Origin of the sequence: Streptomyces sp. NPDC046759, assembly GCF_040645475.1 — a bacterium.
GTDB lineage: Bacteria > Actinomycetota > Actinomycetes > Streptomycetales > Streptomycetaceae > Streptomyces.
Genome location: NZ_JBEYYJ010000036.1, coordinates 1 through 56,688 on the forward strand (window position 1 = coordinate 1; position 56,688 = coordinate 56,688).

General features: G+C 72.2%; 52 protein-coding genes and 2 pseudogenes (1 of these 54 only partly in view). 34 read left to right on the forward strand and 20 right to left on the reverse strand.

Features of this window, described 5'->3' with window-relative positions; all coding sequences use genetic code 11:
- Positions 1-245: pseudogene (locus ABZ919_RS35290) on the reverse strand (cytochrome ubiquinol oxidase subunit I); the annotation flags it as partial.
- Entirely contained in the window at positions 242-1,201 is a 960-nt protein-coding gene (gene coxB, locus ABZ919_RS35295) for a cytochrome c oxidase subunit II (RefSeq protein WP_361256281.1), read from the reverse strand. The pseudogene ABZ919_RS35290 and the gene coxB, both read right to left, overlap by 4 nt.
- A 291-nt stretch (positions 1,202-1,492) precedes the next feature.
- Here coxB and ABZ919_RS35300 point away from each other — a divergent pair, with 291 nt between their 5' ends.
- The gene (locus ABZ919_RS35300; RefSeq protein ID WP_361256283.1) at positions 1,493-2,869 is read left to right on the forward strand and encodes an aminotransferase class V-fold PLP-dependent enzyme; all 1,377 of its coding nucleotides are present in this window, start codon (positions 1,493-1,495) and stop codon (positions 2,867-2,869) included.
- A 130-nt stretch (positions 2,870-2,999) separates the two neighbouring features.
- Here the strand turns inward: ABZ919_RS35300 and ABZ919_RS35305 are convergent, their stop codons facing one another.
- On the reverse strand, positions 3,000-3,974 hold the full coding sequence (locus tag ABZ919_RS35305; RefSeq protein ID WP_361256287.1) for a carbohydrate kinase family protein: 975 nt from the start codon (positions 3,972-3,974) through the stop codon (positions 3,000-3,002).
- Positions 3,975-4,104: 130 nt separating this feature from the next.
- Here ABZ919_RS35305 and ABZ919_RS35310 point away from each other — a divergent pair, with 130 nt between their 5' ends.
- Together ABZ919_RS35310 and ABZ919_RS35315 are read left to right on the forward strand one after the other, a co-directional pair.
- Entirely contained in the window at positions 4,105-4,314 is a 210-nt protein-coding gene (locus tag ABZ919_RS35310) for a hypothetical protein (protein ID WP_361256291.1), read from the forward strand.
- A gap of 102 nt (positions 4,315-4,416) precedes the next feature.
- Positions 4,417-6,033 carry a hypothetical protein gene (locus tag ABZ919_RS35315; protein WP_361256292.1) on the forward strand — a complete coding sequence of 539 codons (1,617 nt, stop codon included), beginning with the start codon at positions 4,417-4,419 and terminating at the stop codon, positions 6,031-6,033.
- 90 nt (positions 6,034-6,123) lie between these two features.
- Here the strand turns inward: ABZ919_RS35315 and ABZ919_RS35320 are convergent, their stop codons facing one another.
- Positions 6,124-6,480: an iron-sulfur cluster assembly accessory protein gene (locus tag ABZ919_RS35320; protein WP_351615255.1), complete on the reverse strand. Its 357-nt coding sequence runs from the start codon at positions 6,478-6,480 to the stop codon at positions 6,124-6,126.
- A gap of 264 nt (positions 6,481-6,744) precedes the next feature.
- On the opposite strand from ABZ919_RS35320, the gene nadA reads away from it, so the two are divergent.
- Both nadA and ABZ919_RS35330 read left to right on the forward strand, forming a co-directional pair.
- Positions 6,745-7,929: a quinolinate synthase NadA gene (gene nadA, locus ABZ919_RS35325; protein WP_361256296.1), complete on the forward strand. Its 1,185-nt coding sequence runs from the start codon at positions 6,745-6,747 to the stop codon at positions 7,927-7,929.
- 143 nt (positions 7,930-8,072) lie between these two features.
- The gene (locus ABZ919_RS35330; RefSeq protein ID WP_361256299.1) at positions 8,073-8,651 is read left to right on the forward strand and encodes a Uma2 family endonuclease; all 579 of its coding nucleotides are present in this window, start codon (positions 8,073-8,075) and stop codon (positions 8,649-8,651) included.
- 56 nt (positions 8,652-8,707) lie between these two features.
- Here the strand turns inward: ABZ919_RS35330 and ABZ919_RS35335 are convergent, their stop codons facing one another.
- The 3 genes from ABZ919_RS35335 to ABZ919_RS35345 form a co-directional block, all read right to left on the reverse strand.
- The gene (locus ABZ919_RS35335) at positions 8,708-11,809 is read right to left on the reverse strand and encodes an efflux RND transporter permease subunit (RefSeq protein WP_361256302.1); all 3,102 of its coding nucleotides are present in this window, start codon (positions 11,807-11,809) and stop codon (positions 8,708-8,710) included.
- 155 nt (positions 11,810-11,964) lie between these two features.
- Complete coding sequence (locus ABZ919_RS35340; protein ID WP_361256305.1) at positions 11,965-12,645, reverse strand: response regulator transcription factor; 681 nt, start codon at positions 12,643-12,645, stop codon at positions 11,965-11,967.
- Positions 12,642-13,871 carry a histidine kinase gene (locus ABZ919_RS35345; RefSeq protein ID WP_361256307.1) on the reverse strand — a complete coding sequence of 410 codons (1,230 nt, stop codon included), beginning with the start codon at positions 13,869-13,871 and terminating at the stop codon, positions 12,642-12,644. Before ABZ919_RS35345 ends, ABZ919_RS35340 begins: the two co-directional genes overlap by 4 nt.
- A gap of 263 nt (positions 13,872-14,134) precedes the next feature.
- Between ABZ919_RS35345 and ABZ919_RS35350 the strand changes: the two genes are divergently transcribed.
- Complete coding sequence (locus ABZ919_RS35350) at positions 14,135-15,502, forward strand: hypothetical protein (RefSeq protein ID WP_361256310.1); 1,368 nt, start codon at positions 14,135-14,137, stop codon at positions 15,500-15,502.
- A 15-nt stretch (positions 15,503-15,517) separates the two neighbouring features.
- Here ABZ919_RS35350 and ABZ919_RS35355 read toward each other — a convergent pair whose 3' ends face one another.
- On the reverse strand, positions 15,518-15,796 hold the full coding sequence (locus ABZ919_RS35355; protein WP_361256313.1) for a hypothetical protein: 279 nt from the start codon (positions 15,794-15,796) through the stop codon (positions 15,518-15,520).
- A gap of 39 nt (positions 15,797-15,835) precedes the next feature.
- A complete protein-coding gene (locus ABZ919_RS35360) occupies positions 15,836-16,627 on the reverse strand; it encodes a PspA/IM30 family protein (RefSeq protein WP_361256316.1) in 792 nt (263 codons plus the stop codon).
- 290 nt (positions 16,628-16,917) lie between these two features.
- On the opposite strand from ABZ919_RS35360, the gene ABZ919_RS35365 reads away from it, so the two are divergent.
- The 3 genes from ABZ919_RS35365 (at position 16,918) to ABZ919_RS35375 (ending at position 19,432) form a co-directional block, all read left to right on the forward strand.
- Positions 16,918-17,541, forward strand: a complete 624-nt coding sequence (locus ABZ919_RS35365) for a DUF3043 domain-containing protein (protein ID WP_361256318.1) — start codon at positions 16,918-16,920, stop codon at positions 17,539-17,541.
- Between the two features lie 83 nt (positions 17,542-17,624).
- A complete protein-coding gene (locus tag ABZ919_RS35370; RefSeq protein ID WP_361256541.1) occupies positions 17,625-18,326 on the forward strand; it encodes a methyltransferase domain-containing protein in 702 nt (233 codons plus the stop codon).
- A gap of 56 nt (positions 18,327-18,382) precedes the next feature.
- The gene (locus ABZ919_RS35375; RefSeq protein WP_361256321.1) at positions 18,383-19,432 is read left to right on the forward strand and encodes a trypsin-like peptidase domain-containing protein; all 1,050 of its coding nucleotides are present in this window, start codon (positions 18,383-18,385) and stop codon (positions 19,430-19,432) included.
- Positions 19,433-19,471: 39 nt separating this feature from the next.
- On the opposite strand, the gene ABZ919_RS35380 is transcribed toward ABZ919_RS35375, so the two are convergent.
- Complete coding sequence (locus tag ABZ919_RS35380) at positions 19,472-19,684, reverse strand: hypothetical protein (RefSeq protein ID WP_055709718.1); 213 nt, start codon at positions 19,682-19,684, stop codon at positions 19,472-19,474.
- Between the two features lie 79 nt (positions 19,685-19,763).
- On the opposite strand from ABZ919_RS35380, the gene ABZ919_RS35385 reads away from it, so the two are divergent.
- Entirely contained in the window at positions 19,764-20,966 is a 1,203-nt protein-coding gene (locus ABZ919_RS35385; protein ID WP_361256325.1) for a bifunctional adenosylcobinamide kinase/adenosylcobinamide-phosphate guanylyltransferase, read from the forward strand.
- Positions 20,967-20,981: 15 nt separating this feature from the next.
- Here ABZ919_RS35385 and ABZ919_RS35390 read toward each other — a convergent pair whose 3' ends face one another.
- Entirely contained in the window at positions 20,982-21,959 is a 978-nt protein-coding gene (locus tag ABZ919_RS35390) for a class I SAM-dependent methyltransferase (RefSeq protein ID WP_361256327.1), read from the reverse strand.
- A 133-nt stretch (positions 21,960-22,092) separates the two neighbouring features.
- On the opposite strand from ABZ919_RS35390, the gene cobT reads away from it, so the two are divergent.
- From cobT to ABZ919_RS35405, 3 genes are all read left to right on the forward strand, one after another.
- Positions 22,093-23,157 carry a nicotinate-nucleotide--dimethylbenzimidazole phosphoribosyltransferase gene (gene cobT / locus ABZ919_RS35395; protein ID WP_361256330.1) on the forward strand — a complete coding sequence of 355 codons (1,065 nt, stop codon included), beginning with the start codon at positions 22,093-22,095 and terminating at the stop codon, positions 23,155-23,157.
- A 160-nt stretch (positions 23,158-23,317) separates the two neighbouring features.
- Positions 23,318-25,114: a phosphatidylglycerol lysyltransferase domain-containing protein gene (locus ABZ919_RS35400; protein WP_361256333.1), complete on the forward strand. Its 1,797-nt coding sequence runs from the start codon at positions 23,318-23,320 to the stop codon at positions 25,112-25,114.
- A 10-nt stretch (positions 25,115-25,124) separates the two neighbouring features.
- Entirely contained in the window at positions 25,125-25,886 is a 762-nt protein-coding gene (locus ABZ919_RS35405) for a hypothetical protein (protein ID WP_361256336.1), read from the forward strand.
- Here the strand turns inward: ABZ919_RS35405 and ABZ919_RS35410 are convergent.
- The gene (locus ABZ919_RS35410; protein WP_361256339.1) at positions 25,826-26,590 is read right to left on the reverse strand and encodes a hypothetical protein; all 765 of its coding nucleotides are present in this window, start codon (positions 26,588-26,590) and stop codon (positions 25,826-25,828) included. The two genes, ABZ919_RS35405 and ABZ919_RS35410, sit on opposite strands and share 61 nt — an antisense overlap.
- 60 nt (positions 26,591-26,650) lie before the next feature.
- On the opposite strand from ABZ919_RS35410, the gene ABZ919_RS35415 reads away from it, so the two are divergent.
- On the forward strand, positions 26,651-27,436 hold the full coding sequence (locus ABZ919_RS35415; RefSeq protein WP_361256342.1) for an adenosylcobinamide-GDP ribazoletransferase: 786 nt from the start codon (positions 26,651-26,653) through the stop codon (positions 27,434-27,436).
- A 137-nt stretch (positions 27,437-27,573) separates the two neighbouring features.
- Positions 27,574-28,182 carry an RDD family protein gene (locus tag ABZ919_RS35420; RefSeq protein ID WP_361256345.1) on the forward strand — a complete coding sequence of 203 codons (609 nt, stop codon included), beginning with the start codon at positions 27,574-27,576 and terminating at the stop codon, positions 28,180-28,182.
- 146 nt (positions 28,183-28,328) lie between these two features.
- Here ABZ919_RS35420 and ABZ919_RS35425 read toward each other — a convergent pair whose 3' ends face one another.
- Both ABZ919_RS35425 and ABZ919_RS35430 read right to left on the reverse strand, forming a co-directional pair.
- Positions 28,329-28,553: a hypothetical protein gene (locus tag ABZ919_RS35425; protein WP_361256348.1), complete on the reverse strand. Its 225-nt coding sequence runs from the start codon at positions 28,551-28,553 to the stop codon at positions 28,329-28,331.
- 148 nt (positions 28,554-28,701) lie between these two features.
- Positions 28,702-28,824, reverse strand: a complete 123-nt coding sequence (locus ABZ919_RS35430; RefSeq protein WP_361256351.1) for a hypothetical protein — start codon at positions 28,822-28,824, stop codon at positions 28,702-28,704.
- A gap of 398 nt (positions 28,825-29,222) precedes the next feature.
- Here ABZ919_RS35430 and ABZ919_RS35435 point away from each other — a divergent pair, with 398 nt between their 5' ends.
- The 7 genes from ABZ919_RS35435 to ABZ919_RS35465 all read left to right on the forward strand — a co-directional run bounded on the left by ABZ919_RS35435 (position 29,223) and on the right by ABZ919_RS35465 (position 40,204).
- Entirely contained in the window at positions 29,223-30,764 is a 1,542-nt protein-coding gene (locus ABZ919_RS35435; protein ID WP_361256354.1) for a leucyl aminopeptidase, read from the forward strand.
- 279 nt (positions 30,765-31,043) lie between these two features.
- Complete coding sequence (gene lpdA, locus ABZ919_RS35440; protein WP_361256357.1) at positions 31,044-32,432, forward strand: dihydrolipoyl dehydrogenase; 1,389 nt, start codon at positions 31,044-31,046, stop codon at positions 32,430-32,432.
- A gap of 61 nt (positions 32,433-32,493) precedes the next feature.
- Positions 32,494-34,320 carry a 2-oxoglutarate dehydrogenase, E2 component, dihydrolipoamide succinyltransferase gene (sucB, locus tag ABZ919_RS35445; protein ID WP_361256360.1) on the forward strand — a complete coding sequence of 609 codons (1,827 nt, stop codon included), beginning with the start codon at positions 32,494-32,496 and terminating at the stop codon, positions 34,318-34,320.
- Between the two features lie 183 nt (positions 34,321-34,503).
- Complete coding sequence (locus ABZ919_RS35450) at positions 34,504-35,127, forward strand: GntR family transcriptional regulator (RefSeq protein WP_361256363.1); 624 nt, start codon at positions 34,504-34,506, stop codon at positions 35,125-35,127.
- Between the two features lie 270 nt (positions 35,128-35,397).
- The gene (gene aceE / locus ABZ919_RS35455; RefSeq protein ID WP_361256366.1) at positions 35,398-38,100 is read left to right on the forward strand and encodes a pyruvate dehydrogenase (acetyl-transferring), homodimeric type; all 2,703 of its coding nucleotides are present in this window, start codon (positions 35,398-35,400) and stop codon (positions 38,098-38,100) included.
- Between the two features lie 511 nt (positions 38,101-38,611).
- Positions 38,612-39,619, forward strand: coding sequence for a YafY family protein (locus ABZ919_RS35460; protein WP_361256369.1), 1,008 nt, complete (start codon positions 38,612-38,614; stop codon positions 39,617-39,619).
- A 66-nt stretch (positions 39,620-39,685) separates the two neighbouring features.
- A complete protein-coding gene (locus ABZ919_RS35465) occupies positions 39,686-40,204 on the forward strand; it encodes a DUF4240 domain-containing protein (protein ID WP_361256544.1) in 519 nt (172 codons plus the stop codon).
- Between the two features lie 11 nt (positions 40,205-40,215).
- On the opposite strand, the gene ABZ919_RS35470 is transcribed toward ABZ919_RS35465, so the two are convergent.
- Positions 40,216-40,461: a hypothetical protein gene (locus tag ABZ919_RS35470; protein ID WP_361256372.1), complete on the reverse strand. Its 246-nt coding sequence runs from the start codon at positions 40,459-40,461 to the stop codon at positions 40,216-40,218.
- 72 nt (positions 40,462-40,533) lie between these two features.
- Positions 40,534-41,379, reverse strand: coding sequence for an N-acetylmuramoyl-L-alanine amidase (locus tag ABZ919_RS35475; protein ID WP_361256547.1), 846 nt, complete (start codon positions 41,377-41,379; stop codon positions 40,534-40,536).
- A 734-nt stretch (positions 41,380-42,113) separates the two neighbouring features.
- On the opposite strand from ABZ919_RS35475, the gene ABZ919_RS35480 reads away from it, so the two are divergent.
- The gene (locus ABZ919_RS35480; protein WP_361256374.1) at positions 42,114-43,298 is read left to right on the forward strand and encodes a MarP family serine protease; all 1,185 of its coding nucleotides are present in this window, start codon (positions 42,114-42,116) and stop codon (positions 43,296-43,298) included.
- On the opposite strand, the pseudogene ABZ919_RS35485 reads toward ABZ919_RS35480, so the two are convergent.
- Positions 43,295-43,495 (reverse strand): annotated as a pseudogene (locus tag ABZ919_RS35485) (GNAT family N-acetyltransferase); the annotation flags it as partial. The gene ABZ919_RS35480 and the pseudogene ABZ919_RS35485 overlap by 4 nt on opposite strands.
- A 141-nt stretch (positions 43,496-43,636) precedes the next feature.
- Here ABZ919_RS35485 and ABZ919_RS35490 point away from each other — a divergent pair.
- Together ABZ919_RS35490 and ABZ919_RS35495 are read left to right on the forward strand one after the other, a co-directional pair.
- Complete coding sequence (locus ABZ919_RS35490) at positions 43,637-44,530, forward strand: TIGR01777 family oxidoreductase (RefSeq protein ID WP_361256377.1); 894 nt, start codon at positions 43,637-43,639, stop codon at positions 44,528-44,530.
- Positions 44,531-44,742: 212 nt separating this feature from the next.
- Positions 44,743-46,107: an NAD(P)/FAD-dependent oxidoreductase gene (locus ABZ919_RS35495; protein WP_361256380.1), complete on the forward strand. Its 1,365-nt coding sequence runs from the start codon at positions 44,743-44,745 to the stop codon at positions 46,105-46,107.
- Between the two features lie 115 nt (positions 46,108-46,222).
- Here the strand turns inward: ABZ919_RS35495 and ABZ919_RS35500 are convergent, their stop codons facing one another.
- Complete coding sequence (locus ABZ919_RS35500) at positions 46,223-47,692, reverse strand: regulator (protein ID WP_361256383.1); 1,470 nt, start codon at positions 47,690-47,692, stop codon at positions 46,223-46,225.
- Positions 47,693-47,931: 239 nt separating this feature from the next.
- On the opposite strand from ABZ919_RS35500, the gene lipB reads away from it, so the two are divergent.
- From lipB to ABZ919_RS35520, 4 genes are all read left to right on the forward strand, one after another.
- A complete protein-coding gene (lipB, locus tag ABZ919_RS35505; RefSeq protein ID WP_361256385.1) occupies positions 47,932-48,729 on the forward strand; it encodes a lipoyl(octanoyl) transferase LipB in 798 nt (265 codons plus the stop codon).
- 115 nt (positions 48,730-48,844) lie between these two features.
- Positions 48,845-49,810, forward strand: coding sequence for a lipoyl synthase (lipA, locus tag ABZ919_RS35510; protein ID WP_361256388.1), 966 nt, complete (start codon positions 48,845-48,847; stop codon positions 49,808-49,810).
- A 228-nt stretch (positions 49,811-50,038) separates the two neighbouring features.
- Complete coding sequence (locus tag ABZ919_RS35515; protein WP_053653973.1) at positions 50,039-50,236, forward strand: hypothetical protein; 198 nt, start codon at positions 50,039-50,041, stop codon at positions 50,234-50,236.
- 70 nt (positions 50,237-50,306) lie between these two features.
- Positions 50,307-50,996 carry a DUF4191 domain-containing protein gene (locus ABZ919_RS35520; protein ID WP_361256391.1) on the forward strand — a complete coding sequence of 230 codons (690 nt, stop codon included), beginning with the start codon at positions 50,307-50,309 and terminating at the stop codon, positions 50,994-50,996.
- A gap of 27 nt (positions 50,997-51,023) precedes the next feature.
- Here ABZ919_RS35520 and ABZ919_RS35525 read toward each other — a convergent pair whose 3' ends face one another.
- On the reverse strand, positions 51,024-51,524 hold the full coding sequence (locus ABZ919_RS35525) for a flavin reductase family protein (RefSeq protein WP_361256394.1): 501 nt from the start codon (positions 51,522-51,524) through the stop codon (positions 51,024-51,026).
- 94 nt (positions 51,525-51,618) lie between these two features.
- Positions 51,619-52,086, reverse strand: coding sequence for an RDD family protein (locus ABZ919_RS35530; protein WP_361256397.1), 468 nt, complete (start codon positions 52,084-52,086; stop codon positions 51,619-51,621).
- Between the two features lie 210 nt (positions 52,087-52,296).
- On the opposite strand from ABZ919_RS35530, the gene glnA reads away from it, so the two are divergent.
- The 5 genes from glnA to htpX all read left to right on the forward strand — a co-directional run.
- The gene (glnA, locus tag ABZ919_RS35535; RefSeq protein ID WP_361256400.1) at positions 52,297-53,706 is read left to right on the forward strand and encodes a type I glutamate--ammonia ligase; all 1,410 of its coding nucleotides are present in this window, start codon (positions 52,297-52,299) and stop codon (positions 53,704-53,706) included.
- A 490-nt stretch (positions 53,707-54,196) separates the two neighbouring features.
- Positions 54,197-54,724: a hypothetical protein gene (locus tag ABZ919_RS35540; RefSeq protein ID WP_361256403.1), complete on the forward strand. Its 528-nt coding sequence runs from the start codon at positions 54,197-54,199 to the stop codon at positions 54,722-54,724.
- 117 nt (positions 54,725-54,841) lie between these two features.
- On the forward strand, positions 54,842-55,465 hold the full coding sequence (locus tag ABZ919_RS35545; RefSeq protein ID WP_361256406.1) for a hypothetical protein: 624 nt from the start codon (positions 54,842-54,844) through the stop codon (positions 55,463-55,465).
- Positions 55,466-55,923: 458 nt separating this feature from the next.
- A complete protein-coding gene (locus tag ABZ919_RS35550; protein ID WP_361256408.1) occupies positions 55,924-56,178 on the forward strand; it encodes a hypothetical protein in 255 nt (84 codons plus the stop codon).
- A gap of 141 nt (positions 56,179-56,319) precedes the next feature.
- Positions 56,320-56,688, forward strand: partial view of a zinc metalloprotease HtpX gene (htpX, locus tag ABZ919_RS35555; protein WP_361256411.1) — the 5' end (the start) only. Its footprint extends 552 nt past the window's final position; the window shows 369 of its 921 coding nt (coding positions 1-369); the start codon lies at positions 56,320-56,322; its stop codon lies off the right edge, out of view.

Genomic DNA, 56,688 nt, shown 5'->3' on the forward strand with positions numbered 1-56,688 from the left:
TGCTCGTTCGACATGATCTGCAGGCCCGGCCGGGCCAGCTCGGCGCGCATGAGCAGCGCCATCACGCCACCGATCAGGAAGAACGCGAACGACGTCACGAGGTACATCGTCCCGATCGTCTTGTGGTCGGTGGTCGTCAGCCACTTCACCACGGCGTTGCCGGGTTGCTTGCGCCTGACCGGCATCTCGTCCGCGTACGAGCCTTCAGCTGCCGCGGCACCCTGGGGTTCGTTGAGGATGCTCACAGGTTGTTCGTCTCCCGGTTCTTCTCGTGGCTCGTCTGCGCGATGCCGGCGGGAATGTAACCGGTCTGCCCCTTCTTGGCGAGGTCCTGGAGATGCTTCTGGTAAGCCGCCGGGGAGACGACCTTCACGTTGAACAGCATCCGCGAGTGGTCGACGCCGCAGAGCTCAGCACACTTGCCGAGGAAGGTGCCCTCGTGGTTGGGGGTCACCTGGAACGCGTTGGTGTGGCCCGGGATGACGTCCTGCTTCATCAGGAACGGCACCACCCAGAAGGAGTGGATGACGTCGCGGGAGGTCAGGACGAAGCGGACCGTCTTGCCCTCGGGGAGCCAGAGCGTCGGACCGGGGTTGCCCGTCTGCGGGTTGCGCGTGGCGGGGGTACCGACGTCGTAGACACCGCCGGCGTTCGCCGGGAAGTCCTTCTTGAACCGGTCCGGAATGGCGTTCAGGTTCGCGTCGGTCTTGGCGTCGCCGGAGACACCGGGGACGCTCTCGATGTAGTTGAAGCCCCAGCTCCACTGGAAGCCGACCACGTTGATCGTGACGTCGGGCTTCTTGTCGAGGCTGAGGAGCTTCGTCTCGTCCCGGGCCGTGAAGTAGAAGAGCACCGAGATGATGATGATCGGGACCACCGTGTACAGGGCCTCGATCGGCATGTTGTACCGGGTCTGCGGAGGTACCTCGACCTTGGTGCGGCTGCGCCGGTGGAACATGGCGCTCCACAGGATCAGGCCCCACACCAGCACGCCGACGGCGAGCGCGGCAGCCCAGGAGCCCTGCCACAGCGAGAGGATCCGCGGAGCCTCTTCCGTGGTCGGGGTGGGCATGCCAAGGCGGGGGAAGTCCTTGTATGTGCAACCGGTTGCGGTCGCCAGGACCAGGCCCGCGGTCAGTGCCTGCAGCAGCTTCCGCCGCATCGGGCGCCGCGGCGAGCGGTCGGAGCCGTTGGGACTCACGTAGCGCCTTCCCGAGAGTCTCGCCCGCGCGGTCGGCTGCGGCCTTCTCGCTGGTCGGTCGCCGCCCTGCGTCGGGCAGGGGTTTGGATGTTTATGCGGACCAAACCCTAGCCGACGCCCTCCGGGCGCTCGCGGGGAGGGGGGCATACGCGTCGCCTGTCACTCGGTTGGGGTGGGAATCGGCGTCCAATAGCTCGGGTTGTGGGGGTTTGGCGGGCGGGTGGGGGTGCGCGGCGAATCTCGTGCGGTCCCCGCGCCCCCTTCCTCCCACCAGCGATTTAACGTTGCTGTGTGTCCTACTTCGACGCTGCTTCCGCCGCTCCCCTCCACCCCGTCGCCCGGCAGGCGCTGTTGGCCTCCCTCGACGAGGGGTGGGCCGATCCGGCCCGGCTCTACCGGGAGGGCCGGAAGGCCCGTATCTTGCTCGACGCCGCCCGGGAGGCGGCTGCCGAGGCGATCGGCTGCCGGGCGGACGAAGTGGTGTTCACCTCGTCGGGCACCAGGGCCGTACACAGCGGGATCGCAGGGGCGTTGGCCGGGCGGCGGCGGGTCGGACGCCACCTGATCGTGTCAGCGGTCGAACACTCCTCCGTCCTCCATTCGGCGGAGGTGTTCGAGGCGGACGGCGGGACGGTGACCCGGGTGCCGGTGGACCGGGCGGGCACCGTGGACCCGTCGGGGTACACGGGCGCCCTCCGCCCGGACACCGCACTCGCGGTGCTCCAGTCGGCCAACCACGAGGTGGGGACCGTACAGCCGGTGGCGGAGGTGGCCGAGGTGTGCCGGGCGGCCGGGGTGCCGTTGCTGGTGGACGCGGCGCAGTCGCTGGGGTGGGGGCCCGTCGACGGCGGCTGGTCGCTGCTCGCGGCCAGCGCGCACAAGTGGGGCGGCCCGTCCGGGGTCGGGCTGCTCGTCGTGCGCAAGGGGGTGCGGTTCGCCGCTCAAGGCCCCGCCGACGAGCGGGAGTCGGGGCGGTCGCCCGGGTTCGAGAACATCCCGGCGGTCGTGGCGGCCGTGGCCTCACTGCGGGCGGTGCGCGCCGAGGCGGCCCAGGAGGCGGTACGGCTGCGGGCGCTGACGGAGCGGATCCGGGCGCGGGTGCCGCAGCTGGTGCCGGACGTGGAGGTCGTCGGCGACCCCGAGCGGCGGCTGCCCGGCATCGTCACCTTCTCCTGCCTCTACGTCGACGGCGAGGCGCTGCTGCACGAGCTGGACCGGGAGGGATTCTCCGTCTCCTCCGGCTCCTCCTGCACGAGCAGCACCCTGACGCCCAGCCACGTGCTGAAGGCCATGGGCGTGCTGAGCGAGGGGAACGTACGGGTGTCACTGCCGGGGGGCGCGGCCGAGGCGGACGTGGAGCGCTTCCTGGAGGTGCTGCCGGTGGCCGTCGCGGGGGTCCGGGAGAAGCTGGGCGCCCCGGCGCCCGAGACGGCCGTGGGGGCCGAGGAGCTGGTCGTCGACTCCCTCGGCAAACGCTGCCCCGTCCCGGTCATCGAACTGGCCAAGGTGTTCGGGCAGGTGCCGGTGGGCGGCACGGTGCGTGTGCTCTCGGACGACGAGGCGGCCCGGCTGGACATCCCGGCGTGGTGCGAGATGCGGGGGCAGGAGTACGTCGGGGAGGAGCCGGCGCCCAGGGGTACGGCGTATGTCGTACGGCGGGTGAGCTGAGCCCGCCCCCGGCGTACGGCGGGTGAGCCGAGCGCACCCCCGAAGGGGTGCGGGGGACTGCGCGACCAGCCCCACGCACCCGCGGTCGAGAACGGCGAATCCGACGCGGACGAGCGGTCGGCCCCCGGCCTCAGACGAGGTGGGCCCGAACCTCCTGGGCGGCGTCGTCCCCGTACGCCTTGGTGAAGCGCTCCATGAAGTGCCCGCGGTACAGCCGGTACTCCTGCGTCCCCACGGTCTCGATGACCAGCGTCGCCAGCATGCAGCCCACCTGGGCGGCGCGCTCCAGCGAGACACCCCAGGCCAGTCCGGACAGGAACCCCGCGCGGAAGGCGTCGCCGACTCCCGTGGGGTCCGCCTTGCGCTCCTCCTCGGGGCAGCCGACCTCGATCGGGTCCTCGCCGGCGCGCTCGATGCGCACGCCGCGCGAGCCGAGCGTGGTGACGCGGTGGCCGACCCTGTCCAGGATGTCGGCGTCGCTCCAGCCGGTCTTGGTCTCGATGAGGCCCTTCTCGTACTCGTTGGAGAACAGGTACGTCGCGCCGTCCAGCAGCACCCGGATCTCGTCGCCGGCCATCCGGGCGATCTGCTGGGAGAAGTCGGCGGCGAAGGGGATCGCGCGGGCGCGGCACTCCTCCGTGTGGCGGAGCATCGCCTCGGGGTCGTCGGCGCCGATCAGGACCAGGTCGAGGCCGCCGACGCGGTCGGCGACGGTCTTCAGCTCGATGAGGCGGGCCTCGCTCATCGCGCCGGTGTAGAAGGAGCCGATCTGGTTGTGGTCGGCGTCGGTGGTGCACACGAAGCGGGCGGTGTGCAGGGTCTCGGAGATCCGGACCGAGTCGGTGTCCACACCGTGCCGGTCGAGCCAGGAGCGGTACTCGTCGAAGTCGAAGCCCGCGGAGCCGACCAGGACCGGCCTGGTGCCGAGCTGGCCCATGCCGAAGGCGATGTTCGCGCCGACGCCGCCGCGGCGCACGTCCAGGTTGTCGACGAGGAAGGAGAGCGAAACCGTGTGCAGCTGGTCCGCGACGAACTGGTCGGCGAAACGGCCGGGGAAGGTCATGAGGTGGTCAGTGGCGATGGAGCCGGTGACTGCGATGCGCACGACGGGGACTCTCCTGCGGGAGGCTGGGTTGACAGTTCACGCTACCCGTTCGGCCGTCCGCGCTGCAGCAGGCGAAACTACCCGATAGTAGATCTTTCTTCGCGGCACGGAGCAGGCCTACCGTGCGGTCATGACGAACCTCAAGTTCCGCTCCACCGCCCCGGCCGACCTCGAGGGCGACCTCGCCGCGCTGCGGGGCGACTGCGCCCGGATGGCTCCGCACTGGGCGGCGCCCGAGCATCCGAAGGCCCGGCCGGTGCCGTTGTCCCTGCTCCACGGGGTGACCGTGCCGGCACGGTCCGCGCGGCTGCTGGACGCGATGTCGGACTACGGCGACTGACGCGCGGGGCGCAATCCGCAGGGAACCGCACGCTCCCCTCCCGCGTCCCATCGCCGTCCTCCACGCGGGGGATGCGGGATACGACCAGCGAGGAGCGATGCGGTGAACACCGAGCACCCCGAGAACCGCGAGCACTCCGAGGGCTTCGAGCGTGCCGAGGACGCAGGGAGCGCCGGGAGCGCGGCGAGCCAGGAGGACGTCGAGGACTCCGGGAAGCCCGGGCCGGCGGCGGCTGCGGCGGACGCCGCCGAGAGCCCCGAGGTCGCCGGTGACGCCGACGGCCCGGAGGACGGACGGGCCGGCCGGCGGCGGTCGCGCCTCGCGGTGGTCTGCGTCGCCGCCGCCGTGCTGCTGGTCGGCGGTGGCGGCGCCTACCTCGTGGCGGCCCACGGCGCGGGCGGCGCCACGGGCGGCCCCGGGACGGCCGGTTCCCGCGCCACTCCCCCGCCGCTCGCGCTGGACGGCTGGAGCGGCACGGGCGGCATCGCTCCGGGCGAACCGGACCCGTACGGGGCGACGTACGTCGCCCGGGGCGAGCTGCCGGCCGGGCCCGGCTCCGCGCCGGTGTACGTGCCGAAGGGCGAGGTGGGCAAGGACGCGGTGGCCCGGCTGGCCAAGGCGCTGGGCGTCGACGGGACGCCGGTGGCCGAGGGCCGGATCTGGCGGGTCGGCGGCAGGGACGGCTCCGGTCCGAGTCTGACGGTGAACCGCGGCGCGCCGGGCAGCTGGACCTTCAGCCGGTATGCGCCGGGCACCGACGACTGCCCCAAGGGCGTCCTGTGCGCGCACGATCCGATGGCCCCCGCCGGAGCTCCGGTGAGCGTGCGGAAGGCGACCGAGGCCGCCGCGCCGGTGCTGAAGGCGGCCGGGCTGGACGACGCGAAGGTCGACGCGGGCCAGGTCCTGGGCGCCCAGCGGGTGGTCGACGCCGACCCGGTCGTCGGCGGGCTGCCGACGTACGGCTGGACGACCGGCCTGACCGTGGACCGGCAGGGCGAGGTGGTCGGCGGGCACGGGCTGCTCGGAGCGCCGGTGAAGGGCGACACGTACCCCGTGCTGAGCGCCGCGAAGACGCTGAAGCGGATGAATGCGGCGCCGAGGAGCGACCATCGGATGGGCATCGGCGGCTGCGCCAGCCCGATGCCGCTGAAGGACCGGCTTGAGCAGCCCTGCGGCGCGTCCACGGGGGTGCCGAAGCGGGGGGCGGACGCGGGAACGGACCCGGCGGACACGGTCACCGTGGAGAAGGCGGTGTTCGGGCTGGCCGCGCACTCCGTCGCGGGGCGGCAGACGCTGGTGCCGTCCTGGCTGTTCGAGGTGAGCCGGGGTGCGACGGTGGCCTATCCGGCGGTGGATCCCCGGTACCTGGCGCCGGCGGCCACGCCCTCGGCTCCGCCGGCTTCCGGAGCACCCAGCGCCCGGACGGTGAAGGTCACCGGCTACTCGGCCGAGGGCCGTGAGCTGACCGTGAGCTTCTACGGCGGGGTGTGCGCGGACTACACGGTGGCGGCGAAGGAGAGTGGCGAGCGGGTGGCGGTGACGGTCACCGAGCATCCCTGGCCGGACAAGGTGTGCGTGCTGATCGCCAAGGAGTACCTGAAGACCGTCCGGCTCGGTGCGCCGCTCGACGGACGGACCGTGGTCGGCGCCGACGGCGATCGGATTCCGCAGACCACGCCGGGCGCGCTGCACCCGGACGCGTCCGCGCAGTCGCGTTAGCCTCCCGGGACACGACGAAGGCGGCGGCCCCCGGTCGGGGGCCGCCGCCCTTCTCAGTTCCGTCAGGCCGTCAGGCCCAGACCCCTCGGCTCAGCTGAAGGAGTCGCCGCAGGCGCAGGAGCCGGTCGCGTTCGGGTTGTCGATCGTGAAGCCCTGCTTCTCGATCGTGTCCACGAAGTCGATGGTCGCGCCGCCCAGGTACGGAGCGCTCATGCGGTCCGTGACGACCTTGACGCCACCGAAGTCCTTCTTCACGTCACCGTCGAGCGAGCGCTCGTCGAAGAAGAGCTGGTAGCGCAGGCCGGAGCAGCCGCCGGGCTGGACGGCGACACGCAGGGCGAGATCGTCGCGGCCTTCCTGGTCGAGCAGGGCCTTGACCTTGGCCGCGGCGGCGTCGGTCAGGATGATGCCGTCGGTGACGGTGGTGGTCTCGTCCGATACGGACATCTACATCTCTCCCGGGTTGTACGGAGACTGCTTGCCGACGAGTGCAACCGGCGCTTCCGCGGATTCATTCCGGGCCGGGCAGTCGCGTTGTCGCGTATGTGCTTCCTTCTTCATGCTCGCACATGCCCCACCGCGTCGGCAGCGGCCTGTGGAGGGACTTGGGCGGGATTCACGTCACATGGACACTATGGCCATCGTCAAACTGACGTGAAGCAGCTATGATAGATAGCGTCAGTTCGACGAAAAGTAGAAAGGGTGCGTGTCGTGACCACCGCCCAGACCCCGGAGCTCGACGTGCAGCCGACTCCGCTCGCCCTGCTGCTGCTCGGCCGCGAGGCCGACCCGAAGAGCGAGCGGGGCGTCGAGTGCCCCGGCGACCTGCCCTCGCCGTCCGACCCGGACCTGGTCGAGCGCGCCCGCGCGGCCAAGGAGAAGCTCGGCGACAAGGTCTTCGTGCTCGGCCACCACTACCAGCGCGACGAGGTCATCCAGTTCGCCGACGTCACGGGTGACTCGTTCAAGCTGGCCCGGGACGCGGCCGCGCGCCCGGAGGCCGAGTACATCGTCTTCTGCGGTGTGCACTTCATGGCCGAGTCGGCGGACATCCTCACCTCCGACGACCAGAAGGTCGTCCTGCCCGACCTCGCCGCCGGCTGCTCGATGGCCGACATGGCGACGGCCGAGCAGGTCGCCGAGTGCTGGGACGTCCTGACCGAGGCGGGCGTGGCCGAGCAGGTCGTGCCGGTCTCGTACATGAACTCCTCCGCGGACATCAAGGCGTTCACCGGCAAGCACGGCGGCACCATCTGCACCTCCTCGAACGCCAAGCGCGCCCTGGACTGGGCCTTCGAGCAGGGCGAGAAGGTGCTGTTCCTGCCCGACCAGCACCTGGGCCGCAACACCGCCGTACGGGACATGGGCATGTCCCTGGACGACTGCGTGGTCTACAACCCGCACAGGCCGAACGGCGGGCTGACCGCGGAGGAGCTGCGGGCCGCGAAGATGATCCTGTGGCGCGGGCACTGCTCGGTGCACGGCCGCTTCAGCCTGGACTCGGTCAACGACGTCCGTGAGCGCATCCCGGACGTGAACGTCCTGGTCCACCCCGAGTGCAAGCACGAGGTCGTGGCCGCGGCGGACTACGTCGGCTCCACCGAGTACATCATCAAGGCCCTGGAGGCGGCCCCGGCCGGCTCCAAGTGGGCCATCGGCACCGAGCTGAACCTGGTCCGGCGGCTGGCGAACCGTTTCGCTCCCGAGGGCAAGGAGATCGTCTTCCTGGACAAGACGGTCTGCTTCTGCTCGACCATGAACCGCATCGACCTGCCCCACCTGGTCTGGGCCCTGGAGTCCCTCGCCGAGGGCAACCTGGTCAACCGGATCCAGGTCGACCAGGAGACCGAGGCGTTCGCCAAGCTGGCGCTGGAGCGGATGCTGGCGCTGCCGTAAGCGGCCTTTGCGCGTGTCAGGGGCGCCTCCCGGTGTCGGGGGGCGCCCCTTTCGTGCCACGATCGGGGGAACGGTTCCCGATCTCTTGGACAGGTGATCTTCGGATGTCCCAGTCTGGCGAGCGACCGAAGGAGGGGCGTGACATGACTGCCATGGCCCATGAGCCGCTCACGCAGGAAGAGGTCCTGCTCGAGGGCTTTCTCTCCCTGGACACCCCGGAGGGTTTCCGGGCCGAGCTGATCGAGGGGGAGATCGTTGTGACACCGCCGCCGGACGGGGATCACGAGGACTGCATCAGCCGGATCACCAAGCAGGTGATCAGGCGGTCCCGGACCGACATGGACTTCTCGGGTAACAAGGGGCTGAAACTGAAGAAGGGCGGCGGCTGCCCCCGGGACCACGTGACCCCGGATGTCACGTTCGCTGCCGCAGAGCTGCGGCTCTACCGAGGCGCCGACCCCTGGATGCCGGGAGACGGCGTCGCCATGGTCCTGGAAGTGACCTCCACCAAGCCCAGGACGGACCGCGAGGCCAAGCGCCACTGCTACGCCCGCGCGGGCATCCCCCTGCACCTGCTCGTGGACCGGGACGCCTCCTCGATCACGCTGTTCAGCGACCCCGCGGACGAGGACTACCGCCAGCACTCCACCCTCCCGTTCGGCAAGCCCCTCCCCCTCCCCGAACCGTTCGCGTTCGAGCTGGAGACCTCGGACTTCCTCTGACGTCCACAGGACCGCCCGCACACCGTGCGAGCGGCCCTGCGAACCGGTGTACTGGCCTACACGCCGGCCGGTTCCAGCACCTCCGTCTGCGGGGCCTGACGCTTCGCCGCCCGCTTCTTCGCCCTCCGCTCCTTGCGGAGTTCGAGCATGGCGTAGAGCGTGGGGACGAGGAGGAGCGTCAGCAGAGTCGACGTGATCAGGCCGCCGATCACGACCACCGCGAGCGGCTGGGCGATGAAGCCGCCCTCGCCGGTGACACCCAGGGCCATCGGCAGCAGGGCGAAGATCGTCGCCAGGGCCGTCATCAGGATCGGGCGGAGCCGGTGGCGGCCGCCCTCGATGACGGCTTCCACGACGCCGTGGCCCTGCCCGCGGTACTGGTTGATCAGGTCGATCAGCACGATCGCGTTGGTCACCACGATGCCGATCAGCATCAGCATGCCGATCATCGCCGGGACGCCCATCGGGGTGCCGGTGGCGACCAGCAGGCCGATCGCGCCCGTCGCCGCGAACGGGATGGAGACCAGCAGGATCAGCGGCTGTACCAGCGAGCGGAAGGCCGCCACCAGCAGCATGAAGACGATCGCGATCGCCGCCAGCATGGCCAGGCCGAGGTTCTTGAACGCGTCGCTCTGGTCGGAGGTGACGCCGCCGATCTCGGCCTGGGCACCCGCCGGGAGCTTCAGCGCCTTGATCTTCGACTGCAGCTCGGCGCTGATCGCACCGGTGTTGTCACCGGCCGGCCTGGCGGTGACGGTCGCGGCGCGCCGGCCGTCGATCCGGGTCAGCGAGACGGGGCCGTCGACCAGCTTCACCGTCGCGATGTCACCCAGCTTCACCGGGCCGAGGCGCAGGTTCTTCAGCTGCTCCAGGGTGGTCGCGGGCTTCGCCGACTTCACCACGACGTCGCGCTCGGTGTCGTCGAGGATCGCCTTGGCCGCCGTCGTCCCGCGGACCGCCTGGGCGACCGCCGCGCCGAGCCTCTGGTCGTCGAACCCGGCCGCCGCCGCCTTGGCGTCGGCCTTCACCGAGATCCGCGGCACACTCGTCGCCAGGTCGCTGGTGACGTCCGTGACGTCGTCCAGGCCGGCGACCGCTGAACGGACCTGCTCCGCCGCCGTGCGCAGCGCCTGCGGGTCGGCGGCCTTGACCACCACGCTGAGGTTCTGGTTGCCGAAGCCGGCACCGGCCGACACCGTGGTCGTACCGATGCCCTTGAGCTGCTTCAGGCCGTCCTCGATGTGCTTCTGCACCGTGTCGTAGGACTTCGAGTCCTTGAGCATCACCTGGTAGGACGCCTGGTTGGTGTCCGTGCCGCCGCCGAAGGCCGCCATGAAGCCGGAGGAGCCGACGGTGACCTGGTAGTCCTTGACGCCCTCGGTGGAGGCGAGCAGCTTCTCGACCCGCCTGGCCTGCTCGTCCGTCTCGGCGAGGCCCGTGCCGGGCTTCAGCTCCTGCTTGACGGTGATGACCTCCTGCTCGCCCTGGTCGAAGAAGTTCGTCTTCAGCAGGCCGCCCATGCCGAACGTGACGACGAGGACCACGATCGCGATCAGCACGCTGGTGAGGCGGCGGCGCGTGGCGAAGCGCAGGACGGGGACGTAGGCACGCTGCAGGCGGCTGTTCGCCTCCTTCTCCTCGGCCCGCCGGCGCGCCTCCGCCGCGTCCTCGGGGGTGCCCTTCGGGGCGCGCAGGAACCAGTACGACAGAACGGGGACGACCGTCAGCGAGACGAGCAGGGAGGCCAGCAGGGCCGCCGTCACCGTGATGCTGAACGAGCCGAACAGGGCGCCCACCATGCCGCCGACCAGGCCGATCGGCAAGAACACGGCGACCGTGGTGAGGGTGGAGGAGGTGACCGCTCCGGCCACCTCGCGCACGGCGTCCAGGATCGCGCCCTTGCGCTCCTCGCCATAGCCGAGGTGCCGCTTGATGTTCTCCAGGACCACGATCGAGTCGTCCACGACCCGGCCGATGGCGATGGTCAGCGCGCCGAGCGTGAGCATGTTCAGGGACAGGCCGCGCGTCCACAGCACGATCAGGGCCAGCACCACCGACAGCGGGATGGAGACCGCCGTCACCAGCGTCGAGCGGATCGACGCGAGGAAGACCAGGATGACCAGCACCGCGAAGAGCAGGCCGAGCGCGCCCTCGGTGGTCAGGCCCTTGATGGACTTCGACACGGCCGGGCCCTGGTCGCTGACGACCGTGAGCTTCGCGCCGGAGCCGAGCTGCCCACGCAGGTCGGGCAGCTTGTCCTTGACCGCGTCGGAGATCGTGACCGCGCTGCCGTCGTGGTCCATGGTCACGGTGACGGCGAGGCTGGGCCTGCCGTCGGTGCGGGTGATGGAGTCGGCCGGGGCCGGCTGCTCCTTGACACCGGCCACGTCACCGAGGCGTACGGGCTTCCTGCCGCCCTCTCCGGTGACCATCAGGTCCTGGATCTGCTCGAGCGAGGTGAAGCCGCCGCCGACCTGGACGGTGCGGCTCATGCCGTCCTGGTCGAAGGAGCCGGCCGGGACGGTCGCGCCGCCGGCCTGCAAGGCCTGGCCGAGCGCGGCGGAGGTGAGGCCGGCCCGCGCGAGCTTCGCCTCGTCCGGGGTGACGGCGACCTGGAGGTCGCGGACGCCGGTGACCTGGACCCGGCCGACGCCGTCGATGTCCTTCAGCGCCGGTACGACCGTCTTGTCCAGCTGGTCCGCGAGCGCCTGCTGGTCCTTGCCGGAGGTGGCGGCGAGGACCACGGTCGGCATGTCGTCGGTGGAGCCGGAGACGACCTGCGGGTCGACGTCGTCCGGAAGCTGGTTGCGGGCGCGGTTCACGGCCTGCTGGACGTCGGAGACGATCCGCTTGGTGTCGTTGCCGTAGTCGAAGGACGCCATGATCACGGCGTTGCCCTCACTGGCGGTGGAGGTCACCGAGGTGACACCGTCGACGCCCTGGAGGTTGTTCTCGATGGGCTCGACGACCTGCTTCTCGACCACGTCGGGCGAGGCGCCACGGTACGGCGTGATCACCGACACCACGGGCAGGTTGATGGTGGGCAGCAGCTGCTGCTTGATCTGGGGTATCGCGATCAGCCCGAAGACGAGCGCGACGAGCGACATCAGGCCGATCAGGGCCCGTTGCCGGAGGCTGAATCTCGACAGCCAGGACATGGATCAGGGTCTCTCTTCTGGAGCGGCAGAAGCGGCGGGGGGCGCAGGTGAGCGCCTATCCGACACCCTGATTCATCACGGAGGGCCGAACCGTAGGCCCAGAGTCCATTTCCTCGTCGGGGCCCTACTCCGCCCGCAGTACGCCCGGGTGGAGATCAGTCCATCCGCGGACGTACCAGCCCCGACTCGTACGCGATCACCACGAGCTGTGCCCGGTCGCGCGCGCCCAGCTTGGCCATGGCCCGGTTGACGTGCGTCTTCACCGTCAGCGGGCTGACCGTCAGGCGTTCGGCGATCTCATCGTTGGAGTGACCGCCGGCGACCTGGACCAGCACCTCGCGCTCCCGTCCGGTGAGCGCGCCGAGCCGTTCGGAGAGGGCCGGGTCCCGGCCGTCGTCGCCGTCGCCCTGGGCGAGGAAACGGGCGATCAGCCCCTTGGTGGCGACCGGAGACAGCAGGGCGTCACCGCCGGCCGCGACCCGGATGGCGTTCAGCAGCTCCTCCGGCTCGCTGCCCTTGCCGAGGAAGCCCGAGGCGCCCGCGCGCAGCGCCTGGACGACGTAGTCGTCGACCTCGAAGGTGGTCAGGATGACCACGCGAACCTGGGCCAGGGAGGGATCGGCGCTGATCATCCGGGTGGCGGCGAGCCCGTCCGTGCCCGGCATGCGGATGTCCATCAGGACCACGTCGGCGGTGTGCTCCTTGGCCAGGCGGACCGCCTCCGCGCCGTCGCAGGCCTCCCCGACCACCTCCATGTCGGGCTCGGAGTCGACCAGCACCCGGAACGCGCTGCGCAGCAGGGCCTGGTCGTCGGCGAGCAGGACACGGATCGTCATACGGGCTCCCCCGGGGCCGTCGTACGGGTCTTGAGGGGCAGGATCGCATGCACGCGGAAGCCGCCGCCGTAGCGGGGTCCGGTGGTGAGGGTGCCGCCGACGGCGGTGACCCGCTCGCGCATGCCGAGCAGTCCGTGCCCGCCGCCGCCCCCGGGCGCACCGGCCGCGCCCGCGCCGTCGTCCAGCACGGTGACCTCGATGTCCGTCCCCACCCGTACGACGCTGACCTCGGCCTTGGCCTGACGCCCGGCATGCTTCTGCACGTTGGTGAGGGCCTCCTGGACGACCCGGTAGGCGGCCAGGTCGACGGCGGCGGGCAGTTCGGCGCCCTGGTCGGCGCGGGCCACCTGCACCGGCAGACCGGCGTTGCGGAAGGTGGCGGCGAGCTCCTCCAGACGGTTCAGGCCGGGAGCGGGCTCGGTCGGCGCCTCCGGATCGCCGGACTGGCGCAGCAGGCCGACGGTGGCGCGCAGCTCGTCGAGTGCGGAGCGGCTGGCCTCGCGGACGTGGGCCAGGGCCTCCTTGGCCTGGTCGGGCCGCTTGTCCATGACGTGCGCGGCCACCCCCGCCTGCACGTTCACCAGCGCGATGTGGTGGGCGACGACATCGTGCAGATCGCGGGCGATCCGCAGCCGCTCCTCGGCGACCCGGCGGCGGGCCTCCTCCTCACGGGTGCGTTCGGCGCGTTCGGCGCGCTCCCGGATGGCCTGCACCACCGCGCGCCGGCTGCGTACGGCGTCGCCCGCGGTGGCGCCGATGCCGGTCCAGGCGAGCACGCCGAGGTTCTCCTGCGCGTACCAGGGCAACGGGCCGCCGAGCAGGGCGGCGACGGTCAGCACGGTCATGGTCAGCAGGCCGACCCGCCAGGTGGTGGTGCGGTCGGTGGTGGAGGCGACGGTGTACAGGGCGATGACGGCGGACATCGCGACCGGGGCCCGGGGGTCGCCGGTGACGCACTCGATCACGGAGAGGGCGCCGGTGACGGCGAGGACGGTCTTGGGGGCGCGGCGGCGGAAGACCAGCGTGGCCGCGGCGAGGACCATGAGCAGAAGGCTGAGGGGGGCGGGGGTGCGGACACCCCAGGTGACGCCGTTCGCTCCGCGGGGCACGACGAAGGAGCCGACGACCATGCAGGCCAGCACCCCGGCGGCGATGGACGCGTCCAGCGCGAGGGGGTGGGCCTTCACGCTGCACCGGGCGCGGTCGAGCGTACGAACGGTACTCACGGAGGAACAGTACGGGTGCTGTGCGGTGCCCTGCACCGGTGCCGGTCGGGGATGCGGTCGGACCGCGCTCGCCGAGCGGCGCCGCTGCGCCCCTGAAGGGGGCGCGGGGAACTGCGTGATCGGCTGCGGCCGGCCCGCGACCGCCGAACCACGGCGCACCCCGATCTATTGGGCGCCCAGCCGCCCGACGGTCCGTCAACTGTCAAGCGCCGTTGGCCGAACGTGCCCACCCTTCCGGAAAACCTCGGAGAGAAAGGCACCCCGTGCGCTCTCGTTCGCTCTGGTCCAGCGCCGCCCTCGGCCTGGTCGCAGCCACCGGTCTCACCACCTCCGCTCACGCGGTGACCTACGGCACCCCGGCGATCAAGCTGTCGGCCTCCTACCTGTCCGGCGCCGTCGGCGGCACCGGTGACCCCGTCGTCACCGTCGCCGTCGCGCAGGGCGGCGCCGACGCCTCCGCGCTCACCGTGGCCGCCACCGGGACGAGCGGCGGCAGCGTGGCCGGCACCGGTGACGTCCGCGTGACCGGCACCGGAGGCAGTCGTACGGTGGCCGTGACCGCGCACGCCCAGGGCCGTACCGACCTCACCCTGAAGGTGACCGGCCTCGGCGGGAAGACGGCCACGACGACGCTGCACTACGCGGCCTCCCCGGCCGTCCAGCACTCCGCCGACGCCCGCTACCTGACGGGCGCCTCGGACGCCTCCGCCGCCGTGGACGTCGGAGGCGGGTACGTCGTCGTGGGCGACGACGAGGACAACACCCTGCGGCTCTACGACGGCTCGGCCTCGGGCGCGCCGGTGAAGACCTGGGACATGGACAGCGCGCTGGGCGCCGACAAGGAGGTCGACATCGAGGGCGCCGCACGGGTCGGCGACACCATCTACTGGACCGGGTCGCTGGGCAACAACAAGGACGGCGTGTACAAGCCTGACCGGAACACCGTGTTCACCACGGCCGTCTCGGGATCGGGCGCCGCCACCCGGCTCACCTTCGGCACCGCCGGTCACCGCCTGCGCGACGACCTGGTCGCCTGGGACGAGGCGAACGGCGACCGGTACGGCTTCGCGGACGGCACGGCGGACGGCCGGGCCCCGAAGCAGATCGACGGCTTCAATGTCGAGGGGCTGGAGTTCGCTCCGGGCAGCACGACCACCGCCTACGTCGGCTTCCGCGCCCCGCTGGTGCCGCCGCAGAACGGCGGGAAGGCGCTGATCGTGCCGGTGACGAACATGGACCAGGTGGCGCGCGGCGCGCGGGCTGCCTTCGGCACGCCGATCGAGCTGGATCTGGGCGGTCTGTCCATCCGGGATCTGCGCAGGAACGACGCGGGTCAGTACCTGGTCCTCGCGGGCTCCTGGGCCGCCGACGACAACAGCGACCCGTACGCCCTGTACTCGTGGGACGGCGTCGCCGGGCACCAGCCGGTGAAGCTGCTGGACCTGCCGACGGCGGACGCGGGCGCCTGGGAGTCGATCGTGGCCGTGCCCGAGGTGACCGCCGCCGGCGCCCGGGTGCAGCTGATCACCGACGACGGCTCCGCCGACCTCTACGGCGACGGCACCGAGGCGAAGAACCTCACCCACCCGCAGTGGCAGAAGTCCCGCACCACCTGGTTCACCCTGGGCTGACCCGGCCGAGGGGGTTCAGCCCGGGATCAGCCCGTCGTCGCTGAGCATCTCCCGGACCTCCGCCAGCGATGCGTCCGGCGACGGGAGGATCAGCTCCGAGGGTTCCAGCGAGTCGTCCGGCACCGGCGTGCCGAGCCGGCGGACGGAGTCGAGGAGGGCGCCGAGCGTGCGGCGGAAGCCCTCCTCGTCGCCGCTCTCGACCTCCCGGAGGAGCTCGTCGTCCAGCTTGTTCAGCTCGACGACGTGGGAGTCGTCCAGCTTCACCTGGCCCTCCCCCATGATCCGTACGATCACGTCGGCCTCCTCGGCTCGGCTTCCGGCGCCGGACTACTGCTACTGCTTGTCGAAGCGCGGGGTGTCCTGCGGCTGCTGCTGGGTCTGCGCCTGGCCGGTGCCGCCCTCGATCGCCTGCTGCGGGGAGCCTTGGGCCAGCTCGGCCTTCATGCGCTGCAGTTCCAGCTCTACATCACTACCACCGGAGAGCCGGTCCAGCTCGGCCGCGATGTCGTCCTTGGCCATGCCGGACGGGTCGTCGAGGGCACCCGAGGCGAGCAGCTCGTCGATGGCGCCGGCGCGGGCCTGCAGCTGCTGCGTCTTGTCCTCGGCGCGCTGGATGGCGAGGCCGACGTCACCCATCTCCTCGGAGATACCGGAGAAGGCCTCGCCGATGCGGGTCTGGGCCTGGGCGGCGGTGTAGGTGGCCTTGATGGTCTCCTTCTTCGTGCGGAACGCGTCCACCTTGGCCTGCAGGCGCTGGGCCGCCAGGGTGAGTTTCTCCTCCTCGCCCTGGAGGGTGGTGTGCTGCGTCTCGAGGTCGGTGACCTGCTGCTGGAGGGCGGCGCGCCGGGACAGTGCCTCACGGGCCAGGTCCTCGCGGCCGAGCGCGAGCGCCTTGCGGCCCTGGTCCTCCAGCTTGGAGGACTGCTGCTGCAACTGGTTCAGCTGCAGTTCCAGGCGCTTGCGGCTGGTCGCCACGTCGGCGACGCCGCGGCGGACCTTCTGCAGCAGCTCCAGCTGCTTCTGGTACGAGTAATCGAGGGTCTCGCGCGGGTCCTCGGCCCGGTCAAGGGCCTTGTTCGCCTTCGCGCGGAAGATCATCCCCATACGCTTCATGACACCGCTCATGGGCTTCGCGCGCCCCCTTCTGACGGACTCCAGCTCACAGATCCTGCGACAGGACCCACAGTACGGGCCCTGACTCCATTACCGCACTGTTCGGGGAGTGATGCGCTCATCCCCAAGGACGACTGCGGACGGTATCGGTCCGGCGTGAGGAGTAGGTGGTCCTCCGGGTGAGCCCTTCCGGGCCCTCCGCCATCTCTTCGGTGACCGCCGGGTGAAGCGCCTGCAACGTCCCCTCTGTCCCCCTACAGACGTCCGGTGTTGCCGGATCGTTCCCCGCCGGGCTGGGGTCCATGCCGGTGAAGCCCGTACCCTTGGGTTTTGTGTTCCGTAGCCGTGCCAAGGACGAGAAGGCTCCCGCCGACAAGACGGTGACCCTCTCCAAGCAGCCCCGTGACCCGCAGGCCCCGAAGGGCAGGCCCACGCCCAAGCGCAGTGAGGCCCAGTCCCAGCGGCGCAGCGTGGCCCACACGCCCACCAGCCGCAAGGAGGCCTCGAAGCGCCAGCGCGAGGATCGGCGTCAGGCCCTGGAGCGGCAGCGCCAGGCGCTGGCCACCGGGGACGAGCGCTATCTGCCCGCCCGGGACAAGGGCCCGGTCCGCAAGTTCGCCCGCAACTGGGTGGACTCGCGGTTCAACGTGGCGGAGTTCTTCCTGCCGCTCGCCGTGGTGATCCTCGTGCTGAGCGTGGTGCGGGTGCCGGCGATCCAGTCGGTCGCGCTGCTGCTGTGGCTGGTGGTGATCGTGCTGATCGTGCTCGACGCCGCGTTCAGCGGTTTCCGGCTGAAGAAGCGCCTCGCGGAGCGCTTCCCGGACGAGAACACCCGGGGCGCGGTCGCCTACGCGCTGATGCGCTCGCTGCAGATGCGCCGGCTCCGGCTGCCGAAGCCGCAGGTCAAGCGCGGAGAGCGGCCCTGAGCGCAGAGGCTTTCACCGGGGGGGCGGCGGGCGCCTGGCTGAGCGGGCTGGGCAAGCTGCGTGATGTCGTGCGCCAGGAGCTGGTGGCGCGGCAGCTGGACGAGCAGATAGCCGGGCGGTTCCCCGTCGGGCAGCGGCTTCGGGTGCTCGACGTGGGCATGGGCCAGGGCACGCAGGCGCTGCGGCTGGCCCGGCTCGGCCATCAGGTGACCGGGGTCGAACAGGACGCGACGATGATCGCGGCGGCACGTGAGGCACTGGCCGCGCAGCCCGAGGGCATCCGCGAGCGGGTCCGCCTGGTGCAGGGCGACGGGCGGGACACCGGGGTGCACTTCCTGCCCGGCGGCTTCGACGTGGTGCTGTGCCACGGCGTGCTGATGTACGTCGAGGAGCCCGACCCGCTGGTGGCGGGCCTGGCCCGGATGCTCGCCCCCGGCGGGCTCCTGTCCCTGCTCGTGCGCAACGGCGACGCGCTCGCCATGCGGCCGGGCCTCGCGGGGGACTGGGCGGGCGCCCTGGCCGCCTTCGGCACCGCGCAGTACCGCAACCGCCTCGGTCTGGACGTACGTGCCGACCGGCTGGCCTCCCTCAGTGCCACCCTCGACGGGATCGCAGCCCCGCTGCACGCCTGGTACGGCGTCCGGGTCTTCACGGACACGGCGGCGGACGAGGCGGAGATCCCGGACGACCTCCAGACCCTGCTCGCGGTCGAGGAGCGGGCCGGGCGCACGGACCCCTACCGGCGGGTGGCGGCGCTGCTGCACCTGTGCGGCGTACGGGGCTGAGCCCGTTCGGGCCAACAGCGCGGGCCGGATGATCGCCCTGCGGTGAGACTCGAGGCATGGACGCTTCCCTCAGCCGTGCCCTGCGCGGGGCCGTCGCCGCGGCAGCGCTCGTGTGCTGCGCGACCGCCGGCTGCACCGCGCACGCTCCACCGTCCGGGCAGGACACCGCGGCGGCCACGCCGATGGCCCTGGTCGATCTGCAGAGCCAGTACCAGAAGGTCATCAAGCAGGTCCTGCCGTCGGTCGTGCAGATCCAGGCGAGCAGCGAGCTGGGCTCCGGCGTGGTGTACGACGGCGCGGGACACGTCGTCACCAACGCGCACGTCATCGGGAAGGAGAAGACCTTCCAGGTGACCACGGCCAGCAGCGAGCAGCCGGTCGGCGCGCACCTGGTGTACGCGTACCCCCAGCAGGACCTGGCGGTGATCAAGCTGGACAAGGTGCCGGCCGGGCTGAAGGCGGCGGTGTTCGGCGCCTCCGAGAAGGTGGACGTCGGCCAGATCGTGCTGGCCATGGGCTCGCCGCTCGGGCTGTCGTCCAGCGTGACCGAGGGCATCGTCTCGGCGACCGGACGGACCGTCAGCGAGGCAGGCGGGGGCACAGGCGCGACTCTCGCGAACATGGTGCAGACCTCGGCCGCGATCAACCCCGGCAACAGCGGCGGCGCGCTGGTCGACCTCGCCGGGCGGGTCATCGGCATCCCGACGCTCGCCGCCGCCGACCCCTCCCTCGGGAGCAGTGCGGCGCCCGGAATCGGGTTCGCCATCCCGGCGTCGATGGTGAAGACGATCGCCGGGCAGATCGTCAAGGAGGGCAAGGTCGTCGACTCGGGACGGGCCGCGCTCGGCATCACCGCGCGGACGGTCGTGAACGGCAGCTACCAGCCCGCCGGGGTGGCGGTGGTCGACGTCAGCAACGGCGGCGCGGCCGACAAGGCGGGCCTGCGCCCGGGCGACACCATCACCGCGGTGGGCGGCCAGCAGGTCACCACCGTCACCGCGCTCCAGGAGGCACTGGCGGCCGCCAAGCCGGGCCAGAAGACGTCGGTGACCTACCAGCGCGACGGCAACCGGAAGACCGTGACGGTGACGCTGGGCGAGCAGTGACGAGGGGTGCGGCCCCGGACCGCACCCCCTCCGCGCCGGCTACGCCGCGTCGGCGTGCAGGCTCATCGGCCCGTAGATCTCGGTGTTCTCCTCGAACAGCCGCACCTGGTCGGCACCGCCCTCCAGGAGGGCCTTCCAGTGCTCCCCGATCCAGGACTCGGCATCCCCCTGCGTGGTGAACTCCTCGGGCTGCACCGCGGGCTGGACCTCCGTCCCGTCGGCCTTCTCGAACCGCCACGTCCATGCCGTCATGTGGGCCTCCCTCGATCCGACACCTGCTGGAAGACTAGCCGGAAGAGCAAGACGTGATCGGACAGGCGAAAATCGATCCGTGGAAGTGACTTTGCTCGGTACCGGTGCGCCCGCCGGACTGCCCCGGCCCGACTGCCCCTGCGCCGCCTGTGCGAGGGCGCTCGGGCCCGACGCGCGTGCGGCCACCGCCGTCCTGGTGGACGGGGCGCTGCTGCTGGACCTGACGCCGGGCGTGGCGTTCGCGGCGGCGCGGGCCGGGCACTCGCTGGGCGGGGTACGGCAGGTGCTGTTGTCGCATCCGCACGACGGTCCGGCGGTGGAGGTGCCGCCCGGGCTGCCGCAGCCCGGCCGGGTGCCGGACGGGCGGGAGCTGGTGCTGCTGACGGGACATCGGGTGCGGGCCGTGGCGATGGACGCGGGCGGCACCGGGTACGCGGTGACCGGACCGGACGGGCGGCGGCTGCTGTATGTGCCGCCGGGCGGTGCGCCGGCCGGTCTGGAGCGGGCGCGGGCGGAGTCGTACGACATGGTCCTCGCGGACGTGGTGGGCCGCCCGGACGCGCCGGCCCGGCTGCGGGCGGTCGGCTCGATCGGCCCGACCACCGATGTGGTCGCCGTCCACCTCGACCACGACGTGCCGCCCGGAGCGGAGTTGCGGCGCCGGCTGGCGGCGGCCGGGACGCGGGCGGTGCCGGACGGGACGACGCTGGCGGTGGGCGCGTACGAGGACGTGCCGGACGTGCCGCGCCGCACGCTGGTGCTGGGCGGGGCGCGCTCGGGCAAGTCGGTGGAGGCCGAGCGGCGCATTGCGTCCTTCCCGGACGTCCTGTACGTGGCGACCGGCGGGACGCGGGGCGGGGACTCCGAGTGGGCCGAGCGGGTGGCCGCGCACCGGGAGCGGCGGCCCGGGTCGTGGCGTACGGCGGAGACGACGGACCTGGTGCCGCTGCTCTCCGCGGACGGGCCGCCGATGCTGATCGACTGTCTGTCGCTGTGGCTGACGGACGTGATGGACTCGGTGGGGGCGTGGGACGACGCGGAGTGGTCCGGTGGGGGTGAGAAGTCCCTGCGGGAGCGGGTGCGGGAGTTGACGGAGGCGGTGCGGGCGACTCGGCGGACCGTCGTGGCGGTCTCCAACGAGGTGGGGTCCGGGATCGTCCCCGCCACGGCCTCCGGGCGGCGCTACCGCGACGAACTCGGGCGGCTGAACGCGGCGTTCTCGGGCGAGTGCGAGCAGGTGCTGCTGGTGGTGGCGGGGCAGGCGCTGGTGCTGCGGGGCTGAGCGCCGCGCGCGCCGTCATCCCCGGCGCGCCACGATTCTGTACGCGTTGGAGAAGCGGGTGCGGCGGAAGAGGGGGGCGAGCCCGTGGTCCAGGACCGCCGCGGCCCTGATGAGCGGGGTGGCCGCCAGTCGCACGGCCGGGTGGGCGCGGGCCACGGCCAGAGCGACCGCCGCCGACAGGTCGTAGGGCACGTGCGGGTCCTTGCGGTCGGTCACGAGGACCGTGCAGCCCAGGCGTGCCAACTCGGCGCGCAGATTGGCCAGGGGCACCAGGTGCAGATGGCGGGGCTGGCCGTACGGCAGCCACCATCTGCCGAGGAGGGCGGCGAACAGGCAGCGCGGATCGGGTACTTCGACGACCAGGTGGCCGCCGGGACGGAGCACCGTGAGCGCCGCGCGGAGTTCGGCGCGCGGGTCGGGCGTGTGTTCCAGGTGGTGGAACATGGTGACCACGTCGTAGCGGCCCCGCAGCCGGTTCGCCATGCCCGGCGTCGTCAGGAAGCCGCGGTGCGCCTCCTCCACGCGGCCCTCCAGGAGCGCCTGCTCCACGCGGGCCGTCGGGTCCAGCCCGTCGAAGCTGGTGTACGGGAAGAACTCCTTCGCCGCCTCGGGGAAGCGCGCGTGGCCCGTGCCGACGTCCAGCCAGCTCTCCGGTTCGCGCAGTCCCGACAGGCGCAGCGCGGCGGCGCGGTGCCGGCGGCGGACGGCATCGGCCGACAGGACCCGGGCGGTGAACTCCGCCAGCCGCATCTCGTAGAACTCCCGGTGGAAGAAGGCGAATCCCTCGGCCGTCAGCCGGGGGTTCTGGAAGGTGTGGCCGCAGTCACCGCAGGTGTAGACGGCGAACCTGCCGGGCCGCTGCCGCAGTGGATCGGGGGCGCGCAGCCGGGTGCGCAGGCTCCCCGAGCCGCACCAGGGGCAGTCCTCGCGGCGCGGCTCCTGGAACGGGTCCTGGGCGGGGGTGATCTGCGGGGTTACGGGCGAGGTCGGCATGGGCGGCTCCCTGAGCGACATTCCGCGGCAAACCGGAACGTATGGGATCCCGATCTCGGGTGCAACGACGCTGTGGGGGTGTGGTGGCCATGTGGCGCGGAAGCGTTCGTTCGCTGGCGGTACTGTTCGGCGAATGAGCAGGCTTAATCTGGACGACTTCACCGATCTGATCGAGCGCCCGGACGGGGGCGTGCGCCGTGACGCCGAGGCCCTCAGGGAACGCCGGATCGTGCCGCCCGGTGCGCTGGGCCGCCTCGACGAGCTGGGCGAGTGGCTGGCCGCCGCGCAGGGCGCCGTACCGGTACGGACCGTGGAGCGGCCGCGGGTGGTCCTCTTCGCCGGTGACCACGGCATCGCCGGGCTCGGCGTCTCCGCGCGTCCCGCGGGCGGTGCGCAGCAGCTGGTGCGGGCCGTGCTGGAGGGGGCGAGCCCGGTGTCCGTGCTCGCACGGCGGCAGGAAGTGCCCGTGCGGATCGTGGACATGGCCCTGGACTGCGCGCCGGACGCCTTCCCGGAGGACGTCGTACGGCACCGGGTGCGGCGCGGCAGCGGCCGTATCGACATCGAGGACGCGCTCACCGCGGACGAGGCCGAGGCCGCGCTGCGCGCCGGGATCGCGGTCGCCGACGAGGAGGCCGACTCGGGTACGGACCTGGTGGTGCTCGGTGACATCAGCGTGGGCGGGACCACCGCGGCGGCCGTGCTGATCGCCGCGCTGTGCGGGACCGACGCGTCCGTGGTGACCGGACGGGGCGGGCTCGCGATCGACGACCTGGCATGGATGCGCAAGTGCGCGGCGGTCCGGGACGCGCTCAGGCGGGCGCGGCCGGTTCTCGGGGACCAGATGCAGCTGCTGGCGACCGTGGGCGGCGCGGACCTCGCGGCGATGACCGGGTTCCTGCTGCAGTGCGCCGTGCGCAAACTGCCGGTGATCCTCGACGGGGTGGTGGCCGCCGCCTGCGCGCTGGTCGCCCAGCGGGTCGCCTTCCGGGCGCCGGACTGGTGGCTGGCCGGGCACGACAGCGGCGAGCCGGGGCAGGCCAAGGCGCTGGACCGGATGGCGCTGGAGCCGCTGCTGGAGCAGGGGGTGAAGGTCGGCGAGGGTGCGGGCGCATTGCTGGCGCTCCCCTTGGTGCGGGCCGCGGCCGCGCTGGCTGCGGAGCTTCCCGGGAAAGAGCCGGAAGAGGCCAAGGAGTAGTCGGGTTTCGGCCGGTTCGGCACTCCCGGACACCGCCGCCCCGGCTGAGCGCCTCCGTGGCGGACGGGTTGTCCGGCCGGGTCGGCCGCAAAGGAGTACGCACGGCACAGAGACCGGAAAGGTACGGTTGGCCCGGGCAGCGCCCATATGATCCTTCCCCATGGGAGATGCCCGAATTGCCGTGCCGCAGCAGGTCGAGCCGGGGCGCCCGGACGAGGAGGGGCGGCGCTCCACCGGGGCCTCCCGGCGAGCCGCCGCCTTCGCCGTCTGGTACCTGCGGACCGTCGCCTTCATCAACTTCCTCAGCGCGGTATGGGTCTCGCTCGGCCAGGACGTGCGCCGGCACAACCAGGACGACTTCTTCACGCCGTACCTGCTGACGGCCGGCTTCGCCTCGGGTGTGTTCACCGCGTTCCTCGCCATCACCATGCGGCGCAGGAAGCGGGCCGCCTGGATCCTCAACCTCGTGCTCAGCGGGGCCTTCCTCGCCCTGTTCGCGTTCGCCATGGCGTTCCCGGAGATCCGGCGGATCGCGCAGAACTGGATCTCGCTGGGGCTCACGGCCGCGTTCGTCGGCGCGCTGCTCGTGGGCCGCAGGGAGTTCTACGCCAAGGGCGACCGGTCCAACCCCCGGCTCGCGGCGACGGTGGCCGTGGGCGGCGGGCTGGTCGCGAGCCTGCTGGCCGGACTGCTGGTGACGGTCACCAACCAGGCGCCGGGCGCGGCCCGTTCCACCTTCCTGGAGCGCTGGCACTACGGCACCCTGCGCCTGGTCTCGGTGGCCGCCGAGGAGTCCCGCTTCCCCGGCATCGACCCGCCGAACTGGGCCAACGTCACCGTCAACGTGCTCAGCACCGCCCTGGTCCTCGCCGTGTTCTACGCCGCCTTCCGCTCCCGGCGCGCCGTCGACCCGCTCACCGAGGACGACGAGAAGCAGCTGCGGATCCTCCTGGACCGCCACGGCGAACGGGACTCGCTGGGCTACTTCGCGCTGCGCCGGGAGAAGAGCGTGCTGTGGTCGCCGACCGGGAAGGCGGCCGTCGCCTACCGGGTGGTCGGCGGGGTGAGCCTGGCCTCCGGGGATCCGCTCGGCGATCCGGAGGCGTGGCCGGGCGCGATCGTGCCATGGCTGGCCCAGGCCCGGGCGCACGGCTGGATCCCGGCGGTGATGGGGGCGAGCGAGGAGGCCGGGACGGTCTACGCCCGGCACGGGCTCGACGCCCTGGAGCTGGGCGACGAGGCGATCGTGGAGGTCGCCGAGTTCACGCTGGAGGGCCGGGCGATGCGCACGGTCCGGCAGGCGTACAACCGGGTGAAGCGGGCCGGGTACGAGGTGCAGATCCGGCGGCACGAGGACATCCCGGCGGACGAGATGGCGCACCTCGTCGAGCGCGCGGACGACTGGCGGGACGGGGCGACCGAGCGCGGCTTCAGCATGGCGCTCGGCCGGCTCGGAGACCCCGAGGACGGGCAGTGCGTGATGCTGGAGTGCACGGACGCCGAGGGGCGGCTGCGCGCGCTGCTGTCCTTCGTGCCGTGGGGGCCGCACGGGCTGTCCCTGGACCTCATGCGCCGCGACCGGGACTCCGACAACGGCCTGATGGAGTTCATGGTCATCGAACTGCTGCGGCGGGCCGGCGAGATCAACATCACGCAGGTGTCACTCAACTTCGCGATGTTCCGCTCGGTCTTCGAACGTGGGGCGCGCCTCGGCGCCGGTCCGGTGCTGAGGCTGTGGCGGTCGCTGCTCAGCTTCTTCTCCCGCTGGTGGCAGATCGAGTCGCTGTACCGCGCCAACGCCAAGTACCGGCCCATCTGGGAGCCGCGGTTCCTGCTCTTCGAGAAGAGCGCGGACCTGCTGCGCATCGGCCTCGCCTCGGCCCGCGCGGAGGGCTTCCTGGAGGCGCCGGGACTGCCGAAGTGGCTGCACCGCAGACACCTGGACACGCACCGGTGAGGAACGTCTGATGAGAGCGCTCGCCCGCTGGGCCCGTGAGGAGTGGGGGCTGCTGTACGTCACCGTACGCGCGGCCCTGCTGGAGCGGCGCCTGCGGGCGGCACCCATGGCCCTCGGCGCGGTGTGTCTGACGGCCCTGCTGCAGTACGTGCAGAACCAGCCGTGGGGCTACGGGTTCGTGCAGGACGCGGGTGCCGTACGGGCCGAGGACCCGCTGTGGCTGGCCCTGCTGCGCACTCCCCTGTCGCTGTTCGTGCCGGCACTGGATCTGCCGGTGTGGGGCGCGCTGGCGCAGATCCTGCTGGTGTTCGGGATCGCCGAGATGTGCATCGGCTGGTGGCGGACGCTGGTCATCGCGTACGCCGCCACGGTCGCCGGGACGCTGTACGCGCGCATCGGCATCTCGCTCGGCGCGCACGCCCCGTTCGGGCTGCCGTGGACGGACGCACAGGTGGTGGACACCGGCCCGTCCGCCGCCGTGGTGGGGCTCGCCGTGTTCGTGAGCTGGCGCTACGGCGCCTACGTCACCTCGGGCGCGGTGACCCTCGCGATGGTCGCCGAGGTGCTGTTCAAGGAGAACCTGGCGGGCAAGGAGCATCTGGCCGCGCTGATGGTCGTGGGGATCATCTGCCTCGCGGTGGCGGTGCGGCACCGTCACGGGCGCGCGCTGCGGAGGCTGCGGCACACGTACCACCAGCTGCCACCGCCGGTTCAGCGGCGGTCGGGCAGCCGGGCCGGGCGCGGGTCGGGCTTGCCGCCGATCCAGTCCTGAACGGCGCGCCCCCGTCCGGTCCAGCGGCGGTCGTGGCGATAGGCGCGCAGGGTGGCCCTGGCGCGGGCGCGGGGACGGCGGCCGTAGAAGCGGCGGGCCCACGGGGAGCCGGGGCGGGCCAGCCGGACGGCGCCGACCAGCGCGACGAGCGGCACGATCGCCCCGAACACCGCGATGCGCGTCTTGCCCTTGCTCAGGGCGACGAGCGCGAAGAGGAAGTTCACGGCGATGGTGCTGATGGCGCCGCCGCGGTCCTGCACCTCCTGCTGCGACAGGTCGTTGACGCCGAACGGGACGAAACCGGCGAGCAGCAGCCCGACGAGCGCGGCGGTGAGCACGACGGCCTCGACGCTCTTGCGGCCCTCCTCGCTCCAGTAGACGTCGTCCAGATGGAGGATCAGCGCGAACTCGTCCAGGACCAGCCCGGCGCCCATGCCGAACAGCACGGCGGCGACGGCGGCACCCGCGGCGTGCCGGTCGCTGGCGACCGCGCCGAACCCGCCGGCGACGGTGAGCACGACCCCGGGGACGACGTGGTGGATGTGCAGCCCGCCCGCCCTGACGTTGCCGAACGGGCCCCTCCCGGCCCGGATCAGCCGGGTGATCACCCGGGTGACGACGAACGTGACCACGAAGGCGGCGAGGGCGAGGAGCAGCGGGAGCTTGCCCGGTTCGACGATGTTCCGTACCCACCAGTGCCCCATATGCGCACCTTATCCCCGGGTGCCCCTGGCGGCTCCGCGACCGCCCGGTAACCTTCGCCGGTGCTCACGTCCTCCCCGCTCGACGGTCCCCGCTTCGCCTTCGGCACCCTCACCGTGCTCCCCGTCCGCGTGCACCGCTGGGACCGGCGGGCCGCACGCGCCGGGATGCTGGCCGCCCCGGCGGCCGGTCTGGCGGTGGGCGTCTGCGCGGCCGGAGGCGGGCTGCTCCTGCTGCTCCTGGGCGCGGGCCCGCTGCTCGCCGCCGTCGCCTCCGTGGCCGTACCCGCGGTACTGACCCGCGGGCTGCACCTCGACGGCCTCGCCGACACCGCCGACGGCCTGGGCAGCGGCAAGCCCGCCGAGGAGGCGCTCAGGATCATGAAGCAGTCGGACATCGGGCCGTTCGGGGTCATCGCCCTCGTCCTGACTTCGCTGGCCCAGGTCGCCGCCCTGGCGCAGCTGTACGGCGACTCCTGGGGCCGGGGCGCGCTGGCCGCCCTCGTCTCGGCCGTCGCGGCGCGGCTGGCGCTCACCCTGGCCGCGCGCGCCGGGGTGCCGGCCGCCCGCCCGGAGGGGCTGGGGGCGGCGGTCGCCGGAGTGGTGCCGGTGGCGGGCGCGCTGGCCGTCACGGCCGTCTGCACCCTGGCGGCGGCGGCCGGGGGCGCGCCCCTCGGTCCGTACGGTGCCGTGCGTGCCGCGGCGTCGATGCTGCTGGCCCCGGCGGTCGCGGAACTCCTGCTGCGCCGCTGTGTGCGCCGATTCGGCGGGGTCACCGGGGACGTGTTCGGAGCGCTGGAGGAGACGGCGGCGACCACCGCCCTGATCGTGTCCGCCCTGGGCCACTGAGGCGCCCCGCGAAGGGCGCGGGGCCCTGTCGGCATGCGGCCCCGCCCGCGCGGGCCCGGCCGGCCACGAAGCCGCGGACGAACCGCTAGGCTCATCGCCGGTACACGGACAAGAGAGTTGTGCATCGGGGGGACTCCGTGCCGAGGCTGCGCCGTATCACGGCCTGGTTCATAGACTTCGCACTGGTGGCGGCGGCAGCCGCCCTGTTGGCGATCCTCACCTTCCACCGGGTCACCGCGCTGGTGACCGACGTTCCGGGACTTGCCACCAAGGGCGGCCTCGACCTGGTGACCTCGCGCGGAGACGTCATCGGCGTCTCCGAACACCTCGGCCTGTCCCTGTGGGACAAGGTGGTCCTGGACGTGGAGGAGGCCTTCGGCGCGCTCGTCGTCGTCACGTTCCTCTACCAGTGGGCCTGCCTCACCTGGCTCGGCCGCACCCTCGGCAAGGGCCTGCTCGGCCTGCGGGTCGCCCCGCGGCTGTCCCGGCACGCCCTGCGCCGGGCCGTCGTCACCACCGCCGCGGACGTCGCGGTGTACGCGCTGGCCTGTGTGCTGCTGATCGAGGGGAGGTTCGGCCTCTCGGTGCTGGTGTGGGCGGTCGCGGTGGTGCTGTTCCTGGTCAACGCGCTGACGGTGGTCCTCCCCGGCCGGCGCTCCCTCGCCGACCGGCTGGCCGGCACTTCCGTGGTGGGTGCGTTTCAGCGGGCGGAGTCCAGCCCGATGGGCAGCGTGCCCCAGGGGTGAGCGCCCGCGCCGGGCACCGCGCAGTGCACGGCGGCGCCCCGCTCCCGGGCGGCACCGGCCACGTCCGCGCCGGCCGGGAGGCCGCACACCGGATGGGCCTCGGGCACGCCGGACGGGCGGACACGCGGATGCGGGGGTGTGCGGCGCTACGTCGTCCAGGGTCCCTCGAAGGTGACGAGGAGGTCGGCGGGCGCCGCGTACGCGGCGTGCGGCGCGGTGCCGTGGTGGAGCACGAGCGGGCCGCGACCGAGGGTGCGGACGACGGCGGCCGGCTGCTCGCACACCCCCAACTGCTCGATCCCGGTGCTCACTTGGTCCAGGAAGACGCCCTGGGCGCCGTACCGGGCGCGGTGCCGGGTCAGGTCGCTCACCACGTCTGCGTACGGCCCTCGCCCGTACCCGGTGTCGGCGTAGCCGAGCAGGGCCGGGCCCTGCCGTACGGCGGGTGTGCCCGGCCGGGGCGGGGGCCCCAGGTGGGCACGATGACGTGTCGGCGGACGTTCGGTGGCAGGTCCCAGGTCACCGGTTGTGGGCGTACTCGCCGAGCAGGCTGCCGGTGCCGGTGCCGCCGGGGACGGGGACGTCGGCGAAGCCGGTGAAACCGGTGCGGGGATGCGCGGCGAATCCCTCACTCTCGTGCACCGAAGGCGAGTTGTCCGGCCGCCGAGTCGTCCAGGTCGACCGGCGTGTACGGGATGCCCTCGCTCTGGCCGCTCTCAAGCGGTGCGCACGGTGAGTCATGGACGCGTTCCTCCGCCCACAGGCCGGCGGACGACAAGGTCCGCCGGGACGCGACGACTGTGACCGGTTCCCCGTCACGCGGGAGGCAGAAGTGGCCACGACGCCACGCACAGGTGAACGCCCGCAGGAATGAGCGAACGCGCACACGCGCGTAGTCTCGTCCCGGGTGTTCGCCGACAGGGTGAAGGCCCCGGTTGCCACCTGCGCCCAGGCATGGACCTAGGGTCGGCTCTCGGGCCCGGTCGAGCCACCCCACATCGGCCACAGAAACTTCACATCGGAAGCGAGATTTCACCACCGTGACTGCTCTGACTCTCAGCACCGCCGCGGCGCCCGGCCTGCGGGCCGACGCGATCGTGATCGGTGTCGCCAAGGGCACCAAGGGTCCCGTCGTCGCGCCCGGCGCCGAGGCCGTGGACAACGCCTACGACGGCAAGCTGGCCGGCGTTCTGGAGACCCTCGGCGCCTCGGGTGCCGAGGGCGAGCTGACGAAGCTGCCCGCTCCGGCCGGCTTCAAGGCACCGCTCGTGATCGCGGTGGGCCTGGGCGCGGAGCCGGACGCCAAGAGCGGGGACGAAGGCTACGACGCCGAGGCGCTGCGCAGGGCCGCCGGCGTGGCGGCCCGGGCGCTCACCGGCTTCAGGAAGGCCGCGTTCGCCCTGCCGGTCGACGGCCCCGGCGCCGTCGGCGCGATCGGCGAGGGCATCCTGCTGGGCGCGTACTCCTTCGACGTCTACAAGGAGAACGGCAACGGCAAGGACGCCAAGTCCAAGAACGGCAAGGCGCCGCTGGCCGAGGCCGCGCTGCTGGGCGGCAAGCCGCGCGACGCCGCCCACAAGGGGGCCGTCGCCCGCGCCGTCGCGGTCGCCGAGGAGCTGAACCGCGCCCGCGACCTGATCAACACCCCGCCGAACGACCTGACCCCCGCCGCCTTCGCCGGCATCGCGCAGACCGCGGCCAAGGAGCACGGCATCAAGGTGCAGGTGCTGGACGACAAGGCCCTCGCCAAGGGCGGCTACGGCGGCATCCTCGGCGTCGGCGCCGGCTCGGCGGCCACCCCGCGCCTGGTCAAGCTGTCGTACAGGCACCCGAAGGCGGACAAGCACCTCGCCTTCGTCGGCAAGGGCATCACCTACGACTCGGGCGGCATCTCCCTGAAGCCGGCCGGTCACAACGAGACGATGAAGTGCGACATGAGCGGGGCCGCCGCCGTGTTCGCCTCGGTCGTCGCCGCCGCCCGGCTCGGCCTGGAGGTCAACGTCACCGGCTGGCTCGCGCTGGCCGAGAACATGCCGTCCGGCTCCGCCGTGCGCCCCGGTGACGTGCTGCGCATGTACAGCGGCAAGACCGTGGAGGTCCTCAACACCGACGCCGAGGGCCGGCTGGTGCTCGCCGACGCGCTGTGGGCGGCCTCGCAGGAGGACCCGGACGCGATCGTGGACGTGGCCACGCTGACCGGCGCGATGATGCTGGCGCTGGGCAGCCGGACCTTCGGTGTCATGGCCAACGACGACGCGTTCCGCTCCGCGGTGCACGAGGCGGCCGAGGAGGTCGGCGAGCCGGCCTGGCCGATGCCGCTGCCGGAGCACCTGCGCAAGGGCATGGAGTCCCAGGTCGCCGACATCGCGAACATGGGTGAGCGCATGGGCGGCGGCCTGGTCGCCGGTCTCTTCCTACGCGAGTTCGTGGGCGAGGGCATCACCTGGGCGCACCTGGACATCGCGGGCCCGGCGTTCAACGAGGGTGGTCCGTTCGGGTACACGCCGAAGGGTGGCACGGGTACGGCCGTGCGGACGCTGGTCCGTCTGGCGGAGCTGACCGCCGCGGGTGACCTGGGCTGATTCGCCCGAGGGCGCGGTCCGTTCCGCAGTACGGCGTCCGCAGGGGCGGGGGGATCGCTCGCGCGGTCCCCCCGCCCCTGCTCGTGCGCGCCTTCCTTCCATCTGCACGTGGGGTGTCTCACACTCAGGCCCGGCGTCTCGTCCGCCTCGAACAAGTGCAAAGATGGAGCCCGGCAGGACAGGGCCCCACCGAAGGGCCGAAGCATCAAGCGGCCGGACACCAGCCGCCCGCCGGTCACTGGAGACCGGCGCAAGGCGCACATGCATGGAGGACGTGACGTGGCGAACGACGCCAGCACCGTTTTCGACCTAGTGATCCTCGGCGGTGGTAGCGGTGGTTACGCCGCGGCCCTGCGCGGAGCGCAGCTGGGCCTGGACGTCGCCCTGATCGAGAAGGACAAGGTCGGCGGCACCTGCCTGCACCGGGGTTGCATCCCCACCAAGGCCCTGCTCCACGCGGGCGAGATCGCCGACCAGGCCCGCGAGAGCGAGCAGTTCGGCGTCAAGGCCACCTTCGAGGGCATCGACGTCGCGGCCGTCCACAAGTACAAGGACGGCGTCATCGCCGGCCTGTACAAGGGTCTGCAGGGGCTGATCGCCTCCCGCAAGGTGACCTACATCGAGGGTGAGGGCCGGCTGTCCTCCCCCACCTCCGTCGACGTGAACGGCCGGCGGGTCCAGGGCCGCCACGTCCTGCTGGCGACCGGCTCCGTGCCGAAGTCGCTGCCGGGCCTGGAGATCGACGGCAACCGGATCATCTCCTCCGACCACGCCCTCGTCCTGGACCGCGTGCCGAAGTCCGCGATCATCCTGGGCGGCGGTGTCATCGGCGTCGAGTTCGCCTCGGCGTGGAAGTCCTTCGGCTCGGACGTCACGGTCGTCGAGGGCCTGAAGCACCTCGTCCCGGTCGAGGACGAGAACTCCTCGAAGCTTCTCGAGCGCGCGTTCCGCAAGCGCGGCATCAAGTTCAGCCTGGGCACCTTCTTCCAGAAGGCCGAGTACACCCAGGACGGCGTGAAGGTCACCCTGGCGGACGGCAAGGAGTTCGAGGCCGAGGTCCTCCTCGTCGCCGTCGGCCGCGGCCCGGTCTCGCAGGGCCTGGGCTACGAGGAGCAGGGCGTCGCCATGGACCGTGGCTACGTCCTGGTCGACGAGTACATGCGGACCAACGTCCCGACCGTCTCCGCGGTCGGTGACCTCGTCCCGACGCTCCAGCTCGCGCACGTCGGCTTCGCCGAGGGCATCCTGGTGGCGGAGCGTCTGGCCGGTCTGAAGGTCGTTCCCATCGACTACGACGGTGTCCCGCGGGTGACGTACTGCCACCCGGAGGTCGCCTCCGTCGGTATCACCGAGGCCAAGGCCAAGGAGATCTACGGCGCGGACAAGGTCGTCGCTCTGAAGTACAACCTGGCGGGCAACGGAAAGAGCAAGATCCTCAACACCGCGGGCGAGATCAAGCTCGTCCAGGTGAAGGACGGTGCCGTCGTCGGCGTCCACATGGTCGGCGACCGCATGGGTGAGCAGGTCGGCGAGGCCCAGCTGATCTACAACTGGGAGGCGCTGCCGGCCGAGGTCGCCCAGCTCATCCACGCCCACCCGACGCAGAACGAGGCGATGGGCGAAGCGCACCTGGCGCTCGCCGGCAAGCCGCTGCACTCCCACGACTGAGCCTTCGGTCCACGGGCGCGACGACACAGACTTCCGCAATTCGTTAGGAGCAACCGAAACCATGGCGGTTTCCGTAACCCTTCCGGCGCTCGGTGAGAGCGTCACCGAGGGCACTGTCACCCGCTGGCTGAAGGCCGAGGGAGAACGCGTCGAGGCCGACGAGCCGCTGCTCGAGGTCTCCACCGACAAGGTCGACACCGAGATCCCCTCGCCGGCCGCCGGCGTACTGGCCTCCATCAAGGTCGCCGAGGACGAGACGGTCGAGGTCGGCGCCGAGCTGGCCGTCATCGACGACGGCTCCGGCGCCCCCGCGGCTGCCCCGGCCCCCGCCGCAGAGGCCGCTCCGGCTCCGGCCGCCGAGGCCGCCCCGGCCCCGGTCGCCGAGGCCCCGGCCGCTCCGGCCCCCGAGGCCCCGGCCGCCCCCGCCGCTCCGGCCGGTGGCGCCCAGGGCACCGACGTGGTCCTGCCCGCGCTCGGTGAGTCCGTCACCGAGGGCACCGTCACCCGCTGGCTGAAGTCGGTGGGCGACTCCGTCGAGGCCGACGAGCCGCTGCTCGAGGTCTCCACGGACAAGGTCGACACCGAGATCCCGGCGCCCGCCTCCGGCGTGCTGCTGGAGATCGTGGTGAACGAGGACGAGACCGCCGAGGTCGGCGCCAAGCTCGCCGTCATCGGCGCCCCGGGTGCCGCCCCTGCCGCCGCCCCGGCCCCCGCCGCCGCTGCCCCGGCCGCTCCGGCCGCTCCGGCCCCGGCTCCGGCCGCCCCCGCGGCTCCGGCCCCCGCCGCCCCGGCTCCGGCCCCCGCCGCTCCGGCCGCGCCCGCCGCTGCCGCCCCGGCCCCGGCCCAGCCGGCCGCCCCGGCTCAGCCCGCGGCTCCGGCGCCCGCTCCGGCCCCGGTCACCCCGGCGACCGCGCCCACCCACCCGACCGCCACCCAGGCGACCGACGAGGGCGCGTACGTCACCCCGCTGGTGCGCAAGCTCGCCGCCGAGAACGGCGTCGACCTGGCCACCGTCAAGGGCACCGGTGTCGGCGGCCGTATCCGCAAGCAGGACGTCATCGCCGCCGCCGAGGCCGCGAAGGCGGCCGCCGCCGCGGCGCCTGCCGCCGCTGCTGTGACCGCCGGGGGCCCCGCCGCCAAGAAGGCCCCGGCGCTGGAGGTCTCCCCGCTGCGCGGCCAGACCGTCAAGATGCCGCGCATCCGCAAGGTCATCGGCGACAACATGGTCAAGGCGCTGCACGAGCAGGCCCAGCTGTCGTCGGTCGTCGAGGTCGACGTCACCCGCCTGATGCGCCTGCGCGCCCAGGCCAAGGACTCCTTCGCCGCGCGCGAGGGCGTCAAGCTCTCCCCGATGCCGTTCTTCGTGAAGGCGGCGGCCCAGGCGCTGAAGGCCCACCCGGTCATCAACGCCCGGATCAACGAGGCCGAGGGCACGATCACCTACTTCGACACCGAGAGCATCGGTATCGCGGTGGACTCCGAGAAGGGCCTGATGACCCCGGTCATCAAGCACGCCGGCGACCTCAACATCGCGGGCATCGCCAAGGCCACGGCGGAGCTGGCGGGCAAGGTCCGCGCCAACAAGATCACCCCGGACGAGCTGTCCGGCGCGACCTTCACCATCTCCAACACCGGTTCGCGCGGCGCGCTGTTCGACACGATCATCGTGCCGCCGGGCCAGGTCGCGATCCTCGGCATCGGTGCCACGGTCAAGCGTCCGGCCGTCATCGAGACCGAGGAGGGCACGGTCATCGGCGTCCGCGACATGACCTACCTGACCCTCTCCTACGACCACCGCCTGGTCGACGGTGCCGACGCGGCCCGTTACCTGACGGCGGTCAAGGCGATCCTGGAAGCGGGCGAGTTCGAGGTCGAGCTCGGCCTGTAGTCCGCCTGGCCCCGTGCCGCCACGGCGCCCCGCCCGGAGCTTCTCCGGGCGGGGCGTTTCGTGTTTGTCGGCACACCGTGCGTGTAAGCCTTGTCTCACCTGCGCAAAAGCACCCCCACACGCCCTACCCGCGGAGCGAACCCGCCGTATTGTCTAAACGTCAGCCCTCCCTAAGGAGCCCCCATGACCGCGCCCGTCGTCCACTCGCTGCGCGAACAGATCCGCGAGCACATCGTGGAGGGAATCGTCAGCGGGCGCTGGCAGCCGGGTGAGCGCATCGTGGAGCGCCGGATCGCCACCGAGCTGGAGGTCAGCCAGACCCCGGTCCGCGAGGCCCTGCGCGAGCTGGAGTCCCTCCGTCTGATCGAGTCCGCGCCGAACAAGGGCGTGCGGGTACGGAACCTGAGCGCGGCCGACCTGGAGGAGAGCTACCCGGTCCGGGCCGGTCTCGAGGCCATCGCGGCGGAGCTGGCGGCAGGCCGCCTGGCGGAGGACTGTTCGGCCCTGGAGCCGCACGTCCTGGCCCTGTACGAAGCGGACCGCAAGGCCGACGGCACCGCCCAGGTCCGCCACACGGTGGGCTTCCACCGCGAGCTCGTGCGCGCCGCGGACAACTCGGTGCTGCTGCACACCTGGGAGGGCCTCGGCATCGAGGTCTTCACGGCGCTGTCCATCCGCTGGCTGGGCACGGTCCAGCAGTCGTACGCGGAGGAGCACGAGGAGCTGGTGGCCGCCTTCAAGCGGCGGGACCCTCGGATCGCCGAGATCGTGAAGGCGCACGTGCTGGGATGCGCTCCGCGCGCTTGATTCAGTCGAGCGCACCCCCGCTCAGACGCCGCCTCACCTGCGAAAACAAGGCCGCTGGGCGTCACCGGGTGCCATCGCCGAAGGCACCGCGTGCCTACTTTCTTGGAATCGAGAAGTTTTCCCCCTCAACCCTTTGATCGATCATCGATCAGCGAGTTACAGTCGCCGACGGACTTCCACCGAAGTTCTCGCCCTGTCCTGCCAAAGACCTAGGGCACCCCCGAACCCTTACCGATGAGGGAACCCCCTTCGACTGAGGAAGGCGGCGACATGACCGACCCCCACGCCATCCAGCCGAGCGCGCTCGACCAGCTCCCGGACCGCGACCCGGAGGAGACCGCCGAATGGCAGGCCTCCCTCGACGCCGTCGCCAGGGAGGCCGGGCCGCACCGCGCCGCGTACCTGATGCGACGCACGCTGGAGCGCGCCGAGGCGGGCGGCATCGCGCTGCCGAAGCTCCTCGAGACGGACTACGTCAACACCATCCCCACCTCCGCGGAGCCGGGCCTGCCCGGTGACCCGGAGATGGAGGCCCGGATCACCGCCTGGAACCGCTGGAACGCGGCGGCGATGGTGACCCGTGGCGCGAAGCACGGCGTCGGCGGCCACATCGCCACCTTCGCCTCCGCGGCCTGGCTGTACGAGACCGGCTTCAACCACTTCTTCAAGGGCAAGGAGGGCGACGGCTCCGGCGACCAGCTGTACATCCAGGGCCACGCCTCCCCCGGCATCTACGCCCGCGCCTTCCTCGACGGCCGGCTGAACGAGGCGCACCTGGACAACTTCCGCCAGGAGGCCGGCGGCAACGGCCTGCCGTCGTACCCGCACCCGCGCCGTCTGCCCTGGCTGTGGGAGTTCCCGACGGTGTCGATGGGCCTCGGCCCGCTCTCCGCCATCTACCAGGCGCGCTTCAACCGCTACCTCACGAGCCGTGGCATCAAGGACGTCTCCGCCTCCCACGTGTGGGCGTTCCTGGGCGACGGCGAGATGGACGAGCCGGAGTCGACCGCGGCCCTCGCGCTCGCCGCCCGTGAGGAGCTGGACAACCTCACCTTCGTCATCAACTGCAACCTGCAGCGCCTCGACGGCCCGGTCCGCGCCAACTTCAAGATCGTGCAGGAGCTGGAGGCCCAGTTCCGCGGCGCCGGCTGGAACGTCGTCAAGTCGCTGTGGGGCACGGCCTGGGACGAGCTGTTCGCCCTCGACACGACGGGCGCGCTGGTACGCCGCCTGCGCGAGGTACCGGACGCGCAGATCCAGACGTACCAGACCCGCGGAGCCGCCTACATCCGCGAGGACTTCTTCGGCAAGGACCCGGCGCTCGCCGAGATGGCGAAGCTGCTGAGCGACGACAAGATCCTCGAGTGCTTCCACCTCTCGCGCGGCGGTCACGAGGCCCGCAAGGTCTACGCCGCGTACAAGGCCGCCGTCGAGCACAAGGGCGCGCCGACCGTGATCCTGGCCCAGACGGTCAAGGGCCACACCCTCGGCGAGGGCTTCGCGTCGAAGAACGCCAACCACCAGATGAAGAAGCTGACGGTGGACGAGTTCAAGACGATGCGGGACCTGCTCGGCCTGCCGATCAAGGACAGCGACTTCGTCGACGGCGTGGTCCCCTACGGCCACCCGGGCGCCGACTCCCCCGAGGTCCGCTACCTCCAGGAGCGCCGCGCGGCCCTCGGCGGCCCCGCCCCGGCCCGCCGCACGCACGCCCTGGCCCCGCTGCCGGCCCCCGCCGAGAAGGCGTTCGCCTCCTTCGACAAGGGCTCCGGCTCGCAGAACGTGGCCACCACGATGGCCTTCGTCCGCCTGGTCAAGGACCTGGTCCGCGACAAGGAGACGGGCAGGCGCTGGGTGCCGATCGTCCCCGACGAGGCGCGCACCTTCGGCATGGAGTCGCTGTTCCCGTCGCTCGGGATCTACTCCCCCAAGGGCCAGACGTACGAGCCGGTCGACCGCGACCAGCTGATGTACTACAAGGAGGCCAAGAACGGCCAGATCCTCAACGAGGGGATCACCGAGGCCGGTTCGATGGCCGACTTCATCGCCGCTTCGACGTCGTACGCGACGCACGGCGAGGCGATGATCCCGTTCTACATCTTCTACTCGATGTTCGGCTGGCAGCGCACCGCCGACCAGATGTGGCAGCTCGGCGACCAGCTCGGCCGCGGCTTCCTCGTCGGCGCGACGGCCGGCCGGACCACCCTCACCGGTGAGGGCCTGCAGCACGCCGACGGCCACTCCCCGGTCATCGCCGCCACCAACCCGGCCGCGCTGACATACGACCCCGCGTTCGCCTACGAGATCGCGGTGATCGTCCGTGACGGTCTGCGCCGGATGTACGGCGAGGCCAAGCCGGGCGAGGACCAGAACGTCTTCTACTACCTGACGGTCTACAACGAGCCGCTGCCGCAGCCCGCCAAGCCGGCCGGCCTCGGCATCGACGAGGGCATCGTCAAGGGCCTGTACCGCTTCAACACGGCGGAGTCGGCGGGGCTGTCCCCGGCCGCCAACGCCCCGCGCATCCAGCTGCTGGGCTCCGGTACGGCGATCCACTGGGCCCTTCAGGCGCAGCAGCTGCTGGCCGAGGAGTGGGGTGTCGCGGCCGACGTCTGGTCGGCGACCTCCTGGTCCGAGCTGCGACGCGACGCGCTGGAGGCGGACGCCGCCCTCCTGCGCGGCGAGGAGCGTGTGCCGTACGTCCGCCAGGCCCTGCAGAGCGCCGAGGGCCCGGTCCTCGCGGTATCCGACTACATGCGCCAGGTCCCGGACCAGATCGCGCAGTGGGTCGAGCAGGACTGGTCCTCGCTGGGCGCCGACGGCTTCGGCCTGTCGGACACCCGTGAGGCCGCCCGCCGCCACTTCGGCGTCGACGCCGAGTCGATCGTCGTCGCGGCGCTGGCCCAGCTCGCCAAGCGCGGCGAGGTGAAGGCCACGGCGGTCAAGGAGGCCCGGGAGAAGTACGGGCTGTAGGACGGCCCGCACGACGGGCGACGGCCGGTCCGGCATCGCCGGACCGGCCGTCGCCCTTGCTGCGACCTGCCCCGCCGAGGCCACGGCCCGCTGCCAGGAGGGTCGGCTCCGCACGACCGCGTCGTACAGGGTCCGCCCGGTCAGGCGCTCCATCACCATGTAGAGGACGCGTTCGCCGTCCAGGACGGCCTCGCCGCAGTCATGGGCGATGACGGTGTACCGGCCGGGCAGCCGGGCCGCCGACCTGATCTCGCGGCGGAACCGGAGGAAGGTCTCGTGCTCGCCCATCCGCGGCAGTGCGGTGACGAGCTTGACCGCCACGTCCCGGTGCATCCGCGCGTCACGGGCGGCCCAGACCTCCCCCATGCCGCCCCGGCCCAGCCGTTCGGCCAGTTCGTACCGGCCGTCGAGGGCCTCTCCCCGCATACCGCCGCCCCTTCCCCGCTCCCCCTGGGGCCTCAAGCGCAGGAGATCTCCGCCGGGGCGGCGGGCTTCGTGGCAGGCTGGCGCCATGCGTGCGGCCCGGCTCATCAAGATGGTGCTCCTGCTGCAGTCCCGGCCGTCCATGACCGCCGCCGAACTCGCCCGTGAGCTGGAGGTGTCGGAGCGTACGGTCACCCGGGACGCGCAGGCGCTGTCGGAGGCGGGCGTGCCGGTGTACGCGGACCGCGGGCGGGCCGGCGGCTACCGGCTGATCGGGGGGTACCGGACGCGGCTGACAGGGCTGGCCAGGAGCGAGGCGGAGGCGCTGTTCCTGAGCGGCGTGCCGGGGGCGCTCAGGGAGATGGGGCTGGAGGACGCCGCCTCCGCGGCCCGGCTGAAGGTGTCCGCGGCGCTGCTGCCGTCGCTGCGCGACGCCCCGGACAGTGCCGCCCAGCGGTTCCATCTGGACGCTCCGGCCTGGTTCCGGGAGCCGGAGACGCCCGCGCTGCTGCCGGCTGTCGCTCGGGCGGTGTGGGACGACCGCCGCGTCACCGCACGGTACCGGCGTGAGGGGCGTGAGGTGGAGCGGGTCCTGGAGCCGTACGGGCTCGTGCTGAAGGCGGGCGTCTGGTACCTGTGCGCTCGGGTGGCCGACGGGGGTGCCTCGCGGACCTACCGCATCGACCGGTTCACCGCGGTGGAGGCCCTGGAGGAACGCTTCGCCCGTGATCCGGACTTCGACCTGCCGGGCCACTGGGCCGAGCAGTCCGAGCGGTTCGCGCGCTCGCTGCTGCGCGCCGAGATCGTCGTGCGGCTGTCCCCGGAGGGCGTGCGCATGCTGCGGTACGCCGTCGATCCGGTGTCGGGGCGTGAGGCGCTGAGCGCGGCCGGCGATCCGGACGCATCGGGCTGGGTGACCGTGGCGCTGCCGGTGGAGTCCCAGGAGGTCGCGCACGGGCAGCTGACGGCGCTCGGCCCGGAGGCCGAGGTGCTGGCCCCCGAGAGCCTGCGCGAGCGGTTCGCGGGGGACGCAGCCCGGCTGGCCGCGCTGTACGGCCGTACGGCCGGCGGAGGGCGCCGTGAGGCCGCCCGGTAACGATCCGCCGTACGCCGGCGTACTCCGCGTGCGCCCCACCGGTGGAGGCCCGATGCTGGTGCCGTGATGGACGAGACGGAGTTCTGGGAGCTGATCGACGCCGCCCGCGAGTCCGCCGAGGGCGACCCCGAGGATCAGGCGGACGCACTCGTGGAACGGCTGCTCCAGCTGGACCCCGAGCTGGTCCTGGACTTCGCCCGTCACTTCGAGGCCCGCTACAACCGCGCCTACCGCTGGGACCTGTGGGGCGCCGCCTGGGTGCTGCTGGACGGGGCCAGCGACGACGCGTTCGACTTCTTCCGGTGCTGGCTGATCGGCCAGGGCCGGGAGGTGTACGAGGGGGCCCTGCACGATCCCGACTCGCTGGCGGAGCTGCTGGACGAGTTCGACGAGGAGGTCGACGGCGACGGCGAGGAGCTGGGCTACGCGGCGGACGAGGCGTACGAACAGCTGACCGGCAGCGTCGCACCCGACCTGGGCATCGCCCCGGCGCCCGCCGAGCCGGAGGGCGCGCCGGTCGACTTCGAGAGCGAGCGGGCGCTCGCCGAACGGTTCCCACGGCTGTGGGACCGCTTCCGGGAGTAGCCGGTCCCGGCTCAGCCGGCCGGGCGCCTGCGGGTGCTGTCGGCCGGCAGGCAGGCCTGCGCATGCTCCGCCCGCACCGCGTGGTGCAGCGGCGCGGCGTTGGCCTGGTCGAGGGCGGACGCCGTGGCCGCGGCCGGGCCGAGGACCACGGTCGCGGCCGCGCAGAGCACCGCCCAGGGGCCGCGCGCGGCCCGCGGCCGGTGCGCCCGCTCCGCGGTCTCGTCCGTGCCCTTCGCGCCCTTACGGCTGCTGTTCATGATTCCCGCCTCCCGTCGGCTTGTGATGTGCACGACCGTAGGGCGCGCGGCTCGGAGTGGGCTGCGTGGCATCTAGGAGGTTTCTTTGGGCCGTGGCGGGGCGGACCGAGCGGGTGCGGTCCGTGCCGGGGCGGTCCGTGCCGGGGCGGTCCGTGCCGGGGCGGTCCGTGCGGGGCCGGTCCGGCCCTGGAGGCGGGCGGCCTTCTCCCTGATCTCGGGGAGACGGGCGACGAGGGCGGCACCGGGGCAGTTGGTCATGAAGCCGTCCGTGTGGCCGGCCAGGGCCGGAAGGACGGCGGTGGTGCCCGCCCTGTAGCGGCTGAGGCTGTTGCTGGACACGAGCCGGACGCTCCCGCGCGGGTCGATGTCGGCGAGGCCGAGTTTCCAGGCGGCCAGGGCGGCGATCGCGTCGGTCATCGCCCTGGGCACGGTGGCCCCGGCGGTGAAGGTGCCGAGCGCGGCGATGCCGGCGGTGCGGTGGTTGAAGCCCTGCGTGTGGGCGCCGGTGACGGGCCGGTCGATGCCTCCGGCACGGCCTTCGTAGATGGTGCCGCAGCGGTCGACGATGAAGTTGTAGCCGATGTCGTCCCACTTCCGGGCGCCGGTCTGGCCCGCGTACAGGTAGCGGATGATGCGCGGCGCGTCGGCGCAGTCGTATCCGCCCGGCGAGTCGGTGTGGTGGAGGAAGACGGCGACCACCTTGTCGTCGTAGCGCGGCGGCGGCTGGGTGCGCCCGGCGGTGCCCAGCCAGACGGCGCGGGGCACGATGCGCGGCCGTGGGGCGCGGTGGGCGGGCGGGATGCGGACCGGGGCCGGCCGGTCGAGGCGGGCGGCGGCGGGGCGTTCCTCGCCAGGGGCGTACAGCGCGAGTACGAGGACGGCCGTCAGGGCGGGCAGACAGGCGAGGGAGACCACCAGCGCGCCACGTATCCGCCGGCGGCAGCGGCGCCGGGCCTCGGCCGGCTGTGGGTCCGGCCTCCGGGGTGCCCCGGGTGTCTCGGCGGCCGGAGCCGGGGTGTCCGGTGCGACCTGCGCGGCAGGGGCCTCGTGGGTCGCCGGGCTGCTCGGGCTCACGGGGCGTTCCGCCCTCGCCCGGGCCTCACCCGCCTGCTGAGCCCCCTGGGCCTCGTCGGGCTGTGCCTCCTCGCTCTCAGGAGCCTCCTGCCGTGCCTGCGGACTCCCCTGGGCCTGAACGGACGCGGAGTCCTCGGGCGCGTTCCGGGCAGCTCCCGGGGTCTGCGGGGACCCGTGAGGGGTGCGGCGGACGTCGCGCCTCCAGGGTCTTCGCCGTTTCAGACGGCCGGACAGTCCCCGGATCCCCCACACCAGCCGGACCGGAAAGGTCTCCGGCGCCGCGGACCTCCCGGGCGCCCCAGGGGTCTCGGATATTCCCGGTGTGCCCGGCGGCTGCGGGGCTCCGGGCGTCTCCACTGTTCTTCGGACGACGTGCATGACCCCACTCTCGGGCGCCCGGATCGTGCCCGCGATGTGCGCTCTGCCACCTGGCGGAACCGTCATCCCGGTCCGGGACGTTTCCGGGGGTACACACATACGAGGCCGGTACGCCGTCCCGTGGCCGTCGCCCGTGTGCGGGTGACTGATCACCGGGCCCGTCCCGTCCGTACTGAGGGGTCCGAGAGAAAGGCGGCTCCGTGGACCTGCTCGACCTGGTGCTTGTGCTGGTCATCCTCGTCTACGCGGCGTCCGGCTACCGGCGTGGGCTGGTGGCCGGCTGTGTCTCGCTGGCCGGGTTCGTCGGCGGCGCCGTCGTCGGCGTCTGGGTGCTGCCCTGGGTGACCGGCCTGGTGGAGCGCGGCACGGCGCAGGCCACGGTGCTCGCGGTGACGACGGTGCTGGTACCGGCCGTGGTGGGGCACGAGCTGGCGGGCCGGCTGGCGCTGCGGCTGCGCGGGGAGCTGGACCAGGGCCCGCTGCGGGTGCTGGACGGGATGGGGGGCGCGGCGGCGAACTCGGTCGCGGTGCTGATCGTGGCCTGGGTGGCGGCGAGCGTGCTGGGCGCGGCCCCGTCACAGGCGCTGAACGCGGCGATCCGGAACTCGGCGCTGCTGGGCGCGGTGCAGGACGCGATGCCGGACACCACGCCCGCGTGGTTCTCGCGGGCCACGTCGGCGCTGACCGAGGCGGGGTTCCCGCAGGTCTTCAACCCGTTCGAGAACGAGTCGACCGCCCGGGTGGCCCGGCCCTCCGGGGACAGTGTCACCCCGGCCGCGACGAGCGCCGCGAAGTCGAGCACGGTGAAGATCGAGGGCGTCTCGGGCAACGAGGGCCGGGAGGGCAGCGGCTTCGTGTACGCCTCGCAGCGCGTGATGACCAACGCGCACGTGGTGGCGGGCATCGACCACCCGAGCGTGCGGGTGGGCGGGGTCGGGCGGTCGTACGACGCCCGGGTGGTGCTCTTCGACTCCGACCGGGACGTCGCGGTGCTGTACGTGCCGGGGCTGCGCGCCCCGGTGCTGCACTTCGACACGAGCGCGGCGCGCGGGGACGCGGCGGTGGTCGCCGGCTATCCGCAGGACGGCGGCCTGAACCTGCAGGCGGCCACGGTGGCGAGCCGCGTGCGGGCGACCGGGCAGAACATCTACAACGACGCCGCGGTCACCCGGGACATCTACTCGATCCGCTCCACGGTCCGGCCGGGCAACTCCGGCGGCCCGCTGCTGACCACGGGCGGCAAGGTGTTCGGGGTGGTCTTCGCGCGCTCCACCTCGGACTCCGAGACGGGGTACGCGCTGACGGCGAACGAGGTCTCGGGCGACGCCACCCGCGCGGCCACGGCGACCACGCGGGTCGACACGGGCCAGTTGGTCAGTTCCTAGCGTTCACAGGCGATGCCCATGCACACGTCGTCGACGTAGCCGCCGTCGAGCAGGAACTCCTCCGGCAGTACGCCCTCGACGACGAAGCCCTCGGACGCGTACAGCGTGCGGGCGGGAGTGTTGTGCCCGAGCACGCGGAGGGTGAGGCGCCGCGCCCCGCGCCCGCGCGCCTCCTCGGCCACCGCCCGGATCAGCGCGGGACGGCCCGGGCATGGCGATCACCCTACGGCCGCCGGCCGGCAGCCCCGGCTTTTCCCGCGGTGCGGGACACGGGGCCGTGCGCGGGACGTCCGTCGTGCCGGGGCGTGGCAGGCCGGTTCGGCGGTCATGCTGGTGCCATGGAACGTCTCCGTATCGCGGTGGCCGGCGCGTCCGGGCTCATCGGCAGCGCCCTGGTGCGGTCCCTGACCGCGGACGGGCACGAGGTCGTACGGCTGGTGCGCCGGGCGGCCGCGGCCCCGGACGAGGTGTGCTGGGACCCCGAGGCACAGTACGTGGACGCGGTCGGGCTGACCGGTTGTGCCGTGGTGGTGAACCTGGCCGGGGCCGGGATCGGCGACCGGCGCTGGACGCCGTCGTACAAGCGGCTGATCCGGGACAGCCGGGTGCTGGGCACGGCCGCCCTGGCGGAGGCGGTGGCCGCGCTGCCCGAGCCGCCGCGGGTCTTCGTCAGCGGCAGCGCGATCGGCATCTACGGCGACACCGGCGACCAGGTCGTGGACGAGGAGGCGCCGCCGGGCGACGGCTTCCTGCCCTCGCTGTGCGTGGAGTGGGAGGAGGCGGCGGCGCCCGCGCGGGAGGCGGGCGTGCGGACGGTGTTCCTGCGCACGGGTCTGGTGGTGGCGCGCGGTGGCGGAGCCTGGGGTCGCCTGTTCCCGCTGTTCCGGGCGGGGCTAGGCGGGCGGCTGGGCGACGGGCGGCAGTACTGGTCGTACATCGCGCTGCACGACGAGGTCGCCGCGATCCGCCGTCTCATCGACGACGACAGCCTGTACGGGCCGTTCAACCTGACGGCCCCGCGGCCCCTGACGAACCGTGAGGTCACGGCGGCGATGGCCCGGGTGCTGCGCCGGCCGGCCCCGTTCGCGGTGCCGGCACCGGTGCTGCGGGCGGTGCTGGGCGAGCTGGCCGGGGATGTGCTGGGCAGCCAACGGGTGGTGCCGAGGCGGCTGTTGGAGTCGGGGTTCACGTTCGCGTTTCCCGGCATCGAGGAGGCGATCCGGGCGGCCTGACGTACGGAGGAGCTCTCCTGCGGCCTCCTGGGAGCTCCTGCGACCTCAAGAGATCTCTTGTGACCGTATGCGACCTCCATGCGACCGTGCCCTGTTGATGCGCGACTGTTTGCGACCGACCGCAGACCTAACCTCGACCCGAACTCTGGTATTTCCGGAGCCAGTTGGGGGCATGACGTCTCCACCGGCCGCGCAACCACAGGAGGGGCCTCGTGCTTGAGCCCGCGTACCAGGTGGACGTCGTCATCGTGGGCGCCGGAATCGCCGGACTCTCGGCGGCTCATCGGCTGACCAGCGCAGGAATCTCGACCGCAGTCCTCGAGGCGGCCCCTTGTGTGGGCGGCCGCATGTCGACGGAGAAGGTCGACGGCTTCCGGCTCGACCGCATCGGACAGCTGCTGTCCACGTCCTACCCCGAACTCCGCACGACCCCGGGCCTGGACTCCCTGGTCCTGCGCACCTTCGGACCGGGCGTCCTGCTGCACCGCGACGGACGCACCCAGCGCGCGGGCGCACCGGCGGCTGGGGGGAGCGCAAGGGGCGCACTCCATGCGGTGCGCGCCCTTGCAAGCGCCCCCAGGGGGCCGGCGGCCGTCCCCGGCCGGGCCGGCGCGCCGATGGGCGGCGCGGTCGACCAGGCCCGGCTCGGCGCCGCCCTGGGCCGGATCGCCGCCACCCCGGTGGAGCGCATCCTGGGCCGCCCCGAGATGCCCGCCGGCCAGGCCCTCGCCCGGCGCGGTCTGCCGGCCCGCACGATCGACGGCTTCCTGCGCCCGCTGCTCGCCGCATTGCTGTGCGACCCGGAGCTCACCACGTCCAGCCGGTGCGCCGACCTCGCGCTGCGCGCCTTCGCCGGCGGCCGGCTGTGCGTCCCGGAGGGCGGCGCGGACGTACTGCCGGAGCTGCTGGCGCGGGCGCTGCCGCACGGCACCGTGCACACCGGGGTGCGGGTCACCTCGGTGGCCACCACCGCGGTGACCACCGCCGAGCACGGCGAGATCCGCTGCCGCGCGGTGCTGCTGGCGACGGACGCGCGCGCCGCGGCGGCACTGCTGCCGGGGCTCCGTGTGCCCTGCTTCCACCCGGTCACCGTGGTCCACCACACCACGGACGACCCGGCGACGGCCTTCTGCACCGGCACCTCGCTGCTGCTGGACGCCGACCGGGGCGGACCGGTGGCGCACACGGCGGTGCTCAGCAACGTGGACCCGAGCCGGGCGCCGGTGGGCCGGGTGCTGATCTCCTCGACGGTGCTCGGCACCCCGCCCGAGGGGATCGACACCGCGGTCCGCATCCACCTCTCCCGGCTCTACGGCACCTCGACGCGCCGCTGGGAGACGCTGGCCGTGCACCACACACCGGAGGCGGTCCCGGCGATGCGCCCACCGCACGACCTGCGCCGCCCGGTACGGCTGCTGGCGGGCCTCTACGTCTGCGGCGACCACCGGGACACCAGCACGGTCCAGGGCGCCCTGCACTCGGCCCATCGGGCGGCGGCGGCGATTCTGGCGGACCTGGGCGCGGCAGGCTCCCTGAACCGTGCGGATCCGGCGCCTACGCTGCCCAGGGCCGCGTGAACGCGGCCCTCAGGGGCGCGCGGCCGTGCCGGCATGCGGCTTGGCCGCGGGGAAGGCGCGACGGGCCCCGACAGCGCGCGACCAGCCGGACAACCGCGCCCCCGACGGCCGGTGGCTACCCCAGCGCCGCCACCTTCTCCCGATACCCCCGCACCGGCGCCGCGTCCCGGTACGGCTCCAGCCGGCGCTCGAAATCCTTCACGTACTCGATCGCGCGAGCGCTGCGCATCTCCGCCGCCTGACCCGCCGCCTCCGCCGCGAGCGCACACGCCTGGTCGAGTTCGCCGAGGCCGAGGCGGGCCGTGGCGAGGACGACCCGGCAGAAGAGCCGGCTGCGGGCGTAGGAGGGGGCACGGAGCTGGAGCGAGCGTTCGGCGTGCTGGGCGGCCGCACGGAACTGCTGCAGGTCCCGGTGGCAGTGCCCGAACTCGTCGGCGAGCTGGGCCTCGTCGAAGAACGTGGCCCAGTACGGCACCTCGTCCCCGGGCCGGGCCGTCTCCAGGGCACGCTCGGCCCGCACGAGCGCCGCCGTGCACGCCCGCACCTCCCCGAGCACGGCGTGCGCCCGCGCCTCGGAGGAGTGCAGCAGCGCCTGCACGACCGGCGGGCCGCCGGTGCCCATGCCCTGCTGGGCCACACGGGCCAGCTGCACGGCCTCCCTGCCGTGGCCGAGATAGACGGCCTGGCGGCTCATGGTGACCAGGACGTAGGAGCCGTACGACCGGTCGCCGGCCGCCTGGGCGAGCCGCAGGGACTGCACGTAGTAGCGCTGGGCGAGGCCGTGCGCGGCGATGTCGTAGGAGGTCCAGCCCGCGAGCCGGGTCAGGTCGGCCGCGGCGCCGAACAGCCGGCGGCCGGTCTGCTCGTCGTAGGAACCACGGAGCATCGGCTCGCACTCGTGCTCCAGGTAGCGCACCAGGGCCTGCCGGGCGTGGCCGCCGCCGAACCGGTCGTCGAGGGTGCGGAACAGCTCGCCCACCGAACGCAGGGCGTTGATGTCGCCGTTGGTGACCCGGTGACCGGGGGCGCGCTCGGCGTGCCCGCGCACCCGGGGCGGAACCGGCAGTGCGTGCCGGGCCAGGGGCCTGGCCGGGGCGGGGCGGCCCTGTGCGGGCACCCGGGCCACCGGTTCGCGGGCCACCTTGTCGTCGGCCTTGCCGATCAGCCAGTCCCGGCTCGGGACCACGAGCCCGGCCGGGGTGAACGCGATCTTGCGCAGTTCGGCGTGGCTGCCGGAGTCCTTGCGCCACAGCCCGCTGACGATGTCCACGGCCTCCTCGGGGGTGGCCGCGAACTCCAGCCCGGCGTACACCGGCGCGCAGGCGTCCAGACCGAGGTCCTGGGCGGTGAGCCGGCGCCCGAGCCGGCGGGTGAAGACCTCGGCGATCAGGGCGGGCGTCGTCCCCCTCGGCTGCTGTCCGCGCAGCCACCGGGTGACGGAGGTCTTGTCGTATCTGAGGTCCAGCCCGTGCTCCAGGCCGAGCTGGTCGACGCGACGGGCCAGACCCGCGTTGGAGAACCCCGCCTCTGCGATGAGCGCGGCGAGCTGGCGGTTGGGGGTGCGCTGCGCGGGTCGGTCCGTCATCTGCGGTGCGGTCTCCTGCCTTCCGGGCTTCTGAAGTGCCGGGATTGCCTGTGAGCTGCCCTTTTGGCCTCACGAACGGCGCGAATGTAGCGGAGAGTGAGCAGCTGGTCGCACAAATCGGCCTCCATTCATCCGATCGTGTGAGGATTGCCCGCAGGGCTGACGTACGCCGGTCGGACGTACAGTGGCGTGGGCGCGTTACGTGCCTGACACACCGGTCGCTGAGGGAGGCGCTTGCCGTGAGTGAGTTGCGGTTCGTCCGCATGGGGTTCGGTGCGGATGCCGTCGAGTACCAGGAGGCCTGGGACGAGCAGCGCCGGGTGCACGCGGCCCGGTTCGCCGACGAGGTCCCGGACACCGTTCTCCTCCTGGAGCACCCCCCGGTGTACACCGCCGGCCGCCGCACCGAGGACAGCGAGCGCCCGCTGGACGGCACCCCGGTCATCGACGTGGACCGCGGAGGCAAGATCACCTGGCACGGCCCGGGCCAGCTGGTGGGCTACCCGATCCAGAAGCTGCCGCGCCCGGTGGACGTCGTCGCGCATCTGCGCCGCCTCGAGGAGGCGATGATCCGGGTGTGCGCCGAGTTCGGCATCGCCACCTCCCGGGTCGAGGGCCGCGCCGGGGTCTGGGTCCTCGGCGACCCGGTCGAGCAGCGCCCCGCGCTCGGCGGTCTCACCCTCGACTTCGACCCGCGCACCAACGACCCCGAGTTCGACCCGCGCCTCAACGGCCCCGAGTACGCGCCCTCCAACGCCGGGCAGCGCCGCGAGGACCGCAAGATCTGCGCCGTGGGCATCCGCGTCGCCAAGGGCGTCACGATGCACGGCTTCGCCCTGAACGTGAATCCCGACACCTCGAACTTCGACAAGATCATCCCGTGCGGCATCCGCGACGCGGGGGTCACCTCCCTCTCGTACGAACTGGGCCGTGAGGTCACCATCGACGAGGTGCTGCCGATGGCCGAGAGGCATCTGCAGGAGGTCCTCGGCGACGCGGACCTGCGTCCGCGCGTCGTCGAGAACGCGTCCGTCTGAGCCCCGGCCGCGGGGAATGCGCCCTGCGACCGCGAGGTTGATCTCCCCGGCAGGGCGCAATGAACACGGGCGTACCCTGGTGTACGCCGAAGAATCAAAGCTTAGGGAGCCGGTCGTGTCCGCAGTCGCACCCGACGGACGCAAGATGCTGCGCCTGGAGGTCCGCAACAGCCAGACCCCCATCGAGCGCAAGCCCGAGTGGATCAAGACCCGGGCGAAAATGGGCCCCGAGTACACGAAGATGCAGAACCTCGTGAAGAGCGAGGGCCTGCACACGGTCTGCCAGGAAGCCGGCTGCCCGAACATCTACGAGTGCTGGGAGGACCGCGAGGCGACCTTCCTCATCGGCGGCGACCAGTGCACCCGGCGCTGCGACTTCTGCCAGATCGACACCGGCAAGCCCGAGGCGCTCGACCGCGACGAACCGCGCCGCGTCGGCGAGTCCGTGGTCACCATGGACCTGAACTACGCCACCATCACCGGCGTCGCCCGCGACGACCTGGAGGACGGCGGCGCCTGGCTGTACGCCGAGACCGTGCGCCAGATCCACGCGCAGACGGCGGAGCGCGAGGGCGGCCGGACGAAGGTCGAGCTGCTGGCTCCCGACTTCAACGCGGTTCCCGAGCAGCTGGCGGAGGTCTTCTCCGCCCGTCCCGAGGTCTTCGCGCACAACGTCGAGACGGTGCCGCGGATCTTCAAGCGGATCCGCCCCGGCTTCCGCTACGAGCGCTCCCTGAAGGTCATCACCGAGGCCCGCGACTTCGGCCTGGTGACCAAGTCCAACCTGATCCTCGGCATGGGCGAGACCCGCGAGGAGGTCAGCGAGGCGCTCAAGCAGCTGCACGACGCCGGCTGTGAGCTGGTCACCATCACCCAGTACCTGCGCCCCTCCGTCCGGCACCACCCGGTGGAGCGCTGGGTGAAGCCGGAGGAGTTCGTGGAGCTGAAGGAGGAGGCCGAGCAGATCGGCTTCTCGGGCGTGATGTCCGGTCCGCTGGTGCGGTCCTCGTACCGCGCCGGGCGCCTGTACCGGATGGCCGTGGAGAAGCGGGGTTCGTACGTCGCCGCCCAGGCGATGTGACGAACGTGTGAATTCGCGCACAAGTAACTACTGGCCAGTAATGGCCGAGACGACGCGGTCCTGACCGTCCTCGCTGATGAGGGCGGGCATCAGGGCCGCGTCGGCGTTTCAGTGCTCTGCATCAAGGCTTCATTGGCGTTTGACCGGTCGGACATGCCCTGGTAACACCAATCAGTGACTCTGGTATCACGCCTCGTACACACCCCGCTCCGAGAGGGGACCTCGATCATGCAGGCCGCGCCCGTACGCGCAACCGCCATCCCGTCCTTCACCGACGCCCTGCGCGCCGTCGAGTCCCTGCTCATGAGCGGCGGTCAGCGCACCGCCCGGCGCAATGCCTGGACCTCCGTGCTGGAGGACCGCCGGCGCGCCAAGGACCGGGTCGAGGCGCAGCGTGTCCTGGAGCAGGCCGCCGGCCGCTCCTGAGCCCTTTCCCGCGCGTTCCTCCCGGGCACTGCCGTCGTCCGCACTCCCGGGGCCACGTAGACTTCCTGACATGGCGAGGAAGGAAACCGCGGCGGACGCCGCGAACGCAGGGCGACTGAAGCAGATCGCCCTCACGTACAAGATGACCCGCAAGGCCGACAAGAAGATCGGTCTTGTCCTCGGGGCCGTCGGCATCGGCACCCTCGCTGTGTTCCTCGCGATCGGCTTCTTGCTCGGCCACCCCGTCTACCTGGGCATCTTCGGCCTGCTGGTCGCTCTGCTGGCGGCGGCGATCGTGTTCGGCCGCCGGGCCGAGCGCGCCGCCTTCGGTCAGATGGAGGGCCAGCCGGGCGCCGCGGCCGCAGTCCTGGACAACATCGGCCGGGGCTGGACGACGACTCCGGCGGTGGCGATGAACCGCAGCCAGGACGTGGTGCACCGGGCGGTCGGCAAGGCCGGCATCGTGCTGGTCGCCGAGGGCAACCCGAACCGGGTGAAGAGCCTGCTGGCCGCCGAGAAGAAGAAGATGAACCGCATCGTCGCCGACGTACCGGTGCGCGACGTGATCGTCGGCAACGGCGAGGGCCAGGTCGAGCTCAAGAAGCTGCGCACGACCATGCTGAAGTTCCCGCGCGTCCTCACCGGCCCCCAGGTGACGGCCACCAACGACCGGCTGCGGGCCCTGGGCGACCTGATGACCAACATGCCGCTGCCGAAGGGCCCCATGCCCAAGGGCATGCGGATGCCGAAGGGCCGCTGAGCCCGTGGGCCCTCGCCCGGCAGCTCGTCAGGACAGGGTCCGGAACTTTCGCTCGCAGTAGACCATCGGGGCTCCCTCGCCCAGCCGCACTCCCGTTACCCGGCCGATCAGGATCGTGTGATCCCCGGCCGGGTAACGCGCATGTGCGGCACAGTCCAGCTGCACCGGCGCCTGCTGCACCGCCGGCAGCCCGGCGGGGCTCGGCTGCAGCAGGGCGTCGGAGAACTTGTCCGCCCCCTTGGTGGCGAACAGCAGGGCCAGCGGCTGGTGCTCCGGGGCCAGCACGCTCACCGCGAAGTGTTCGCACCGCGCGAAGACCGCCGCCGAGTCGGCGGCGTCCGCCAGGCACACCAGGACGAGCGGGGGGTCCAGCGAGACGGAGCAGAAGGAGCTGGCCGTGAAGCCGCGCGGAGTGCCGTCCTCGCAGCGGGCGGTCACCACCACCACGCCCGACGGAAAGCGCGCCATGGCGTCCCGGAACTCCTCGGGGCTCACCTCGGCCGCCATCACATCCTGAGCATCGGTCATACCGCGACGATGCAGCCGGCGGTTTGACCGGGCAACCGGATGGGGGCATCTGGACGATCGCCGGGTGCGGGTGCGGACCCGCCCCCGGGAACGGTCAGGTCCGGACCTCCACGGTCTTCGCCAGCCGGTCGTGCAGCCCGCGGCCGTCCCGGTCCCAGATCAGCGCGGGGATCGCCAGGCACAGCAGGAACGTGCGCAGCACGGACCGCAGCGGGTTGACCGTGCCGGTCTCCAGGGCCACGACCCGGATGCCGAGGAGCCGCTTGCCCGGGGTGAAGCCGAGGGTGCCGACGGTCAGCAGGCTCATGACGAAGAAGACACCGAGCGCCCAGTTGCTCGTAGCGGGGCTGTAGCCGTCGGTGATCAGGCCGTATGCGATCAGGACGCACAGTCCCCAGTCCACGGCGAGCGCGCCGAGCCGCCGGCCGGGACGGGCGAGGGAGTTCGGCCCCTCCTCGGGGAGGCCGAGCTGCTCGCCCCGGTAGCCGAAGTCGGCGCCGGCCTCTTCCATGGCCGCGCGGGGCCCGGAGAGCCACGATCCCAGTGCTTGCCTGTTGTCCACCCGTCAACGGTACTGCGCCCGGTTTCGGGCACTACGCCGAGGGGTGTGTCGGAGCTACGGTGGACAGGTGGCCGGTTAACTTCTGCGAAACAAACGGGTCACGCCCGAGAAATCACCCGTCCCTAGGGTCATGACCAGCGTGTGCCCCCGCACTGGCCGCACGAACGATCTACCACCCCGGCGAGGACGGTCGGGAGTAGGAGGAGCTGGATGTTCCAGAACGCCGACGAGGCCAAGAAGTTCATCGCGGACGAGGACGTCAAGTTCATCGACGTCCGCTTCTGCGACCTGCCGGGCGTCATGCAGCACTTCACGGTGCCCGTTGAGGCGTTCGACCCGGACGAGGAGCTGGCCTTCGACGGATCCTCGATCCGTGGGTTCCAGGCCATCCACGAGTCCGACATGGCGCTGCGCGCCGACCTGTCGACGTCCCGCGTCGACCCGTTCCGCCGCGACAAGACCCTCAACATCAACTTCTTCATCCACGACCCGATCACGGGCGAGCAGTACTCCCGTGACCCGCGCAACGTGGCGAAGAAGGCCGAGGCCTACCTCGCCTCGACCGGTATCGCGGACACCGCGTACTTCGGCCCCGAGGCCGAGTTCTACGTCTTCGACTCCGTGCGCTTCGCGACCAGCGCGAACGAGTCCTTCTACCACATCGACTCCGAGGCGGGCGCCTGGAACACCGGTGCGGTGGAGAACAACCGCGGCTACAAGGTCCGCTACAAGGGCGGCTACTTTCCGGTGGCACCGGTCGACCACTTCGCCGACCTGCGCGCCGAGATCTCCCTGGAGCTGGAGAAGTCCGGCCTGAAGGTCGAGCGCCAGCACCACGAGGTGGGCACCGCCGGCCAGGCGGAGATCAACTACAAGTTCAACACGCTGCTCGCCGCCGCCGACGACCTGCAGCTGTTCAAGTACATCGTGAAGAACGTGGCCTGGCGCAACGGCAAGACCGCGACCTTCATGCCGAAGCCGATCTTCGGTGACAACGGCTCGGGCATGCATGTGCACCAGTCGCTGTGGAGCAACGGCGACCCGCTGTTCTACGACGAGGCCGGTTACGCGGGTCTGTCGGACACCGCCCGCTACTACATCGGCGGCATCCTCAGGCACGCCCCGTCGCTCCTGGCCTTCACCAACCCGACGGTGAACTCGTACCACCGCCTGGTGCCGGGCTTCGAGGCGCCGATCAACCTGGTGTACTCGCAGCGCAACCGCTCCGCGGCCATGCGCATCCCGATCACCGGCTCCAACCCGAAGGCCAAGCGCGTCGAGTTCCGCGCCCCGGACTCCTCCGGCAACCCGTACCTGGCCTTCTCCGCCCTGCTCCTCGCGGGTCTGGACGGCATCAAGAACAAGATCGAGCCGGCCGAGCCGATCGACAAGGACCTGTACGAGCTGGCTCCCGAGGAGCACGCGAACGTCGCCCAGGTCCCGACCTCCCTCCCCGCCGTCCTCGACTCGCTCGAGGCCGACCACGAGTTCCTCCTCCAGGGCGACGTGTTCACCCCGGACCTGATCGAGACCTGGATCGACTTCAAGCGCACCAACGAGATCGCGCCGCTGCAGCTGCGCCCGCACCCGCACGAGTTCGAGCTCTACTTCGACGTGTGATATCGCCCCAGGCCGGAGCGGGCTCCCGCTCTCCTGGGCCGGCTGTGGGCCGTCGGCCGGCTCTCCTTCTCCGGGAGAGCCGGCCGACGGCTTTTCCGCCACCGCCGCCGCGCCCGAGCACGTCGTCTCGTTCCACCCCGGCAACGGCTGTCCCCTCGGTTCGCCGCAGCCGCTCGCCCACGGCCGGCCGTGGAAAACCGGAAGAGCCGGACTCCATACCGACCATCCCTTCCCACCCGCCCCCCTGCTCCGTCGCCGGCCATGGCAGGGACAGGCGGCCGGACCGGCCTCTGTGCGGCACGAGTACCCAGCGTCGGCCCTTGCGTCGCCGTGGGGTGCGGGCGAGCCCGACGGCATGAGCGGGCGTCCTGGGCCGGGAACCTGCTGCTCGAGGCCCAGTGGTCCGACCGTCCGCACCGAGTTCGAACGCCGCGTCACAACACGGCCACATGGCCCTCACAGCCACCCCCGGACCTCCACCATCTCCTGCATGCGACGCACCATCACCACGACCACCGCGGCCACCGCTCTGCTCCTGGCCCTCGCCGCGTGCAGCAACGGCAAGTCGGCGTCCTCCACGGACAAGGCTGCCGAGCCCGCCAAGTCCGCAGCGGCGGCCGGCGGGAATCTCACAGCCCACGACGCGTTCGCGAAGCTCTCCGGCCGGGTCAGGACCGCGAAGTTGTCCGGCACTGTCACGGCGGCCGACGATCCGAACCATCTCCTCGGCCGACCGGGCCAGTACACCTCGAAGATCACGTTCAATGACTCGCGGATCCCGGCCGGCCAGGTGAGCGGCACCGACCAGGGCGATGTCGAACGCGGTGGCGCCATCGAAGCGTTCGCGACGGCCGCCGACGCGCAGACCCGTGCGAAGTACGTCGAAGCCGTCACCAAGTCCATGCCGGCACTTGCCGAGTACGACTACGTCCACGGCACGGTGCTGGTCCGGGTCTCGCACTACCTCACCCCGAAGCAGGCCGCCGGCTACGAGACCGCGACGAACGGACTGGGCTGAGGCCACCCATGAAGCCCCGCATCCCGTTCTGGTCACAGATCCCTCACGGCGCCTTTACATAAGCCTCACATCAGATAGATTCAAGGCTCAACTAGTTCAGCAGCGCATGGGGGGACCGTGAGCCAGCAGGAACCGCAGCAGCCCGGATGGGCAGGCCAGCCGCAACAGCCACAGTGGGGAGCACCGACACAGCCCGGCTGGGGGGCGCCACCACCGCAGCCGCCGAAGAAGAGAAGCGTCGGCAAGGCCGTCGGCTTCGGCTGCCTCGGTGTGGTGGCCCTGTTCGTCGTCATCGGCATCGTCGGTGCTGCGGCCGGAGGCGGCAGCAGCAAGAACAGCGGCAGCAGCGGCAAGAACGACACGGCAGGCGCCGCACCCCACACGAGCAAGTCCGGTGACAACAAGGCGAAGACCGGCGGCGCGAAGAGCGACACCGCGCCCCACACCGTGACCTTCAAGGTGTGGGGCACCGCGCCGGCCGGCGCGCTCGGCGGCCTGGACATCTCCTACGGCTCCGACACGGACACCCGCAAGGGCACGTTCAAGAACGGCAAGTTCACCGCCGACCTGCCGTTCAAGAAGGACGCCATGTACTACACGGTCACCGCCCAACTGCAGGGATCCGGTGACATCAACTGCTCCGTGACCGTTGACGGCCACACCAAGAGCGGGCACGCGTCCGGCGGCTACAACATCTGCGACGCGCAGCTGAGCAGCACGCTGTTCGGCGGCTGGGGCTGACGAGGCCTGCACGGCGGCCCCGCGCGGAGCATCCCGGGCGGGTCCGCCGGCGAAACGGTGGAACCGGCCGCGCCGATCCGCAGCCGGCACCGCGGCGCCGAGCGGTTGACGCGCCGGGCCCGAGGCTTCGCCGGCGGCACGCCGGTGTTCACCGACACGACGAACACCGCCTTCGGCCGGCTGCCGCAGGCGACGGCCGCGGACGTCACGGTCGGTCCCAGGGCTCCTCGGACACCGGTGGAACGACCTCCCGCACGGCCGGTCGCCGGTGCGCGGCACGCCGTCCCCGTATGTCCCCCGAGAGGTGTGATCGACGCCGGCCGGCGGATGCCGCGACGGGGCCCCTCGGCTCGGCCGGGGCGCCTTCGCCGTGCAGGCAACCTTTCCCGCTTCCCAGGCTTCCTATTGTCAGGGGATCATCCCTCCTGACTCTGCCGGACGAGAGAGGTTGAACGGGGATGACGGAAGACGACGACTGGAAGCGGGAGTTCGATCACCGCTGGGCGAATTCCGCCGAGCACAAGGAGCCCTCGGCCCGGGCCCGGATGCTCGCCGCACGCTGGAAGGAGAGCCCGCCGGACCCGGCACCCTTCCGCGCCGACCCCGATCCGGTGCCGCGCCGGGCGTCGTGGGCGTCGACGGCCATGGTCTTCGGCTGCGTGATCCTGGTGATGGTGCTGATCGGGCTCGTGCAGTTCGGCTCGGCGCACTAGGGAGCCGGGGGGACGCCTGGCGACGGCGGGCCGGCCACGGGTACGTTTTGCCGCTCCTAGGGCCGTTCGGAACCTCCCCATGGGAGTCGGCAGGTGCACACTGGACAGCGGGACGAGTGCCTGACTGCGGGGTGATGCAAGATGCAGAGCCGCTTCCGGAGCGACCGACGGCTGACCGTGCGCATGGGAATCACGATGTTCCTGCTCGGTCTGCTGTACGTGGGGTTCGTGGCCGCGCTGATCGCGCTGCTGAGGTCCTGGGTGCTGGTCGTCGTGGTGATCGGCGCGATGTTCGTGGCGCAGTTCTGGTTCTCCGACCGGATCGCCATGTTCGCGATGCACGGCCGGGTGGTGGAGCGCGAGGAGTATCCCGAGCTGCACGCGGTGATCGACCGGCTGTGCGCGATCGCGGACATGCCCAAGCCGGTGGTCGCGGTGTCCACCATGGACATGCCGAATGCGTTCGCGACCGGCCGGAACCCGGACCACGCGGTGATCTGCGTGACCACG

Coding starts and splice junctions, on each gene's coding strand:
- ABZ919_RS35310 (WP_361256291.1), top strand. CDS start 4,105: ATGACGAACCTCAAGTTCCGCTCCACCGCCCCGGCCGACCTCGAGGGC.
- ABZ919_RS35320 (WP_351615255.1), bottom strand. CDS start 6,480: ATGTCCGTATCGGACGAGACCACCACCGTCACCGACGGCATCATCCTG.
- ABZ919_RS35330 (WP_361256299.1), top strand. CDS start 8,073: ATGACTGCCATGGCCCATGAGCCGCTCACGCAGGAAGAGGTCCTGCTC.
- ABZ919_RS35335 (WP_361256302.1), bottom strand. CDS start 11,809: ATGTCCTGGCTGTCGAGATTCAGCCTCCGGCAACGGGCCCTGATCGGC.
- ABZ919_RS35340 (WP_361256305.1), bottom strand. CDS start 12,645: ATGACGATCCGTGTCCTGCTCGCCGACGACCAGGCCCTGCTGCGCAGC.
- ABZ919_RS35360 (WP_361256316.1), bottom strand. CDS start 16,627: ATGAGCGGTGTCATGAAGCGTATGGGGATGATCTTCCGCGCGAAGGCG.
- ABZ919_RS35365 (WP_361256318.1), top strand. CDS start 16,918: ATGCCGGTGAAGCCCGTACCCTTGGGTTTTGTGTTCCGTAGCCGTGCC.
- ABZ919_RS35375 (WP_361256321.1), top strand. CDS start 18,383: ATGGACGCTTCCCTCAGCCGTGCCCTGCGCGGGGCCGTCGCCGCGGCA.
- ABZ919_RS35380 (WP_055709718.1), bottom strand. CDS start 19,684: ATGACGGCATGGACGTGGCGGTTCGAGAAGGCCGACGGGACGGAGGTC.
- ABZ919_RS35390 (WP_361256327.1), bottom strand. CDS start 21,959: ATGCCGACCTCGCCCGTAACCCCGCAGATCACCCCCGCCCAGGACCCG.
- cobT (WP_361256330.1), top strand. CDS start 22,093: ATGAGCAGGCTTAATCTGGACGACTTCACCGATCTGATCGAGCGCCCG.
- ABZ919_RS35400 (WP_361256333.1), top strand. CDS start 23,318: ATGGGAGATGCCCGAATTGCCGTGCCGCAGCAGGTCGAGCCGGGGCGC.
- ABZ919_RS35405 (WP_361256336.1), top strand. CDS start 25,125: ATGAGAGCGCTCGCCCGCTGGGCCCGTGAGGAGTGGGGGCTGCTGTAC.
- ABZ919_RS35410 (WP_361256339.1), bottom strand. CDS start 26,590: ATGGGGCACTGGTGGGTACGGAACATCGTCGAACCGGGCAAGCTCCCG.
- sucB (WP_361256360.1), top strand. CDS start 32,494: ATGGCGGTTTCCGTAACCCTTCCGGCGCTCGGTGAGAGCGTCACCGAG.
- ABZ919_RS35450 (WP_361256363.1), top strand. CDS start 34,504: ATGACCGCGCCCGTCGTCCACTCGCTGCGCGAACAGATCCGCGAGCAC.
- aceE (WP_361256366.1), top strand. CDS start 35,398: ATGACCGACCCCCACGCCATCCAGCCGAGCGCGCTCGACCAGCTCCCG.
- ABZ919_RS35460 (WP_361256369.1), top strand. CDS start 38,612: ATGCGTGCGGCCCGGCTCATCAAGATGGTGCTCCTGCTGCAGTCCCGG.
- ABZ919_RS35465 (WP_361256544.1), top strand. CDS start 39,686: ATGGACGAGACGGAGTTCTGGGAGCTGATCGACGCCGCCCGCGAGTCC.
- ABZ919_RS35470 (WP_361256372.1), bottom strand. CDS start 40,461: ATGAACAGCAGCCGTAAGGGCGCGAAGGGCACGGACGAGACCGCGGAG.
- ABZ919_RS35490 (WP_361256377.1), top strand. CDS start 43,637: ATGGAACGTCTCCGTATCGCGGTGGCCGGCGCGTCCGGGCTCATCGGC.
- ABZ919_RS35500 (WP_361256383.1), bottom strand. CDS start 47,692: ATGACGGACCGACCCGCGCAGCGCACCCCCAACCGCCAGCTCGCCGCG.
- ABZ919_RS35515 (WP_053653973.1), top strand. CDS start 50,039: ATGCAGGCCGCGCCCGTACGCGCAACCGCCATCCCGTCCTTCACCGAC.
- ABZ919_RS35520 (WP_361256391.1), top strand. CDS start 50,307: ATGGCGAGGAAGGAAACCGCGGCGGACGCCGCGAACGCAGGGCGACTG.
- ABZ919_RS35525 (WP_361256394.1), bottom strand. CDS start 51,524: ATGACCGATGCTCAGGATGTGATGGCGGCCGAGGTGAGCCCCGAGGAG.
- glnA (WP_361256400.1), top strand. CDS start 52,297: ATGTTCCAGAACGCCGACGAGGCCAAGAAGTTCATCGCGGACGAGGAC.
- ABZ919_RS35540 (WP_361256403.1), top strand. CDS start 54,197: ATGCGACGCACCATCACCACGACCACCGCGGCCACCGCTCTGCTCCTG.
- ABZ919_RS35550 (WP_361256408.1), top strand. CDS start 55,924: ATGACGGAAGACGACGACTGGAAGCGGGAGTTCGATCACCGCTGGGCG.